This is a genomic window from Streptomyces sp. NPDC005402, assembly GCF_040606575.1.
Taxonomy (GTDB): Bacteria; Actinomycetota; Actinomycetes; order Streptomycetales; family Streptomycetaceae; genus Streptomyces.
In genome coordinates this window covers 53978-109203 of the sequence record NZ_JBEXFB010000018.1, presented here as the reverse complement: position 1 = coordinate 109203, position 55226 = coordinate 53978, and the positions used below count along the sequence as shown (strand labels likewise).

The 55226-nt window shown below is 69.5% G+C and carries 53 protein-coding genes, 1 tRNA gene, 1 pseudogene and 1 riboswitch; of the genes and pseudogenes, 27 read left to right on the top strand and 28 right to left on the bottom strand.

The genetic code is table 11. The features are described 5' to 3' along the window. Nucleotides 1-107 precede the first annotated feature (107 nt). Both ABZT02_RS30790 and ABZT02_RS30785 read right to left on the bottom strand, forming a co-directional pair. Nucleotides 108-1787 (bottom strand): hypothetical protein, encoded by a 1680-nt coding sequence (locus tag ABZT02_RS30790; protein ID WP_356023205.1) that lies wholly within the window; start codon nt 1785-1787, stop codon nt 108-110. 36 nt (nt 1788-1823) lie between these two features. Further along, nucleotides 1824-2330, bottom strand: a complete 507-nt coding sequence (locus ABZT02_RS30785; protein WP_356023203.1) for a hypothetical protein — start codon at nt 2328-2330, stop codon at nt 1824-1826. 635 nt (nt 2331-2965) lie between these two features. Between ABZT02_RS30785 and ABZT02_RS30780 the strand changes: the two genes are divergently transcribed. From ABZT02_RS30780 to ABZT02_RS30770, 3 genes are all read left to right on the top strand, one after another. Beyond that, nucleotides 2966-3250 (top strand): hypothetical protein, encoded by a 285-nt coding sequence (locus ABZT02_RS30780; RefSeq protein WP_356023201.1) that lies wholly within the window; start codon nt 2966-2968, stop codon nt 3248-3250. 691 nt (nt 3251-3941) lie between these two features. Continuing rightward, nucleotides 3942-4511, top strand: a complete 570-nt coding sequence (locus tag ABZT02_RS30775) for a GIY-YIG nuclease family protein (RefSeq protein ID WP_356023198.1) — start codon at nt 3942-3944, stop codon at nt 4509-4511. A 151-nt stretch (nt 4512-4662) separates the two neighbouring features. After that, the gene (locus tag ABZT02_RS30770; protein WP_356023195.1) at nt 4663-5133 is read left to right on the top strand and encodes a hypothetical protein; all 471 of its coding nucleotides are present in this window, start codon (nt 4663-4665) and stop codon (nt 5131-5133) included. A gap of 298 nt (nt 5134-5431) precedes the next feature. On the opposite strand, the gene ABZT02_RS30765 is transcribed toward ABZT02_RS30770, so the two are convergent. Next, nucleotides 5432-5680, bottom strand: a complete 249-nt coding sequence (locus ABZT02_RS30765; protein ID WP_356023193.1) for an SCO4226 family nickel-binding protein — start codon at nt 5678-5680, stop codon at nt 5432-5434. A 520-nt stretch (nt 5681-6200) separates the two neighbouring features. Next, nucleotides 6201-6890, bottom strand: coding sequence for a phosphate signaling complex protein PhoU (phoU, locus tag ABZT02_RS30760; RefSeq protein WP_356023191.1), 690 nt, complete (start codon nt 6888-6890; stop codon nt 6201-6203). Nucleotides 6891-7114: 224 nt separating this feature from the next. On the opposite strand from phoU, the gene ABZT02_RS30755 reads away from it, so the two are divergent. Both ABZT02_RS30755 and ABZT02_RS30750 read left to right on the top strand, forming a co-directional pair. After that, nucleotides 7115-8371: an ATP-binding protein gene (locus ABZT02_RS30755; RefSeq protein WP_356023188.1), complete on the top strand. Its 1257-nt coding sequence runs from the start codon at nt 7115-7117 to the stop codon at nt 8369-8371. Beyond that, nucleotides 8368-9048 (top strand): response regulator transcription factor, encoded by a 681-nt coding sequence (locus ABZT02_RS30750; RefSeq protein WP_007382946.1) that lies wholly within the window; start codon nt 8368-8370, stop codon nt 9046-9048. Before ABZT02_RS30755 ends, ABZT02_RS30750 begins: the two co-directional genes overlap by 4 nt. Nucleotides 9049-9130: 82 nt before the next feature. Here the strand turns inward: ABZT02_RS30750 and ABZT02_RS30745 are convergent, their stop codons facing one another. Continuing rightward, nucleotides 9131-9784, bottom strand: coding sequence for a copper chaperone PCu(A)C (locus tag ABZT02_RS30745; protein WP_356023186.1), 654 nt, complete (start codon nt 9782-9784; stop codon nt 9131-9133). 589 nt (nt 9785-10373) lie between these two features. On the opposite strand from ABZT02_RS30745, the gene ABZT02_RS30740 reads away from it, so the two are divergent. The 6 genes from ABZT02_RS30740 (at nt 10374) to ABZT02_RS30715 (ending at nt 16747) form a co-directional block, all read left to right on the top strand. Then, on the top strand, nt 10374-10856 hold the full coding sequence (locus ABZT02_RS30740) for a CarD family transcriptional regulator (protein ID WP_003953493.1): 483 nt from the start codon (nt 10374-10376) through the stop codon (nt 10854-10856). Between the two features lie 359 nt (nt 10857-11215). Then, complete coding sequence (ispD, locus tag ABZT02_RS30735; RefSeq protein WP_356023184.1) at nt 11216-11980, top strand: 2-C-methyl-D-erythritol 4-phosphate cytidylyltransferase; 765 nt, start codon at nt 11216-11218, stop codon at nt 11978-11980. Beyond that, a complete protein-coding gene (gene ispF / locus ABZT02_RS30730) occupies nt 11970-12467 on the top strand; it encodes a 2-C-methyl-D-erythritol 2,4-cyclodiphosphate synthase (RefSeq protein WP_355744314.1) in 498 nt (165 codons plus the stop codon). The genes ispD and ispF overlap by 11 nt, the downstream gene beginning before the upstream one ends. Nucleotides 12468-12539: 72 nt before the next feature. Next, nucleotides 12540-13940, top strand: coding sequence for a cysteine--tRNA ligase (cysS, locus tag ABZT02_RS30725; RefSeq protein ID WP_356023182.1), 1401 nt, complete (start codon nt 12540-12542; stop codon nt 13938-13940). 91 nt (nt 13941-14031) lie between these two features. After that, nucleotides 14032-14973, top strand: coding sequence for a 23S rRNA (guanosine(2251)-2'-O)-methyltransferase RlmB (rlmB, locus tag ABZT02_RS30720; RefSeq protein ID WP_356023179.1), 942 nt, complete (start codon nt 14032-14034; stop codon nt 14971-14973). Nucleotides 14974-15091: 118 nt separating this feature from the next. Continuing rightward, nucleotides 15092-16747: a DoxX family membrane protein gene (locus ABZT02_RS30715; protein WP_356023177.1), complete on the top strand. Its 1656-nt coding sequence runs from the start codon at nt 15092-15094 to the stop codon at nt 16745-16747. Nucleotides 16748-17029: 282 nt separating this feature from the next. Here ABZT02_RS30715 and ABZT02_RS30710 read toward each other — a convergent pair whose 3' ends face one another. The 4 genes from ABZT02_RS30710 to ugpC all read right to left on the bottom strand — a co-directional run bounded on the left by ABZT02_RS30710 (nt 17030) and on the right by ugpC (nt 20701). Continuing rightward, nucleotides 17030-17182, bottom strand: a complete 153-nt coding sequence (locus ABZT02_RS30710) for a hypothetical protein (RefSeq protein WP_356023175.1) — start codon at nt 17180-17182, stop codon at nt 17030-17032. Between the two features lie 905 nt (nt 17183-18087). Beyond that, the gene (locus tag ABZT02_RS30705) at nt 18088-18819 is read right to left on the bottom strand and encodes a nucleotidyltransferase family protein (protein ID WP_356023173.1); all 732 of its coding nucleotides are present in this window, start codon (nt 18817-18819) and stop codon (nt 18088-18090) included. 60 nt (nt 18820-18879) lie between these two features. Further along, the gene (locus tag ABZT02_RS30700; RefSeq protein ID WP_356023170.1) at nt 18880-19338 is read right to left on the bottom strand and encodes a hypothetical protein; all 459 of its coding nucleotides are present in this window, start codon (nt 19336-19338) and stop codon (nt 18880-18882) included. A 226-nt stretch (nt 19339-19564) separates the two neighbouring features. Further along, entirely contained in the window at nt 19565-20701 is a 1137-nt protein-coding gene (ugpC, locus tag ABZT02_RS30695) for a sn-glycerol-3-phosphate ABC transporter ATP-binding protein UgpC (RefSeq protein ID WP_020122889.1), read from the bottom strand. Between the two features lie 216 nt (nt 20702-20917). On the opposite strand from ugpC, the gene ABZT02_RS30690 reads away from it, so the two are divergent. After that, a tRNA-Thr gene (locus tag ABZT02_RS30690) sits at nt 20918-20991 on the top strand. 20 nt (nt 20992-21011) lie between these two features. On the opposite strand, the gene ABZT02_RS30685 is transcribed toward ABZT02_RS30690, so the two are convergent. Both ABZT02_RS30685 and ABZT02_RS30680 read right to left on the bottom strand, forming a co-directional pair. Beyond that, complete coding sequence (locus ABZT02_RS30685; protein WP_356023168.1) at nt 21012-22142, bottom strand: HAMP domain-containing sensor histidine kinase; 1131 nt, start codon at nt 22140-22142, stop codon at nt 21012-21014. Beyond that, complete coding sequence (locus ABZT02_RS30680; RefSeq protein ID WP_356023164.1) at nt 22135-22830, bottom strand: response regulator transcription factor; 696 nt, start codon at nt 22828-22830, stop codon at nt 22135-22137. Before ABZT02_RS30680 ends, ABZT02_RS30685 begins: the two co-directional genes overlap by 8 nt. Nucleotides 22831-23062: 232 nt before the next feature. Here ABZT02_RS30680 and ABZT02_RS30675 point away from each other — a divergent pair, with 232 nt between their 5' ends. Then, entirely contained in the window at nt 23063-24049 is a 987-nt protein-coding gene (locus ABZT02_RS30675; RefSeq protein WP_356023418.1) for an endonuclease/exonuclease/phosphatase family protein, read from the top strand. Between the two features lie 21 nt (nt 24050-24070). Here the strand turns inward: ABZT02_RS30675 and ABZT02_RS30670 are convergent, their stop codons facing one another. Together ABZT02_RS30670 and ABZT02_RS30665 are read right to left on the bottom strand one after the other, a co-directional pair. Next, a complete protein-coding gene (locus ABZT02_RS30670; RefSeq protein ID WP_356023162.1) occupies nt 24071-24553 on the bottom strand; it encodes a GNAT family N-acetyltransferase in 483 nt (160 codons plus the stop codon). Beyond that, the gene (locus ABZT02_RS30665; RefSeq protein ID WP_356023160.1) at nt 24550-25485 is read right to left on the bottom strand and encodes an aminoglycoside phosphotransferase family protein; all 936 of its coding nucleotides are present in this window, start codon (nt 25483-25485) and stop codon (nt 24550-24552) included. The genes ABZT02_RS30670 and ABZT02_RS30665 overlap by 4 nt, the downstream gene beginning before the upstream one ends. Here ABZT02_RS30665 and ABZT02_RS30660 point away from each other — a divergent pair. Together ABZT02_RS30660 and ABZT02_RS30655 are read left to right on the top strand one after the other, a co-directional pair. Further along, complete coding sequence (locus tag ABZT02_RS30660; protein WP_356023157.1) at nt 25484-26137, top strand: rhomboid-like protein; 654 nt, start codon at nt 25484-25486, stop codon at nt 26135-26137. The two genes, ABZT02_RS30665 and ABZT02_RS30660, sit on opposite strands and share 2 nt — an antisense overlap. 11 nt (nt 26138-26148) lie before the next feature. Continuing rightward, nucleotides 26149-27546 (top strand): FAD-dependent oxidoreductase, encoded by a 1398-nt coding sequence (locus ABZT02_RS30655; protein ID WP_356023155.1) that lies wholly within the window; start codon nt 26149-26151, stop codon nt 27544-27546. An 18-nt stretch (nt 27547-27564) separates the two neighbouring features. On the opposite strand, the gene ABZT02_RS30650 is transcribed toward ABZT02_RS30655, so the two are convergent. The 3 genes from ABZT02_RS30650 to ABZT02_RS30640 are packed head-to-tail and all read right to left on the bottom strand — an operon-like array spanning nt 27565 to nt 31274. Further along, nucleotides 27565-29046, bottom strand: a complete 1482-nt coding sequence (locus ABZT02_RS30650) for an MFS transporter (protein WP_356023152.1) — start codon at nt 29044-29046, stop codon at nt 27565-27567. Between the two features lie 44 nt (nt 29047-29090). After that, nucleotides 29091-30071, bottom strand: a complete 981-nt coding sequence (locus ABZT02_RS30645; RefSeq protein WP_356023150.1) for a zinc-binding dehydrogenase — start codon at nt 30069-30071, stop codon at nt 29091-29093. 42 nt (nt 30072-30113) lie between these two features. Continuing rightward, the gene (locus tag ABZT02_RS30640) at nt 30114-31274 is read right to left on the bottom strand and encodes an NAD(P)-binding protein (protein ID WP_356023147.1); all 1161 of its coding nucleotides are present in this window, start codon (nt 31272-31274) and stop codon (nt 30114-30116) included. Nucleotides 31275-31446: 172 nt separating this feature from the next. Between ABZT02_RS30640 and ABZT02_RS30635 the strand changes: the two genes are divergently transcribed. Continuing rightward, entirely contained in the window at nt 31447-32124 is a 678-nt protein-coding gene (locus tag ABZT02_RS30635) for a pentapeptide repeat-containing protein (RefSeq protein WP_356023145.1), read from the top strand. Between the two features lie 266 nt (nt 32125-32390). Here ABZT02_RS30635 and ABZT02_RS30630 read toward each other — a convergent pair whose 3' ends face one another. Both ABZT02_RS30630 and ABZT02_RS30625 read right to left on the bottom strand, forming a co-directional pair. Further along, complete coding sequence (locus ABZT02_RS30630) at nt 32391-33296, bottom strand: phosphotransferase (protein WP_356023143.1); 906 nt, start codon at nt 33294-33296, stop codon at nt 32391-32393. 8 nt (nt 33297-33304) lie between these two features. Next, nucleotides 33305-33805, bottom strand: a complete 501-nt coding sequence (locus tag ABZT02_RS30625) for a hypothetical protein (protein ID WP_356023140.1) — start codon at nt 33803-33805, stop codon at nt 33305-33307. A 41-nt stretch (nt 33806-33846) separates the two neighbouring features. On the opposite strand from ABZT02_RS30625, the gene ABZT02_RS30620 reads away from it, so the two are divergent. Next, on the top strand, nt 33847-35262 hold the full coding sequence (locus ABZT02_RS30620; protein ID WP_356023138.1) for a M1 family metallopeptidase: 1416 nt from the start codon (nt 33847-33849) through the stop codon (nt 35260-35262). A 10-nt stretch (nt 35263-35272) separates the two neighbouring features. On the opposite strand, the gene ABZT02_RS30615 is transcribed toward ABZT02_RS30620, so the two are convergent. Both ABZT02_RS30615 and ABZT02_RS30610 read right to left on the bottom strand, forming a co-directional pair. Next, nucleotides 35273-35797, bottom strand: a complete 525-nt coding sequence (locus ABZT02_RS30615) for a GNAT family N-acetyltransferase (RefSeq protein ID WP_356023136.1) — start codon at nt 35795-35797, stop codon at nt 35273-35275. A gap of 244 nt (nt 35798-36041) precedes the next feature. After that, complete coding sequence (locus tag ABZT02_RS30610; protein ID WP_057608635.1) at nt 36042-36617, bottom strand: TerD family protein; 576 nt, start codon at nt 36615-36617, stop codon at nt 36042-36044. A gap of 178 nt (nt 36618-36795) precedes the next feature. Between ABZT02_RS30610 and arfB the strand changes: the two genes are divergently transcribed. Next, nucleotides 36796-37224: an alternative ribosome rescue aminoacyl-tRNA hydrolase ArfB gene (arfB, locus tag ABZT02_RS30605; RefSeq protein ID WP_356023132.1), complete on the top strand. Its 429-nt coding sequence runs from the start codon at nt 36796-36798 to the stop codon at nt 37222-37224. 95 nt (nt 37225-37319) lie between these two features. Beyond that, nucleotides 37320-38177 carry a sigma-70 family RNA polymerase sigma factor gene (locus ABZT02_RS30600; RefSeq protein ID WP_356023129.1) on the top strand — a complete coding sequence of 286 codons (858 nt, stop codon included), beginning with the start codon at nt 37320-37322 and terminating at the stop codon, nt 38175-38177. Here ABZT02_RS30600 and ABZT02_RS30595 read toward each other — a convergent pair. Both ABZT02_RS30595 and ABZT02_RS30590 read right to left on the bottom strand, forming a co-directional pair. Continuing rightward, nucleotides 38174-38643: pseudogene (locus tag ABZT02_RS30595) on the bottom strand (GNAT family N-acetyltransferase). The gene ABZT02_RS30600 and the pseudogene ABZT02_RS30595 overlap by 4 nt on opposite strands. 42 nt (nt 38644-38685) lie before the next feature. Beyond that, complete coding sequence (locus tag ABZT02_RS30590; protein WP_356023416.1) at nt 38686-39231, bottom strand: flavin reductase family protein; 546 nt, start codon at nt 39229-39231, stop codon at nt 38686-38688. A gap of 369 nt (nt 39232-39600) precedes the next feature. Between ABZT02_RS30590 and cdgB the strand changes: the two genes are divergently transcribed. Next, the gene (gene cdgB / locus ABZT02_RS30585; RefSeq protein WP_356023128.1) at nt 39601-41256 is read left to right on the top strand and encodes a diguanylate cyclase CdgB; all 1656 of its coding nucleotides are present in this window, start codon (nt 39601-39603) and stop codon (nt 41254-41256) included. A 121-nt stretch (nt 41257-41377) separates the two neighbouring features. After that, entirely contained in the window at nt 41378-42331 is a 954-nt protein-coding gene (locus ABZT02_RS30580; RefSeq protein ID WP_356023126.1) for a carbohydrate-binding protein, read from the top strand. Nucleotides 42332-42334: 3 nt separating this feature from the next. On the opposite strand, the gene ABZT02_RS30575 is transcribed toward ABZT02_RS30580, so the two are convergent. The 3 genes from ABZT02_RS30575 to ABZT02_RS30565 form a co-directional block, all read right to left on the bottom strand. Next, nucleotides 42335-43264 carry a 1-phosphofructokinase family hexose kinase gene (locus ABZT02_RS30575; protein ID WP_356023124.1) on the bottom strand — a complete coding sequence of 310 codons (930 nt, stop codon included), beginning with the start codon at nt 43262-43264 and terminating at the stop codon, nt 42335-42337. A gap of 78 nt (nt 43265-43342) precedes the next feature. Continuing rightward, nucleotides 43343-44473 (bottom strand): N-acetylglucosamine-6-phosphate deacetylase, encoded by a 1131-nt coding sequence (nagA, locus tag ABZT02_RS30570; RefSeq protein ID WP_356023121.1) that lies wholly within the window; start codon nt 44471-44473, stop codon nt 43343-43345. An 80-nt stretch (nt 44474-44553) separates the two neighbouring features. Beyond that, nucleotides 44554-45498 (bottom strand): ROK family protein, encoded by a 945-nt coding sequence (locus tag ABZT02_RS30565; protein WP_356023119.1) that lies wholly within the window; start codon nt 45496-45498, stop codon nt 44554-44556. 169 nt (nt 45499-45667) lie between these two features. On the opposite strand from ABZT02_RS30565, the gene ABZT02_RS30560 reads away from it, so the two are divergent. Together ABZT02_RS30560 and ABZT02_RS30555 are read left to right on the top strand one after the other, a co-directional pair. Continuing rightward, nucleotides 45668-46879 (top strand): extracellular solute-binding protein, encoded by a 1212-nt coding sequence (locus ABZT02_RS30560; RefSeq protein ID WP_356023414.1) that lies wholly within the window; start codon nt 45668-45670, stop codon nt 46877-46879. Between the two features lie 33 nt (nt 46880-46912). After that, nucleotides 46913-47146 carry a DUF3263 domain-containing protein gene (locus ABZT02_RS30555; protein ID WP_356023116.1) on the top strand — a complete coding sequence of 78 codons (234 nt, stop codon included), beginning with the start codon at nt 46913-46915 and terminating at the stop codon, nt 47144-47146. A 3-nt stretch (nt 47147-47149) separates the two neighbouring features. On the opposite strand, the gene otsB is transcribed toward ABZT02_RS30555, so the two are convergent. From otsB to ABZT02_RS30540, 3 genes are all read right to left on the bottom strand, one after another. Next, entirely contained in the window at nt 47150-47971 is an 822-nt protein-coding gene (gene otsB, locus ABZT02_RS30550; RefSeq protein WP_356023114.1) for a trehalose-phosphatase, read from the bottom strand. 2 nt (nt 47972-47973) lie between these two features. Beyond that, a complete protein-coding gene (locus ABZT02_RS30545) occupies nt 47974-49374 on the bottom strand; it encodes a trehalose-6-phosphate synthase (protein WP_356023112.1) in 1401 nt (466 codons plus the stop codon). Nucleotides 49375-49457: 83 nt separating this feature from the next. After that, entirely contained in the window at nt 49458-50402 is a 945-nt protein-coding gene (locus tag ABZT02_RS30540; RefSeq protein ID WP_356023110.1) for a glucosyl-3-phosphoglycerate synthase, read from the bottom strand. A gap of 148 nt (nt 50403-50550) precedes the next feature. Continuing rightward, nucleotides 50551-50709: riboswitch (SAM riboswitch) on the top strand. A 15-nt stretch (nt 50710-50724) separates the two neighbouring features. Between ABZT02_RS30540 and thrC the strand changes: the two genes are divergently transcribed. From thrC to groL, 4 genes are all read left to right on the top strand, one after another. After that, nucleotides 50725-52005 (top strand): threonine synthase, encoded by a 1281-nt coding sequence (thrC, locus tag ABZT02_RS30535; protein WP_356023107.1) that lies wholly within the window; start codon nt 50725-50727, stop codon nt 52003-52005. A 33-nt stretch (nt 52006-52038) separates the two neighbouring features. After that, entirely contained in the window at nt 52039-52314 is a 276-nt protein-coding gene (locus ABZT02_RS30530; protein WP_123990075.1) for a MoaD/ThiS family protein, read from the top strand. 443 nt (nt 52315-52757) lie between these two features. Continuing rightward, entirely contained in the window at nt 52758-52964 is a 207-nt protein-coding gene (locus ABZT02_RS30525; protein WP_007382895.1) for a cold-shock protein, read from the top strand. A gap of 489 nt (nt 52965-53453) precedes the next feature. Further along, complete coding sequence (gene groL, locus ABZT02_RS30520) at nt 53454-55076, top strand: chaperonin GroEL (RefSeq protein ID WP_356023105.1); 1623 nt, start codon at nt 53454-53456, stop codon at nt 55074-55076. The last annotated feature ends 150 nt before the right edge of the window (nt 55077-55226 follow it).

Sequence of the window (55226 nt, the reverse complement as noted above, 5' to 3'; positions counted from 1 at the left end):
GTCATACCTCCACGTGGGCAACGTCCAAGCCAGACTGAAATCCAGCCCATGACCCATTGGAGAAGCACGGCTGAAGCCGGCATGAGATTACCGAATATCAATCACTATCACGAAAGTCTATCGAAAACCCTTTGCGCCGATTCCGCTCCATCCACCCCGGTCAAAACTTCAAGCGCGGACGTATGCCGATAGACAAGGATTTCCCAATCATCTTCCAGTTGCCTTGCAAATCGCGCCGCAGCGGCGAGATGCTCTTCCAGTAAAAGGAGTTCTCCCGCTTGCAGCGCAACCACTAGCCGCCCCCGAAGTTCCGATATGTTGTCATCATTCGAGTGAGCGACAGTGAATGCGTAAGCCTCCAGTAATTTGGGTGATTCGCTGAGAAAGTAAAACAGCTCAGGAATTTTGCCATGAATCGCCCGGATGGCTTCACGAACCGCCGGGCAGTCAAGTCCCACCTCATTTCCCGTTTCATCCTCAAACACCATGGTGCACGTGCGAGCAAAATCTCGAGCGACGGGCGGATCCGCCGCGAGCCGACGCACCATGCCCTCCAATGCGGATATCTCTACCTCAATATTCGATAGATTGAAGCCAAGGACACGCATACCGCCGTCAGGCTTATCAGAAAGGGGCAGGATTGCCTCCTCGTCAACTATTTGCTCAACTGCTTGAACATACTCGCTCTCCTTGGTTTCGCCTTCTGACACTGGAGGTGCTTCTTCCGTTGGGTCTCCGGTCTCAAACCCTCCCAGGACAACACTGGAGGCCAGGCATAGAGTCACGAGGTAAAGGGCTTTATTCCGGCTTTCCTCAGCGGTCACTCCAGGCGGCGACCACCAAACCGACGGCGCCTCACCTCGGCCATGCCGGAAAAGGATCGGCTGACGAAGGGTCGGCACAAGTGTATCTGGCGGATTATGGAGCATGGAAGGAATATGAATAAGCGGAACGTCGCTCGCGCTTGTATATTTCGCCAGGGATTCCCAGATGCCTGAATAAGCTGGATGTCCCCCACGCTTAAGCCTCACATCAAACGCTGATCCAAGAAGTTGATCCGCGGGGCGCGAAGTCATGAAATCAACGACGAGCTTCTCGTTGTGCTCAAGGTCGAACCTAGTCCCACGCTTACGAATCACATCTAGCAGTTCCACGAACTGATCTGTAGGGCTACTGAAGCACAGGGAAGCCCAAGCCGCTAACGAGAAAAGACTAAATGCATCGTCTCCAATGACGTCGGCTGTCATATCGAAGGCTCGCCGATATTCCTCGCCGGGACAGCTGGCCTCTAGAAGCGCTCGATACTCTTTCGGGCCCATCTCCGGCCTGTGGGACCGCTTTTGCACCAGGAAAGCTTGGCTTTCGACGATATCTCGCACAGTAATATCAAGACTACCCGGCTCGTCCAGCGATCTAAAAAGATCACGCACGGCAGGAGCTATTGCCGCTTGCATTTTCGGATCATAAATCGACGCCGAGTTCTGAGTTCGCTCAATATATTCGGTAACGAGAGCCTTTCCCTCCAAGGCAAGATTATACATGAAACCTGTTGTGGCCGTCTGAAAGAAGTGCACGGCTTCATGCGTTACTCCTTCCATGAGCATTCGCTGGTCATGGCTCCACTGGCCAGCGGGGACTGCCATGCATGCATTCCATTCATCCCGATAGGCATTTACCCTAAGAACTCCGCTGACTGGGTCGAAATCGGCGTGGTCTTCCTCCGATATCTCGAATAGTCGGAGTACGTCACCAGGAGTGGCGTGTTCTAGCCAGTCATTGATCGACACGATAACCTCCGCGCCCTGTCCAGTCAGTCGATCACTCTAGCTAGCCAGAATGATCGCGACAGCGACACCAAGCGTTACGATGGAAATAATCTCCGATGCGAACCCAAAAAGGAGAAATAGAGCCTTTCGCGCATTCTCTTTTCTCGCATCAGCGAGGATCTGCCGCTGAGCTGCCGTTACGTTAATTTCGGCCTCTACGGTGTCGGACGTCCAATAGTCTCGCCGCAGGAGTGCCATCAGATCATCAGGGTCCGCCTCGCTATACCGTTGAGGAGAGTTGCAATACACACCGGCGACGCCTGCCATCACAAATGTAGCCAAACCTACAATCATCAAAACGGTCGAAGCTATAGGTAGTGAGGATTTCCCAAATTTGGTGGCAAGAGTCGCTACAGCTAACAAGAGCGTGACGAGGGTGGAGGTGGAAGTAATGAGTGCCAGGCCACGTGTCTCAAGAGAGGACTTCCGTGACCGCTCCTCCGATAGCTGCTCGGCTATGAAGGCTGCGAAGATACCTCCAGCTCTAGGATCGCTGCTCACCATCGTCTGTCCTCGGAGTAGCAGAAGGAGGTCTGTTAGCCACTTTCTTCTTAGACTTGAAGATGGGCTTCACCCTTATTTGGGGTGGCGTGAGGGAAGTTGGATCTTGCTCATCCAGAGGGGTGCCCTCAACACCGGACTGTGCAACATCCGGATTGTTTTCTTGGGGACCAGCTTCCGAGTCGCTCATACCCCAAGCCAAACACCGAAGACCGGGTCTTGCCACCGGAGCCCAACCCGCCAACAAGAGACCGGTCGCGGGCCGGTGGGCGGTCCCGCGAGGCACACGCGCGCCTTCTTTCACGGTCCGGTCGTTACAGCCTGCTCTGGTTGACGATAAGAGCGGATAGCGTGGCTGAGGCCGACGGGGGTGCAGCGAGGCATACGCGCGCCTGGTCGGCCGGCGCACCCGCCGGCATGGCTGACTGTCGTCGGTGGAGGTTCGTGCCACTGCCGTGCCAGATGCAGAGGTCAGCCACGGGTCAACGGGGGCGTCTCGCAGCCGAGTTCTCGGCAGGCTGACCAAGCATCAAAGCTCCAGGTCAGCGCCCCCACTGCCCAGCCTCTCTCCCAAAGCGGTGCTCTGAGAAGGGATTCGGGTTTGATTCGGCTGCTGCAGTGGCTGCCATCATCATGAGATGGCAAACGGGCAGCTACCGGCAGGGTGGACTCTGGAGAAGATCCGCGAGGTCTCCGGCGATCAGGAGTTTGTGGCTCTCGACACCGATCGCGTCGTAACGTGGGTGGGCCGGCCAGGGGAAGACGAACGGCTCCATCCGGAGATCGTCTTGGGGTTCCACGGGCTGTGTCTGGTGAAGCCGGTCAGCGACGAGGACTGGTTCATGGGCAGCCTGAACGACGATGGCAGCGTCGACTGCTGGAGCGCCTACGGCAACCTGTACGAGGCACTGCGCGGTCTGTAGCCCCGTTGGCCTCGCTCCAGGTCAACACAGCGAGGCCCGTCTCCGTTCTGCTCTACGGAGTTGGACACCTCGGAAACCGGCCGCGCGTCAGAAACCCAAGCCATGACCACTGACAACGCGCCCCAAGAGCACGACCTCTGACACCATGCGGCTCGCACCACAAGCGCACCAGATCAAGCGGGGAATGGCGGGGAACCACGTGAAAGCAACCGAGCCCGGCGAGGCCCCTGTTCGACCATTCGCCCAGGTCACCGCCCGTTGGCCCCAAATGCCCGCAGCTTCCCAAGCTGATGGCTTCCGCATGTGAGACTCCGCAGGTCTCGCAAGCAGTTGCCCCACAGTCGCCCCCGCCCGCACAGGCTCTGCCAGACTCGCTTCATGGGGCGTTGCGCTGCGGTGACACGGCAGGGACGAGCGTGTGGAAACCCGGCCGGATGGAACGGCTACTGCCATCTGCACGATGGTGGAGGCCGACGAAGTCGAAGCCCAAGTGTCACTACTCCTCCCCGACTCCCGCGCATGCCGGCGCGTCCGGAACCGCAGCCACAGGGCAGGCGGAGAGGTTGGTTCTGGTGGGTGAGGTGGCTCTTCATGGGGTGGTTCGAGGCACTGCGTAACGCGGTCAGCCGACGCCCATAACGGTGCGGGCTGGGCCGTCTCTGGGCCGTCCAGGGCTGCTCAACAGTGGCCAATGACGGCCAACGACGACCACCAGGCGCACGAGCCCACCACCCCTGACCAGCAAAAACCCAGCTCACCAAGATCCCCGGCAACACCCAGGGCAAGAAGAAGTAAGCAGAACACAGACGAAGCCCCCTACCTGCGGTTTTCCTGCAGGAGGGGCTCTTCTTCTGGACGCCTGCTGTACGTCGGGATAGCACCGCGGTTCATGGCGAACCGGACCAGCACGCAGAACCTTCGCAAGCGGGTGCGCTACCACTACCGGGGCAACGCGGCCGGCTCGACGCTGCGGTTCACCCTCGGGTGTCTGCTCGGACTTGAGCTGCGTCGCGTGGGCAGCGGAAAGCGGATGACCTTCTGCAAGGTCGGGGAAGCCACCCTGAGTCAGTGGATGGCGGACAACGCTCGGGTGTGCTGGATCGAGCGGAGCGACCCGTGGGACCTGGAGTCACAGCTCATCTCTCAGCTCGACCTCCCGCTGAACCTCGACCAGAACCGTCACAACTCGTTCCACAGTCGCTTGAAGGAGCTACGAGCCCAAGCGCGCCAGCGAGCACGGGAGTTGCCCGTCAGCTCGTAGGTCACCTTTCGTGCCGCCGCGACGACCGCCGGGCGCAGGTTCGATGATCATGACTTTCGCCTGCGCAAACGGCGCTGCTGGGAGGCGTTTTCATGCCCCGGGGCCTCGCGGCGCACTACCGACGCATCCGGTGTCGGTGCCACCGTGGGGTGTGACATCGACAACATTCGTGCCGTTCCTCGGCGTTGTGCTGGGCGGCCTCGTGTCGACGCTGGCCCAGTACTCCCTGGGGCGCGCGTCCGAGCGGGCCGAAGTGCGACGGAGTATGCGTGAACGCGTCGAGGTGCGGCGTGGCGAACGCGTCGCCCATCTCATCGACTTCCTGTCCGCGGTGCAGGAAGCCGAACGGGTCGCCGTGGACCGCTATCACCACGGTGCGAGCGACGAGGAGTGGCAGGCACGCGCGAAACAGTCCATCGACAGGATGTGGGTGGCGCAGAAGACGATCCACATGCTGTGCGGCTCCGAGGTCAACGAGGCGGCACGGCGCCTGGCGTACGACGTTCAGAACGTGATCAGGAAGGGCCCCGGGCCGGGGGAGCCTCAGGACGAGAGGGTCTGGGCGTACATCCGTCCCCACCGCAGGGCGTTCCTCGATCTCGTACGCGACCATCTCGAATAGGCGTCCCGCGCAGCCTGTCGTAGCCCGAACACCCCACAGCGCACGACGAGTTCGGCCGGGACCAGGTCGACGCCGGGCAGGCCGAAGGCCGCGGCGGTCTCCGTCGCCGCGGCCACGTTCGCCGGGTCCAGTTCGACCGAGCGGGCCGGGTGGGGCCTCGTCCGGGGCCGCGCGGATACGGTCCTGGACCCGGCGCAGGCGGCGGGCGAGCGACGACTCGGGGGCTGTCGTGACGGGCGTGAACCCTGTGCGCGGTCCCCTCGCCGCTCCCACCGGTACCGGTCTTCGGGCGTCCGGGTCAGACCGACAGCGGCACCGCGTGGATCTCGTCCGCCTTGTGTCCCGCCCGTTCGTGGACGCGCTGGACCGCCTCCGGTGACGGTGCCTCCGAGAGGCAGTACACGAGGCCGGACTCGGGGTCGGCCCAGGCGTGCTCGAAGTGCACGCCCTCTTCCTTCTCTATCGCGAGGTCGGCCTGGTGGGCCTCCATCAACTGGTCGCCTGTGATGCCCTGCATCCCTCGGTGTACGTCCATGAACCGCGCCATGGCCTCCACCTCCCTGCCATCCCCGAGCCGAACGGTCACCCCTGTACCCCCGCCTCTCATGCTCCCCCTCCCCGCCCGCCCGGTCGACCCGAAACGACGAGGGGCCCCGGGATCACCCGGGGCCCCTCAAGGCCGTACGAGACGAGATCAAGGTCGTACGGGATCAACGACATACGGGATCAACGACATACGAGATCCAGCAGTACAGGCTTCAGCCGCACTGGCACGGAGCGCCCGACTGGCACCCGCACCCGCATCCCGAGCCGCAGCCGCACGCGCCGATGACCGTCAGGGTCCTGATCGCGGCGGGCTGCTCGGTCGGGCGTTCCTGTGTGGGGTCGGGCTGGGGAGTGCTGGGGGATTCGGCCATGGGTCCCTCCTCGAGGCGAGAGCCAGAACGTGCCGACTGCCGGACCGACTGTCGGATCAGGCCCTGTGCCCATTGCATGCCCGCCCCCGTGGGCGCATCAACGGCGCACGGAGGCTCGCGCACAACCCGGACAGACCCGAAGGCGCCGGTTCAGGCCCCCTCGACCCCCGTCACCTGCTGGATGTCCTGCTGGAGCTCGTCCGCGTGCTCACCCGTCACCAGGTAGACCACTCGCTTGGCCACCGACACCGCGTGGTCGGCGAACCGCTCGTAGTAGCGGCCGAGCAGCGTCACGTCGACCGCCGTCTCGATGCCGTGCTTCCACTTGTCGTCCAGCAGGTGCTGGAACAGCGTGCGGTGCAGCAGGTCCATCTCGTCGTCGTCCTGCTCCAGCTGGAGCGCCAGGTCGACGTCCTTGGTGATGATGACCTCCGCCGCCTTGGCCATCAGGCGCTGGGCGAGCTGGCCCATCTCCAGGATGGTGGCGTGCAGGTCGTGCGGGATGGCCTTCTCGGGAAAGCGCAGCCGGGCCAGCTTCGCCACGTGCTGGGCGAGGTCGCCGGAGCGCTCCAGGTCGGCCGACATGCGCAGGGAGGTGACGACGATACGGAGGTCCGTCGCCACCGGCTGCTGGCGGGCGAGCAGTGCTATCGCCCTGGCCTCCAGGTCGTGCTGGAGGTCGTCGACCTTCTGGTCGGCCTCGATGACGCTTTCGGCCAGCTTCAGGTCGGAGTCGAGGATGGCCGTCGTGGCGCGTCCGATCGCCGAGCCGACCAGCCGGGCCATCTCCACCAGACCGTCGCCGATCGAATCAAGTTCCTCGTGGTACGCGTCCCGCATTGTCGGTTCCCTCTCGTACGTCATTCCTGTGGGTGCCAGGGGCCAAAACCGGCCGTGAAACCGGTGCTGCGTACCCCACGCTCCCACGTTCGGCCCCCTACGCGTCCGTTTCCGCCCTCCCAAATGAACCAACACTGGCTCCAAGGTGAACTCTGGGCGACGAGTGTTCGAGCTCGCACCCGGACGGCTGTGGCCAGGACCGATCCCATGCCTAACCTGGAGGCATGGACGTGAACGCGGCGGTCGCCGCAGCGGCAGCGATCGCCGGTGTGCTCACCGGTGTCATCGCCATGCTGGCGTTCCGCTGGAGCGAGCGGGAGCAAAAACGCCCCACCCGCACCTCCCTGCACACGGACGCGGTGCTCCCGCCCGGCGTGGACACGGTCCTCTCCGTGCTCCGCTCCTCGGCCGTCGTCCTCGACGAGGCCGACGCCGTCGTCAAGGCCAGCTCCGCCGCGTACGCCCTCGGGCTGGTCCGCGGCGGCAAGCTCTCCGTGGAGCCGATGCTCCAGATGGCCCGGGACACCAGGAGGGACGGGGAGATACGCCAGGTCGAGCTGGACCTGCCGAGGCGGGGGACCGGACGTGGCGAGGCCCTCGCGGTCTCGGCGCGCGTGGCGCCCCTCGGCTCCCGGCTGGTGCTGCTCCTCGTGGAGGACCTCACCGAGGCCCGGCGGATCGAAGCGGTACGACGCGACTTCGTCGCGAACGTCAGCCATGAACTCAAGACCCCCGTCGGCGCACTCTCCCTCCTGTCCGAGGCGGTCATGGACGCCTCCGAGGACCCGGAGGCCGTGGAGCGCTTCGCCGGCCGTATGCAGATCGAGGCCACCCGCCTCACCAGCCTGGTCCAGGAGCTCATCGACCTCTCCCGGGTGCAGAACGACGACCCGCTGGAGGACGCCGAGCCCGTCCGTGTGGACGAGCTGGTCGCCGAGGCCATCGACCGCTGCCGGCACCAGGCCGGCACCAAACAGATCACCATGGCCGCCGCCGGCGCGGCCGACCTGCGCGTCTGGGGCAACCGCGGTCAGCTCGCCGCCGCCCTCGGCAACCTCGTCGAGAACGCCGTCAACTACTCGCCCGCCCGCACTCGCGTCGGCATAGCCGCCCGCCGGGTGCCCGTGCCGGGCGGCGACCTCGTCGAGGTCGCCGTCACCGACCAGGGCATCGGCATCTCCGACAAGGACAAGGAGCGCATCTTCGAGCGCTTCTACCGCGTCGACCCGGCCCGCTCCCGCCAGACCGGCGGCACGGGCCTCGGCCTCGCGATCGTCAAGCACGTGGCCGCCTCGCACGGCGGGGAGGTCACGGTGTGGAGCTCGGAGGGACAGGGCTCCACGTTCACCCTCAGACTGCCGGAGGCGGGCGCGGCCCGCGACCGCGCGCTCCAGCACCCCGACCTCGACGACGAGGACGGGCATTCCACCCCCGAGTCGGCTTCTTACGACCCGCTTCCCGCCCCGGAGGTCCTTCCGTGACCCGAGTGCTCGTCGTCGAGGACGAGGAGTCCTTCTCCGACGCCCTTTCCTACATGCTCCGCAAGGAGGGCTTCGAGGTCGCCATCGCGGCCACCGGCCCCGACGGACTCGACGAGTTCGAGCGCAACGGCGCCGACCTCGTCCTCCTCGACCTGATGCTGCCGGGCCTGCCCGGCACGGAGGTCTGCCGCCAGCTGCGCGGCCGCTCCAACGTCCCCGTCATCATGGTGACCGCCAAGGACAGCGAGATCGACAAGGTCGTCGGCCTGGAGATAGGAGCCGATGACTATGTCACCAAGCCGTTCTCCTCGCGCGAGCTGGTCGCCCGTATCCGCGCCGTCCTGCGCCGCCGCGGCGAGCCCGAGGAGGTCACCCCGGCCGCCCTGGAGGCCGGTCCGGTCCGTATGGACGTGGACCGCCACGTGGTCACGGTCTCCGGCTCCAAGGTCGACCTGCCCCTCAAGGAGTTCGACCTGCTGGAGATGCTGCTGCGCAACGCCGGCCGTGTCCTGACCCGCATGCAGCTCATCGACCGCGTCTGGGGCGCCGACTACGTCGGCGACACCAAGACCCTCGACGTCCACGTCAAGCGACTGCGCGCCAAGATCGAACCCGACCCGGGTGCGCCGCGGTACCTGGTGACGGTCCGCGGTCTCGGGTACAAGTTCGAGCCGTAGACACCAGCTGCCGTACGCCGAAGGGCGGGACCTCCTCGGAGATCCCGCCCTTCGTTGTCGTACGACGGTGTCGTACGGCCGCTCAGTGGCTCGCGGCCGACCCGGTGGGCGTCGCGCTCGCGGACGCCGCGTCGGTGGGCGTGGCGGAGCCGGTCGGGGTGGCCGAACCGGTCGGCGTGGCCGAGGCGGACGGCTTGGCAGGCGCCGACGGGACCGCGCTCGGGCCCCACTCGGTGTAGTAGCTGTCGGCCGGGACGACGAAGGCGCGCACGCTCACCGCACCGGTCGTGCTGAAGGTGAAGGTGACCTTCTGGGCGTTGCCGTTCTTGACGCTCGCGCCGAGCTCGCTCACGGCGGCGGAGGCGTTGCCCTTGCCGCCGAGGACGACGGAGCCGTGGGCCGGGACGGTCACCTTGCCCTTGCCCTTGGCCGGCGTGATCCGGGCGCTGCCGCCGCCGTCGACGCTCACGGAGTCCAGCGTCTGGGGCTTGTCGCCGGAGTTGAAGACGGTGGCGGAGACCGCGGCCGGACCCTTGGTCTCGCCGGAGGCCTCGGTGGACGGCTGGGTGATCACCACGACGTTCTGGAGCTTGATGTCGCCCACGCGGGTCTCCGCGTTGTCCGGCTTGACCTCCAGGGTCTGGGCGTTGCTGCCGGCCGCGCACGCGGAGAGCGCGGCGAACGAGAACGCGATGGCGGAGGCGGCGAGGGCGCCGCGTCGAAGGCTGCTGCTCACGGGGGCGGCAACTCCTTGACTTGAGCGGGGCGGCCCGTAAAGCCGCGCTAAGTGTCTGTCAGCGGCCTTAGGTTACCGAGCCGTTCCCGTGGGGCCGCACCCGACCCTCCCCAAGGGGCGTGTCACTCGGTTCACAAGTGACTCGTGAGTCACTTGTGCCCCGCACTCCGGCGCTCGTCCGGCATTCACATAAGAGCCTTCCGCATCCAGTGGCAAAACTTCCGTGAAGGAATGCGCGACCGTCCCCGGAATTGATCACCACCTGATCGGCCGACCGCGCGTGATCAATTCCGGATTCTGCGGGGAAGTGACTCCGCGCACCGAACGGAGTAGCGGAAGTCGCACACTTGGAACCGGACATTTGGGGACGTTAGCCCGCTCGGAGGAGGCTCCGGATGTGTGTAACGTACGCGTTTCACCTCGCCCGGAGAGCCGCTCCGACCTGCGAATTCCTTCTTCCGCTCGGCCTTCGCAGCACGTTCCTGTTGCTGTTGTCAAGCCCCGAGATATGCCCTGACCTGCGAAAACGCCATTCAGAACCCGCAGTTTCCGTGTTACCCTGGATAGCCACGGAAGGGGTACCTGTCACATGACGTTCAAGGTTGGCGACACCGTGGTCTATCCCCATCACGGGGCCGCGCTGATCGAGGCTATCGAAACTCGCCAGATCAAAGGCGTGGACAAGACCTACTTGGTGCTGAAGGTCGCCCAGGGTGACCTGACGGTACGTGTGCCAGCGGACAATGCGGAGTTCGTCGGCGTGCGGGATGTGGTCGGTCAGGATGGGCTGGACCGGGTCTTCGAGGTGCTGCGCGCGCCGTACGCCGAGGAGCCCACTAACTGGTCCCGTCGTTACAAGGCAAACCTGGAGAAGCTCGCCTCCGGCGATGTCATCAAGGTCGCGGAAGTTGTGCGTGACCTGTGGCGTCGTGAGCGCGAGCGCGGACTCTCCGCAGGTGAGAAGCGCATGCTCGCCAAGGCTCGGCAGATCCTGGTGAGTGAGCTCGCCCTCGCGGAGAACACCAACGAGGACAAGGCCGAGGCGCTGCTCGACGAGGTTCTCGCGTCCTGAGCGTCCCTGTGCAGGCACCTTGCCCGCTCAGCTCAGCACACACTGAATCTGAATTGCCGCACTGAAATGCCGCGGTGCCCGATGACGCAACAGCTGTCGCCGGGCGCTGCGGCATGTCTGTCTCCGGAACCGGATCTTCTGTGGAACCGGATGTTCTGATGCCGGACCTATGACGCCCCGGAGTGCCTACGCGTGTTCCTGGCGCGTGTTCCTCTCGGAGAAAGATCCCCCGATACTAGGCGTGCCGGGCCCGGGCAGCTGGCTCGACCGGTGTCACGGAAGGGTCCGGTCAAGGCGTCGCGCCCGGCACGCTGTCTCCGTACCCACGTTGGCCGAGCACACAAACCTGACAGGAACCGATGTCTGACGTTTCGCGTCCTTCGCCCGCTGTAGCACGTGCGGAGGTCCGCACCGCGGTGGTGATTCCGGCCGCCGGAAGGGGCGTACGCCTCGGTCCGGGCGCCCCCAAAGCGCTCCGCGCACTGAACGGCACCCCCATGCTGATTCACGCGGTCCGCGCGATGGCCGCGTCCCGTGCCGTCTCCCTGGTCGTCGTCGTGGCCCCGCCCGACGGCGCCGGCGAGGTCAAGTCCCTCCTGGACGCGCACGCGCTGCCCGAGCGGACGGACTTCGTCGTCGTCCCGGGCGGTGACTCCCGTCAGGAATCGGTCAGGCTCGGCCTCGACGCCCTGCCCGCCCACTTCGACATCGTCCTGGTCCACGACGCGGCCCGCCCGCTCGTCCCGGTCGACACCGTCGACGCCGTCATCGAGGCCGTACGGGACGGCGCGCCCGCCGTCGTCCCGGCGCTGCCCCTCGCGGACACCGTGAAGGAGGTCGAGCCGGCGACCGCTCCCGGTGAGCCGGAGCCGGTGGTGGCGACCCCCGTCCGCGCGCGGCTGCGTGCCGTGCAGACCCCGCAGGGTTTCGACCGGGCGACCCTGATCCGCGCCCACGAGACGGTCACCGAGGACGTCACCGACGACGCGAGCATGATCGAGCAGCTCGGGCTCACCGTCATGGTCGTGCCCGGTCACGAGGAGGCCTTCAAGGTGACCCGCCCGCTGGACCTGGTCCTCGCGGAGGCGGTCCTGGCCCGCAGGAGGCTCAACGATGGCTTCTGAGCAGCCCGTGATCCTGCCGCAGGTCGGCATCGGCACCGACATCCACGCCTTCGAGGAGGGCCGCGAGCTGTGGTGCGCGGGCCTGAAGTGGGAGGGCGAGGGCACGGGCCTGGCCGGTCACTCCGACGCGGACGTCGTCGCCCACGCCGCCTGCAACGCGCTCTTCTCCGCGGCTGGCCTCGGCGACCTCGGCCAGCACTTCGGCACCGGCCGCCCCGAGTGGTCGGGTGCATCGGGCGTCACCTTGTTGACGGAGGCGGCCCGGATCGTGCGCGAGGCGGGCTTCCGGATCGGCAACATCGCCGTACAGGTGGTGGGTCCGCGCCCGAAGATCGGCAAGCGCAGGGACGAGGCGCAGAAGATCCTGTCGGAGGCGGCGGGCGCCCCGGTGTCGGTGTCGGGGGCGACCACCGACGGACTCGGCTTCCCCGGTCGCGGCGAGGGTCTGATGGCGGTGGCGACGGCCCTGGTCGTAAGGCAAGGGTGACAATCGGCCGTAAGGCAAGGGTGACAAAAGGACTGCTCCACGCACCCCCTTCGGCCCACTACCCTAGGTGCCGTGACTATTCGCCTGTACGACACCAGCGCCCGGCAGATCCGTGACTTCGCCCCGCTCACGCCGGGCTGCGTCTCGATCTACCTCTGTGGCGCCACCGTGCAGGCGGCCCCGCACATCGGCCACATCCGCTCCGGCCTGAACTTCGACATCATGCGCCGCTGGTTCGAGTACCGCGGCTACGACGTCACGTTCGTCCGCAACGTCACCGACATCGACGACAAGATCATCGCCAAGGCCGCCGAGCAGAAGCGCCCCTGGTGGTCGATCGGGTACGAGAACGAGCGCGCGTTCAACGACGGCTACACCGCCCTCGGCTGCCTCCCGCCCACCTACGAGCCGCGTGCCACCGGGCACGTGACCGAGATGGTCGAGATGATGCAGGGCCTCATCGAGCGCGGCCACGCCTACGAGTCCGACGGCAACGTCTACTTCGACGTGCGCTCCTTCCCGGGCTACCTGGAGCTGTCGCGGCAGGAGCTGGACAACCTGCTCCAGCCGTCCGGCGACGGCGAGACCGGCAAGCGGGATCCGCGTGACTTCGCCCTGTGGAAGTCCGCCAAGCCGGGCGAGCCGACCTGGTCGACGCCCTGGGGCCCCGGCCGCCCCGGCTGGCACCTGGAGTGCTCGGCGATGGCCCACAAGTACCTGGGCACCGCCTTCGACATCCACGGCGGCGGCCTCGACCTCATCTTCCCGCACCACGAGAACGAGATCGCCCAGGCCAAGGCCTACGGCGACGACTTCGCCCAGTACTGGGTGCACAACGCCTGGGTCACCATGGCCGGCGACAAGATGTCCAAGTCGCTGGGCAACTCGGTGCTCGTCTCCGAGATGGTCAAGGAGTGGCGGCCGATCGTGCTGCGCTACTACCTCGGCACCCCGCACTACCGCTCGATGATCGAGTACAGCCAGGACGCCCTGCGCGAGGCCGAGTCGGCGTTCGCGCGGATCGAGGGGTTCGTGCAGCGCGTCACCGAGCTGACCGGGAAGGCCGTGGAGCCGGCGGCCGAGGTGCCGCCCGCCTTCGCCGAGGCCATGGACGACGACCTGGGCGTCCCGCAGGCCCTCGCCGTCGTGCACACCACCGTCCGGCAGGGCAACAGCGCCCTCGCGGCGGACGACAAGGACGCCGCGGTGGCCCGCCTCGCCGAGGTACGCGCCATGCTCGGCGTCCTCGGCCTCGACCCGCTCGACCCGCACTGGGCCGGCGACGAGAGTCGCGGCGAAGACCTGCACGGCGTGGTCGACAGCCTCGTACGCCTGGTCCTCGACCAGCGGGAGGCGGCCCGCGCCCGCAAGGACTGGGCCACCGCGGACGCCATCCGCGACCAGCTCGGCCAGTCGGGGCTGACCATCGAGGACGGTCCGCAGGGGCCGCGCTGGACACTGGGTGCCCGCTAGCCCCTTTTCTTGATCGATTGTGCCGCCCGGCCCTCCGGGCGGCACACTGCATAGACGCACGCATGTTTCACCGACGCAGAACAGGTAGGTCATGGCAGCCAACAACCGCCGCATGTCCGGCAAGAAGGGCGCGCAGGTCGGCAGTGGCGGCCAGCGGCGCAGGGGTCTCGAGGGCAAGGGCCCGACCCCGCCCGCCGAGGCGCGCAAGGGCCACAAGAAGAACCGAATCGCCAACGCCAAGTCGAAGCAGGCCGTACGCCGTCCCGTGGCACGCGGCCGCGGCGGCAGGGGCACCTCGGAGATGGTCGTCGGCCGTAACCCCGTCGTCGAGGCGCTGCGCGAGGGCGTGCCCGCGGTGACGCTCTACGTCCAGCAGTTCATCGACAACGACGAGCGGGTGCGCGAGGCGCTCCAACTCGTCGCCGACCGGGGCGGCGTCCACCTCATGGAGGCCCCCCGCCCCGAGCTCGACCGGATGACCAACGGACTCAACCACCAGGGCCTGGTCCTGCAGGTCCCGCCGTACGAGTACGCGCATGCCGAGGACCTCGCGAGCGCCGCCTACGACGAGGGACAGGACCCCCTGATCGTCGCCCTCGACGGCGTGACGGACCCGCGCAACCTCGGTGCCGCCGTCCGCTCCGTCTCGGCCTTCGGCGGCCACGGCGTCCTCGTACCCGAGCGGCGCGCGGCCGGCATGACCGCCGGCGCGTGGAAGTCGTCCGCCGGTACGGCCGCCCGCACCCCCGTCGCCCGCTGCACCAACCTGACGCGCGCCCTGGAGGCGTACAAGAAGGCCGGCATCGCGGTCGTCGGTCTCGCCGCCGACGGTGAGCACGAGGTCGGTGACCTGGAAGCCCTCGGCGGCCCTGTCGTCATCGTCGTCGGCAGCGAGGGCAAGGGCCTGTCCCGCCTGGTCGGCGAGACGTGCGACTACCGGGTGCGGATCCCGATGCCCGGTGGTGCCGAGTCGCTGAACGCGGGTGTGGCGGCGGGGATCGTGCTGTACGAGGCGGCTCGACGACGCGCCTGAACGACTGTTCGGCGCGGTCACCCACACGGGGTGTTCCTGGCGTACGGGGCAAGCTTGACGGGGTCCGGACAGATCCGGCGAGTCAAAGCAGTGTCCTAACCACACGTCACTCGGTTAGATGAGTGTGGACACCAGAACACCCCGCACACCCACGGGCGGCTCGTCGGGATTCGATACCGGGCTCGATGACGCTCCCGCGCTGAGCATGGTGAAGGTGCCGAGCGATCCGGCGCAGATCATCGTCAACCACGCCAGCTTCCGCGTCCAGTTGGGCGCGTCGACGCGGCGCACCGCCCAATCCCAGCGCATCGCACGGCACTTGAGCGCCGCCGAGGAAACCGCGCGCATCGCCGCCGTCGGTGCCACGGCGGTCAGAGCCGGCGCGGCCCCCGCCCCGGCGCGCCGACGGCCCGTCGTGTGGAGCGGCAAGTCCGCCCCCGACGACACCGGCGCCCACCGCCTGCTGCAGGCCGTGCGGGGCGGTAGCGTCGGCCATGCCGAGCCGCCCGCCGCCGACGCCGGAGCCACCCAGGTCATCCCCCGCATCGACGTCGACCACGGCCACCGGGTCGACTACGACGGCGAGTTGGCCCAGACCGCGGAGACCCCGGTCATCGGCGCCCAGCGCACACCCGGCGACGACGGCACCCGACTCCTGCCCCACATGCGCACCGTTGGCAGCGCGTACGACGAACCCGTTTACGAGGACGAGAAGTTCGACGACGGCTTCGACGGGGCCGACGCCGACCGCGCCACCAGGCGACAGAACGACGAGGCCGCCCGGCACGCGTACTACCCGGGCCGCCGGATGAACCTCGGCGTCGTTTTCCTCCCGCTCCGGATCTTCCTCGGCTTCATCACCATCTACGCCGGCATGGGCAAGCTCTGCGACCCCGTCTACTTCGACGGCGGCAAGCGCGGCTCCATGGTCAAGTGGCTCAACACCCTGCACCCCTGGGAAGTGGCCGAACCACTACGCCAGTTCGCCCTCCAGCACCCCGTCGGCGCCGGCCTCGTCATCGCCTTCTTCCAGGTCATCGTGGGCGTCCTCACGATCCTGGGCTGCTGGCAGCGCGTCGCCGCGATCGTCGGCGCCGGCCTCTCCGCCGCACTCCTGGTCACCGTCAGCTGGAAGAGCGTCCCCGCCTACGACACCCCCGACATCATCTACCTCGCCGCCTGGTCCCCGCTGATCATCGCCGGCGCCCCCGTCTACTCCATCGACGGCCGCCTCGCGGGTAGCGCCTGGCGCCGCCTCGGACCCCGCTCGGACATCTGGGAGCTGCGCCGCTACGTCCTGCGCCGCGGCGCCCTGATCACGGCCATCGTCACCGGCCTCACCCTCCTGATCGGCTCCGTCCTCGGCGGTGCCGTCCGGGACGCCGACCGGGTGATCGTCCCCGGCCCCGGCGAGGCCCCGCGCAACGAACTGCCCGGCTCCCCCCTCCCGCAGGACTCCGCCAAGGCCCGCAAGAAGAAGCCGTCGGCGTCCACCGCGCCCAGCCAGGGCGCCACGAACGGCCCGTCCGCAAACCCGTCCGCGGCCCCCGGCGCCACCCACGACACCGGCGTCACCACCGGCGGCTCGCCCAGCCAGACCCAGGGCACCACGGGCCAGACCTCGCCCCGGCAGTCCTCCCCGGCTCAGCAGGCCCCCAGCACCACATCCGGTCCGACCGGGGGCGCGAGCACCTCCGGCGGTTCAACAGGCGGCTCCGGCACCGGAGGCTCCTCCTCGGGCGAACCGGGCCTGGTGGGCGGCCTGTTGGGGTAGGCGGGCCGGTGGGCGACGTACTGGGCGACCCCACCGGCTGAGAGACCTGCGCCCACGAAAAGGTCCCGCACCCATGGAGGTGCGGGACCTTTCCCACACAAATCGGATTCTCTCGTTCACCGGATCATTCTGCGCGGGCTCAACCCGGAGCGCTGGGCACAGATCCTCGGTCGGACCGGCAGGGCGGTCGGGGGAGGAACTCTGCCCTTGCTCCAGATTGCCCCGCGGGTGGGCGTACTGCTTCTTCTGCGACTGCGGGCAGGAACTGCCGTGCGCCGTCCGTCAGTTGCAGAAGATGAGGATGGGCAGCAGGCCGTTCCCGCACTGGAAGTGCTCGCCGTCCCCGTCCCCGCCGCCGTGGCCCTTGGCCGGGGCGGCCTTGGTCACGACGTGCGTGGCGGGCGTCGCGGCCACGGCGGATGTGGCAGTTGCCATCCCCGCCGCGCACACGATGCCCACGGCGGCAGTAACCGCGAATACTCGCGGAATCCGGGAAACGGTCTTCTTGGAGAGAGGTGTTGTGTTCATGCACTCACCATGCACACCCGCACGATCAACTGCTCGCCGAGCGCATCCGAGCGGGTGATCCACCCTCGAAGGGCCGGCCGAACAGCATCCGCTTCGAGAGACGCGGCGGCCCCGGCCCGGCTGCGAGACTCAGCACATCGCTCATCCAGGCTTCACTTTTACTGACGACCCGTCAGGTAAGCGGTGGGCTGTTTCGGCCTGTTGAGCCGGGCCAGGGCCTGGAGCTGCCGCGTCGGACCCCCTGCCCAAAGAACTGCTGCGGCTCCGAGAGGCCAAACGCTGCTACGGCAGCGCAGGCGGAACGGCCGAGCCGGGCCGGCTTGATCTGTGACCAAGGCGGCGTGCCCGTGCGGCAGTTGACTTCCTCATGCGCTGTCTCGCAGGTTGCGTTGCGCGGGGTGTATGCACGTACTTGCGGGGTAGGCCGGGCAGTTGACCTTGGGGCGGAGGTGCCGAGAGTGCCGGCGGACTCGGGCCGGTGGCGAGCCTGTTCGGCTGAGTCGGTCTCTCTCAGGGCGACGCCGGTGGGCCGAGTGCGGTCGGACGAGGCGCAGTTGGGCGCAGACGGCGAGGATGAGCCAGGTCCATCGGTCGGCTGCCGTGGCGGCGCGGATCTTCGAGAAGGCCCGGCCTAGGGTCTGCTGCAACAGGCGGAAGGAGTCCTCCATGCCGAAGCGTCACAGGTAGGCCTGCCAGAGACGGTCGGTCTCTGCCGCGGTGGCCTCGATGCCTGACCACCACAGCCCAACCGGCCTCGGCATCGCTCCGCCGGGCAGGCGCACGCTGTCCAGGCGGCAGCCCGACGGCCGGCGTCACCGACCGAGAGCTGCCAGTTCCTTCGCCGCCTCGGTCAGATCCTTCGCCGTGTCGATGGCCCGCCAGTACGCCCCCTGCGGAATCGGGAAGCCGGCCAGCCGCAGCTCACGGGCGAGCGTGGGGAACGTCGTCCGCTCATGATCCCCCCGCTCCGGCAGCAGCTCGGCGAACGCGGGCGAGAAGACGTACACACCGGCATTGATCTCGAACGTCGACGGCGGTGCCTCTATGAAGTCCGTGATGTGCCCGAACCCGTCGGTCTGCACGGCCCCCCACGGAATCCGCGGCCGCGCCAGCGCCAGCGTCGCGACCGCGTCCCGCTCCGTGTGGAAGTCCGCCATGTCCCGCAGCGAGAAACGCGTCCAGATGTCACCGTTCGTCGCGTACCACGCCCGGTCCGGGTGCGGCAGACGCGCCGCCGCGTACTTCAGACCGCCACCCCGGCCGAGCGGCTCCGTCTCGATGACCGTCTGGACGCGCAACGGGAGATCGGCCGTCCTCAGCCAGTCCTGGAGCACCTCGGCGAGATGCCCGCAGCTGACCACCACGTCCGTCACGCCCTCCTCGGCGAGCCAGACAAGCTGATGGCCGATGATCGGGGTCCCCGTACCGGGGATCTCGACCATCGGCTTGGGCCGGTCGTCGGTGTAGGGACGCAGCCGGGAACCCTGGCCGCCGGCCAGAATCACGGCCTGAGTGGGACGGGACGCGGCGTTCGGATCGGTCATGACCGGAACTGTACGGCGCGCCCCTCACCCGACCTCCGTCGGCATCCCCTCTCTCGGCGGTCAGCTGTGCGCCGCCGCCACACCCGTCGCGAAGGACGTGTCGCAGACGGGGCGGGCATACGACTGCGCGCGCGTGGGCCCGTACACACGGACCGCGGCGCGGCCCAGGGCCCTCGCGATGGAGACACAGTGTCTGGCGAGCGACGGGCGCTCGTTCACGGCCTCCTGGAGGTGCGTGAGGGCGATGCCCGGGTTCTTCTCCTGGAGCTCGGTCAGAAGATGGTCACGCAGAGCGTCCTGCGGGGCCATGGGGGCGCTGCGCGGCTTGCTGTCCGAGACCGTCGCGTCCGACGCGGTGAGCACCGAGGAGCTCGAGGGATCCCCCGACCAGTTGACTCGGGTGACCGCGAGGGTCCCGGAGAGCACCAGGACGACGGGCAGGACAAGGGCGAGGGAGCGGCCGATACGGCGGGCGGGGCCCCGGCCGCGTCGCGTCTGTTGGTAAGTGGAGTGCTTCACGCGTGTGAGGGTAGCGTGTGGTAATGATTTGGCGACATTCAGTCACCGGTTCGGGGGACGAGATGGGGCCGATTTCCGGGTAGGGGTTGACGCACACTGCTCGAAATGACCGGTGTGCCGGGGTATTTGTCGACACCCTCCAGGCACCCTCCAAGCGCGAGAAGGGCCCCGCAGACGCTCTGCGGGGCCCTTCTCGTCAACCTGGGTGATGTGGTGCTGTGCGTCCTCAGTCGGTGAGGCGCTCGCCCGTGGAGGTCGAGAACACGTGGGTCTCGCCCGGACGCGGCACGACGTGCAGCGTGGCACCCTTCTCCGGAACCGCGCGGCCGCTCACGCGGACGACCAGGTCCTTCAGCTCGCCGTCGACCTTGGCGGAACCGTAGACGTAACCGTCGGCGCCGAGCTCCTCGACCACGTTCACGGAGACCGCGAGACCGGCCGGAGCGTCCTCGGTGTCCTTGGACAGGGCGCTCGCGGCGGCGCCGTTGTGCTCGACGATGTCGAAGTGCTCGGGGCGGACACCGACGGTGACAGTGGTGTCACCCTTGTCGGAGGCGGCCTTGAGAGCCTCGCGGTTGACGGGCACCACGCTGTTGCCGAACTTCACACCGCCGTCGGTGATCGGGACCTCGACCAGGTTCATCGCCGGGGAGCCGATGAAGCCGGCGACGAACAGGTTCGCCGGGCGGTCGTACATGTTGCGCGGCGAGTCGACCTGCTGGAGCAGACCGTCCTTCAGCACGGCCACACGGTCACCCATCGTCATGGCCTCGACCTGGTCGTGGGTGACGTAGACGGTGGTGATGCCGAGACGGCGCTGGAGCGACGCGATCTGCGTACGCGTCGACACACGGAGCTTGGCGTCCAGGTTGGACAGCGGCTCGTCCATGAGGAAGACCTGCGGCTCACGCACGATGGCGCGACCCATCGCCACACGCTGGCGCTGACCACCGGAGAGGGCCTTCGGCTTGCGGTCCAGGTACTCGGTCAGGTCGAGGATCTTCGCCGCCTCCTCGACCTTCTGCCGGATCTCCGCCTTGTTGATGCCGGCGATCTTGAGCGCGAAGCCCATGTTGTCGGCGACCGTCATGTGCGGGTACAGCGCGTAGTTCTGGAACACCATGGCGATGTCCCGGTCCTTCGGCGGCAGGTGCGTCACGTCGCGGTCACCGATGCGGATGGCACCGCCGTTGACGTCCTCGAGCCCCGCCAGCATGCGGAGCGAGGTGGACTTGCCACAGCCGGACGGGCCGACCAGGACGAGGAACTCGCCGTCCTCGATGTGGATGTCGAGACCGTCGACGGCGGGCTTCGTGGAACCCGGGTAAATGCGGGTCGCCTTGTCGAACGAAACAGTGGCCATGGCTCAGAGGCCCCCTTCTACCGGCAGGAACGTGCCGGACGATCCGTTGTAGGAAGGTGGTGGTGTAGTCCACACGAGTGGACTGGGTCAGGACGGTACCTGGCGTTCACGCTTATGTCAGTACCTGGCGGACTGTGAACTTCGCGGAAATTTTCGACGGGCCCCTACAGCGACCTGGGTACACTGCTCGGGCGCACCCCCGCGGAAGCGGTGCACGCCTCCTTAGCTCAGATGGCCAGAGCAACGCACTTGTAATGCGTAGGTCGTCGGTTCGAATCCGACAGGGGGCTCTGTCGAAGCCCAGGTCAGATCACTTCTGACCTGGGCTTTCGCTGTGTGTGGGGGGAGTCGTCGCCGGGAGTTCCACCGTGATGCGCAGGCCGCCCTCGGGGTGTGGGGTGAGGATGAGGGTGCCGTCGTGGGCCTGGGTGATCGTTTTGACGATGGCCAGGCCGAGGCCGACGCCCGCGTGGTCGGTGCGGATGCGTTCGGTGCCGCGCTGGAAGGGTTCGGTGAGGGTCGGGACCAGGGCCGGGGGGAGGGGCTCGCCGGTGTTCTCGACCGTGAGGACGACCGTCGTGGGGCGGACGCCGGTGGTGACCCGGACCGTACCCTGCTCGGGCAGGTTGTGGACGATCGCGTTGTGGACGAGGTTCGTGGCCAGTTGGAGGAGGAGCGCCTGGGAGCCGGTCGTCGGGGCGATGTCGCCGCGGGTCTCGATGGTGACGCCGTGCTTCTCCGCGAGGGGCAGGAGGGTTTCGGTGGCTTCCTCCGCCATGAGGGACAGGTCGACGGGTTCTCGGGTGAAGGTCCGCTGCTCGGTGCGGCTGACCAGGAGGAGTGCCTCGGTGAGGTCGATCGCCCGGGTGTTGACGGTGTGGAGGCGGTCGAGGAGTTCGGCGGTGTCCTGGCCGGGGTCGGTGCGGGCCACGTCGATGAGCGCCTTGGAGATGGCGAGCGGGGTGCGCAGTTCGTGAGAGGCGTTGGCGGCGAATCTGCGCTGTTCGGCGACGTGGGCTTCGAGGCGGGCGAGCATCGCGTCGAAGGCGTCGGCGAGTTCGCGGAATTCGTCCTTGCGGCCCGGTAGCCGGATGCGGTGGGAGAGGGAGCCGGTTGTGGCGGTGCGGGTGGCGTCCGTGATGCGGGTGAGGGGGGCGAGCATGCGGCCGGCGAGGATCCAGCCGCCCATGAGGCCGAACACCAGCACGAAGGCGAGTACGGCGGCTGCTCTCGGGGCGAACACCTGTAGGAGGGCGGACCGGACGGGGAAGACGCCGCCCGTGGGGCTGTCGTCGGGGTCGTAGAGCATCGCGCGGTTGGGGACGTAGCGCAGGAGGAAGACCCAGACGGCCGCGAGCAGCAGGATGCCGGCGAACATGAGGAACCCGGCGTAGCTGAGGGTGAGTTTGAGGCGAACGCTGAGACCGGGTGCCCTATCCATGTCCGCCTTCTTCGTGTGCGTCGTCCGCTTCGGTGGCGATGCGGTATCCGACGCCGGGGACGGTGGTGATGATCCAGGGTTCGCCGAGGCGTTTGCGCAGGGCGGAGACGGTGATGCGTACGGCGTTGGTGAACGGGTCGGCGTTCTCGTCCCAGGCGCGTTCCAGGAGTTCCTCGGCGCTGATGACTCCGCCCTCGGCGGCGACGAGGACCTCCAGTACGGCGAACTGCTTTCTGGTGAGGGCGACGTAGCGGCCGTCGCGGTGGACCTCTCTGCGGAACGGGTCGAGGCGTAGGCCGGCGATCTCGCGGACGGGGGGTCTGCTGTGGGCGCGTCTGCGGTCGAGTGCCCTGAGCCGGAGGGCGAGTTCCTGGAGTTCGAAGGGTTTCGTGAGGTAGTCGTCGGCGCCGATCCCGAAGCCGGTGGCCTTGTCGTCGAGGCGGTCGGCGGCGGTGAGCATGAGGATCGGCATGCCGCTGCCGGAGGCGATGATGCGTTCGGCGATTTCGTCGCCGGTGGGTCCGGGGATGTCGCGGTCGAGGACGGCGATGTCGTAGGTGTTGATGCTCAGGAGTTCGAGGGCGGTGCCGCCGTCGCCCGCGATGTCGGCCGCGATCGCTTCCAGGCGCAGGCCGTCGCGGATGGCTTCCGCCATGTAGAGCTCGTCCTCGACGATCAGCACGCGCATGTCTTCGATGCTACGAGTGGGCGCGTATCGCGGGCGTATCGAAAACCGCATACGTGGCGGCAACATCGCGCTGTCTTCACTGGGGGCGGATGTGTGCCGACCCCACTCAGGACGCGAGGACGATGTGGTGAGCAAGACAGTGACCGGCGGTGAGCGAGACCGAACTCCAGACCGGACTCGAGACCGGACTCGGGACTCGGCGGATGCCGGGCAGGAGGGGCGCGTCCGCCGGATCGTCCGTGCCGGCTTCCGCCCCGGTCTCTGGAGGCGCGGCCCGGTGCTCGTCGCGTCGGCGTTGTTGCTCAGTCTGCTCATGCTGCTGCACGCGGAGATCACGGACTACGGCGGTCTCGGCAGTCTGGTGGAGACTTTCCTGCCGTGGTTCGGCCTGTTGGTGCCGGTGCTGCTGGCGGGGGCGTTGTGGCGTCGGTCCGTGTCCGCGGTGGTCGCGTTGCTGTTGCCGGTCACGGTGTGGCTGAGCCTTTTCGGGGGGTTGCTCGGTGACAGGTCCCAGTCGGGCGGTGATCTCGTCGTGGTCGGTCACAACGTCGGCGCCGGCAACTCCGACCCGGTGGGCACGGCTCGGGACCTGGCGGCCTCCGGGGCGGACGTGCTGGGGCTGGAGGAGATCACCCCGCAGGCGGTGCCGGTGTACGAGAGGGCTCTGGCGAGGGCGTATCCGTACCACGTGGTGCTGGGCACGGTGGGGCTGTGGAGCAGGCCGCCGTTGTCGGACGTCCGGGCGGTCGACACCGCGATGGACGCCGGGCCGCTGGGCGCAGCCAAGTCGGATGCCGAGAAGCTGCCCTCCAACCGGGCGTTGCGTGCCACGGTGGTCACGGACCGGGGTTCGCTGGCGGTGTACGTGGCTCACCTGGGGTCCGTGCGGGTGATGCCCAGGGCCGGGTTCTGGACGGACAGCCGGGACCGTAACGCGAAGGCGCTCGCCCGGGCCGTCGCCGCCGAGCCGAACGGGCGGGTGGTGTTGCTCGGCGACCTGAACGGCACCATGGACGACCGCGCCTTCGCCGGCCTCACCTCGCGGCTGCGTTCGGTCCAGGACGAGGCCGGGGACGGGTTCGGTTTCACCTGGCCGGCGAAGTTCCCGGTGGCGCGGATCGACCAGATCCTGGTGCGTGGGGTGGAGCCGACGAGTTCCTGGGTACTGCCGGCGACCGGCAGCGACCATCGCCCGGTGGGGGCGGCGATCAGCTGGTGAACTCGGCGGTGCCGAAGCCCTTCAGCGGGTGGAGATGCCGGAGGCCTTGGTGAGGGCCTCGTCGGTCAGGCGGTAGACCGTCCATTCGTCCTGGGGGCGGGCGCCGAGGGATTCGTAGAAGTCGATCGCGGGGGTGTTCCAGTTGAGGACGGACCATTCGAGGCGCTGGTAGCCGCGCTCGACGCAGATGCGGGCGAGTTGGGTGAGGAGGGCCTTGCCGTGGCCGGCGCCGCGGGCGGTGGGGCGGACGTAGAGGTCCTCCAGGTAGATGCCGTGGACTCCGCGCCAGGTGGAGAAGTTGAGGAACCAGATCGCGTAGCCGACCACCGTGTCCGTGGTGTCGGTCGCGACGTGGGCGTAGGCGGCGGGGCGGGGGCCGAAGAGGGCTTCGTGGAGTTGTGCCTCGGTCGCCTTCGCCTCGTCCAACGCCTTTTCGTAGTCGGCGAGTTCGCGGATCAGGGTGTGGATCGCGGGGATGTCGGCGGGGGTGGCGGGGCGGATCACGGCTGTCGGCTCCGGTGGGTGCGCAGGCGGTGGGCGATGTGGAGTTGGCGGGGTTCGAGGGGGCGGCCGTCCTCGATGTCCCAGAGGGCGTTCTGGAGGAGCCGTCCCAGGGTCCAGGCACGCGCGCGTGCGCGGTCCAGGCCGAGGATGTCGGTCATGGCGTCGAAGCGCCAGGTGATCTCGTCGGCGTCGAAGCGGTTGTCGAGGGCGGGCCAGAGTTCGAACCCGGGGTCGCCGGCGAGGGGTTTGGGGTCGATGGCGAGCCAGGGGGCGCGGTCCGCGCCGAGGACGTTCTCGTCGTGCAGGTCCCAGTGCAGGAGCCGGTCGCCGGGTTCGTCCATGACCTCGCGTACGGCGGCCGCGCAGTCGGCGACGGTACGGCGGATCTGGGGGTCGGGGATGCGCTTGAGGGCCTCGGGGGTCCGGTCGAGCATGGCGGGCGCGATGTCGGCGAGCCGGCGCATCCCGGCGGGAGCGGGTCCCGCGGTCAGGTGGGCCAGCAGACCGGCGATGACGAGGACCGCGTCCCGTGTGCCGGGCAGGGTGGACAGCATGCGGGCGGAGTCGAGGCGCTCCAGGAGCATGGTGTGGGTGACCGGGTCGTGGTCGAGGAGGCGGACCGCCCCGTCGCCGTCCCACCGGCGCAGGGCGACGGGTTCGCCGGCGCTCTCCTCGTCGAGGAGCTGGAGCTTGAGGACGGCCGGGGTGCCGTCGCTCCGGCGGACGACCGGCAGGACCAGGGCGGTGACACCGTGCATCGGGGAGCCGTCCGGTCTCAGGTCCCAGCGCTCCAGGAAGTCCTCGGTGAGCGTCGGCAGTCCGGCGATGAACTCCCGGCCCCGGTCGCCGTGGTAAAGCTCCTGTGTCGCGGCCAGTTCCTCCGGGATGTCGATCACGTGCCGGACCCTACCGGCGTGCGTGAATCGACTCATGCGAATTAACCGGGGTGTCCCCAGGGTGTGGGCGTATGTCCGCAGCGCCCCCGGCACCTATGTGTGGCTGGCGGTCCTCTTCGTGACGACGGTGGCGTTGCACCACATGTCGCCGGAGTTCGAGGAGGAGTTCCTGCGGCAGCGCTCGACCAACATCCATGAGCTGTCGAGCAATCCGGTGCGGGTGCTGGTCTCCAGCGCGATGTGGATCGACGGCGGGCACTGGCTGCCGTACGTGGTCCTGTACTCGGTCTTCCACGCGCCGGCGGAGCGGTGGCTGGGGACCGCGCGCTGGCTGGCGGTGTGCGCGGCGGCGCACGTACTGGCCACGCTGATCAGCGAGGGGGCGCTGCTGTGGGGCGTCCGGCACGCGATGGCGCCCGCGTCCGCGGTCAACACCCTGGACATCGGGGTGAGTTACGCGCTGGCCGGGGTGATCGCCGTGCTCGTGTACCGGATTCCGGCGCCCTGGCGGTACGTCTACGGGTTCGCGGTTCTCGTCGTGTACGCGGTGCCTTTGGTGACCGGGCGGACCTTCACCGACCTCGGGCACTTCACCTCGGCGCTGATCGGGTTCGGGTGTTATCCGCTGGTCAGGGGGCGGGAAAGAGTACGGATTCCGAAGGAGACAGCGGGCGCGTCGGCGGGCTAACGTCCCAGGCCATGAGCAGCAGGGTCGTGAACGGCGGCATCTCCTTCTGGTACGCGGACGACGGCTTCCCCGAGGCGCGGGAGCCGCTCGGCGGTGACGCGTCGGCGGACGTCGTGATCGTGGGCGGCGGCTACACGGGGCTGTGGACGGCGTACTACCTGAAGAAGGCCGTGCCCTTCCTGCGGATCACCGTCCTGGAGCAGAAGTTCTGCGGCTACGGTGCCTCCGGGCGCAACGGCGGCTGGCTGTACAACGGCGTCGCGGGCCGCGACCGGTACGCGAAGCTGCACGGCCACGAGGCCGCCGTACGCCTCCAGAAGGCCATGAACGACACCGTCGACGAGGTCGCCCGGGCCGTCGGCGAGGAGGGGTTCGACGCCGGGCTCCACAAGGGCGGCGTCCTCGAAGTCGCCCGTACGCCCGCGCAGTTGGCGCGCCTGAGGGCCTTTCACGAGCAGGAGCTGTCGTACGGCGAGAAGGACCGTGAGCTGTACGGCGCCCGGGAGACGGCCGAGCGGATCCGGGTCGCGGACGCGGTCGGGTCGTCGTGGACGCCGCACGGGGCCCGGGTGCATCCGGTGAAGCTGGTGAAGGGGCTCGCGGCGGCCGTCGAGGCGCTGGGCGTGACGATCCACGAGCAGACGCCGGTGACGGAGATCCGGCCCAAGCACGCTCTCACGCCGTACGGCACCGTCCGCGCGCCCTATGTGCTGCGCTGCACCGAGGGCTTCACGGCCGCGCTGAAGGGGCAGAAGCGGACCTGGCTGCCGATGAACTCCTCGATGATCGCCACCGAGCCGCTGACCGACGAGCAGTGGGCGGTGATCGGCTGGGAGGGGCGCCAGACGCTGGGGGACATGGCACACGCCTACATGTACGCGCAGCGCACCGCCGACGGGCGGATCGCGCTGGGCGGGCGCGGGGTGCCGTACCGGTTCGGTTCGCGCACCGACAACGACGGGCGGACGCAGGCCGAGACGGTCGAGGCGCTGCGGGAGATCCTCGTCGGGTTCTTCCCGATGCTGGCCGGGACGCGGATCGAGCACGCCTGGTCGGGGGTGCTGGGCGTGCCGCGCGACTGGTGCGCGTCGGTGACGCTGGACCGTTCGACGGGCATCGGCTGGGCGGGCGGTTACGTCGGTTCGGGCGTCGCCACCGCCAACCTGGCCGCCCGGACCCTGCGGGACCTGGTCCAGCAGGACTCCGGGCAGGGCGGCCGGACCGAGCTCACCGAACTGCCGTGGGTCGGTCACAAGGTGCGCAGGTGGGAGCCGGAACCGCTGCGCTGGCTGGGCGTGCAGGGCATGTACGCCACGTATCGGACGGCGGACCGGCGGGAGCTCACCAGCCACAGCTCCGAGTCGTCCCGGCTGGCCCGGTGGGCTGACCGGGTCGCCGGGCGGCACTGATCCTCCGGGAGGCCGGGCTCAGGCGGCCGGCTCCGGGATCGCGGCGGTGGCGGGAGCCTCGTGTTTCGGTGGCTTCGCAGTCACCATCAGGCCCGCGATCAGGCCGGCCAGGAGCATGATGCCGGCGGCCCACCAGATGGCGACGGTGTAGCCGTGCACGACGCCCTCCCTGACGATCAGGGCCTTCTTCGACGGGTCGGTCAGGTGGGCGCTGACGTAGGCGGTGCTGCTGGTGGTGGCGATGGTGTTGAGCAGGGCCGTGCCGATCGAACCGCCGACCTGCTGCGAGGTGTTGACGGTCGCCGAGGTGACTCCGGAGTCCTGCGGGGCGACGCCCGCGGTGGCGGTGGAGAACACCGGCATGAAGGTGAGGCCCATACCGAGGCCCATGAGGAGCAGGGCGGGCAGGATCTCGGTGGCGTAGGAGCTGTTCACCGTCATCCGGGTGAGGATCATCATGCCGCTCGCGGCGAGGACCATGCCGGGGACCATGAGCATGCGGGGCGGGACGTGGTTCATCAGCCGGGCGGAGATCTGGGTGGAGCCGATGATGATCGCGGCGGTCATCGGCAGGAAGGCGAGCCCGGTCCGCACGGGGGAGTAGGCGAGCACGACCTGCAGGTAGTAGGTCATGAACAGGAACAGCCCGAACATGCCGATGACGGCGAGCCCCATGGTCAGGAAGCAGCCCGCGCGGTTGCGGTCCTTGACGATGTGCAGCGGGAGGAGGGGGAAGGCGGCCCGGGACTGCCACCACACGAAGGCCGCGAGGAGTACGACGCCCCCCGCGATCAGGGTCAGCACCAGGGGGTCGCTCCAGCCCCGGGGCTGGGCCTCGCTGAAGCCGTAGACGATCGCGACCAGGCCGCCGCAGCCCAGCAGCACACCGGGCACGTCGAGGCGGGCGCCCGTGTGGCCGGGGCGGTCGTGCAGCAGGACGAGGGCGCCGATGACGGCGGCGACGGCGATGGGCACGTTGACGTACAGGCACCAGCGCCAGTTCAGGTACTCGGTGAGCAGGCCGCCCACGATGAACCCGATCGCCGAACCCGAGCCGGCGAGGGCGCCGTAGATCCCGAAGGCCTTTCCGCGCTCCTTGGGGTCGGTGAACGTCGTGGTCAGCAGGGACAGCGCGGACGGGGCGAGGACGGCCGCGAACGCGCCCTGGAGGGCGCGGGCGGCGAAGAGCATGCCGGGGCCGGTGGCGGCGCCGCCGAGTGCGGAGGCGGCGGCGAAGCCGACCAGGCCGATCACGAAGGTGCGTTTGCGGCCCACCAGGTCGGCGATGCGGCCGCCGAGCAGGAGGAGACCGCCGAAGGCGAGCGTGTAGGCGGTGATCACCCATTGCCGGTTGCCGTCGGACATGCCCAGGTCCTGCTGTGCGGAAGGGAGCGCGATGTTCACGATGGTCGCGTCGAGGACGACCATCAGCTGCGCGAGGGCGATGACCACCAGGCCCCACCAGCGGCGGGGATCTTCACCTGCCCGGGTGGCGCCCACCTGGTCAGAAGACCATGAATCGGTACGAGTCGCATCTGGGGGTGTCATGGCTCCAGAACTACCTTTCCGGTTGTGCCGCGGGTCTCCAGCGCCCGGTGCGCGGCGGCCGCCTCGGCGAGCGGGAAACGCTGTACGGCAGGGGTGAGGCGGCCCGCGGCGGCTTCGGCGAGGGCGCGCAGTTCGAGGGTGCGGATGGGGTGGGGGCCGCCGGCCTTCTTGGCCATGACGGGCCCGAGGACCTGCTCGGAGACGCCCTCGACGAGGTACGGCTGTCCGTCCTTGACGCCCTCGCCGGACCAGCCGAAGACGAGGTGCTGCCCGTTACGGCCCAGCAGGCCGACGCACGCGCGGGCGACGTCTCCTCCCACCCCGTCGAAGACGACGGTGGCGGTGCGGTCGCCGAGGAAGGCGCGGACCTTCCCGGGCCATGAGGGGTCCTTGTAGTCGACTGCGAGGTCGGCACCGTTCTTTTCGGCGAGGCCGACCTTGTGCGGGCCGCCGGCCAGGGCGACGACCGTGGCCCCCGCGTTCTTCACGTACTGCACGAGCAGCGTGCCGATGCCTCCGGCCGCCGCCGGGATCACGGCCACGGAGTCCGGGCCGAGCTCGGCGAACTGGACGATCCCCATCGCCGTACGGCCGGTGCCGATCAGGGCGACGGCCTGGGCGAAGTCGAGGTTGTCGGGGATCTCGTGGACGCGGTCGACCTCGGTGACGGCGAGTTCGGCGTAGCCGCCGGGGGCGAAACCGAGGTGGGCGGCCACGCGCTTGCCGAGCCACAGTCCGGCGACCGAGTCGCCGAGGGACTCGACGACTCCGGCGACCTCGCGGCCGGGGACGGTGGGCAGTGCGGTCGGCCGGGGTGCCGGTCCCTGCTGCCCCTCGCGCAGGGCGGTGTCCAGGAGGTGGACGCCGGCGGCCCGTACGGCGATACGGACCTGGCCGGGGCCCGGTACCGGGTCCTCGGTCTGCTCGTAGGTCAGGTTCTCGGCGGGGCCGAAGGCGTGCAGGCGGATGGCGTGCATGAGGAGAACTCCCTGTGTCGTCAGGGGCCCCACTCTTTGACCTCAAGCTTGCTTGAGGTCAAGAGCGTTCCGGCCGAGTGCCAGCGATACGGCGGTGAGCGCGCTGGTGAAGGAGACCTCCGAGAGCACCCCGGGCGCCGCGACCTGGTCGCCCGCGAGATAGACGCCGTCCCCCCGGTCGACGGCGGGCCGGTCGCGCCAGCTGGTGCCGGGCAGGTCGACGGCTCCTGTCCGGCCGTTGGCGACGGACTCGCGCCGCCAGGTGACGCGCTCGCGCCAGCCGTCGAAGGCGAGGTCGAGCAGCTGTTCCGCGCGGGCGATCCCGTCGGCCCTGCTCTCGTGCGGGGCGATGGGGATCTGCCCCTGGAGGAGCTGTTCGCCCGCGGGGGCCAGGGTGCGGTCCTGGGCGGTGAACCGTTCGAGCCAGCCGGGAGAGTCGAGGTCGGAGACGGCGAAGGCGTCGCCGCGCCGGGTGCGCAGGGCGAGGTCGAGCAGGGTCGTACGGCCGCTCGGCCAGGTCAGCGAGTCGTCGCCGAGGAGTCGGCGGGCCGCGTCGAGGGAGGTGGCGACGACGACGGGGGTGTCGGTGGGCAGGGCGTCGACGCGGGACAGGGTCTCCATCCGGACGCCCAGGTTCCAGGCGCGGGCGGCCATCCGGTCGACGACTCCGGCCCAGCCGCCGCGCGGGTAGTGCGCCTCGGGCGGCAGCCTGGTGGCGCGCCGGAGCCGTTCCTGCACGAACGCGGCGGACAGGGCGCCCGGGTCGTGGTGGAAGAGGGCGACGGCGGAGTAGTGGGCGGCGGCGCGGGCGCCCTCTTCGCCGGCCTGTTCGGTGGCCCAGGACATGAAGTCCACGTCGATGGGCGCCTGTTGGGCGCTGTGGCGCAGCAGCTTGAGCATCGCGAAGGGCGGGGTGCGGCGCAGCGCGCCCTTGTGCCGCAGGCGCAGGCGGGCCGCCTCCAGGGGCGGTAGCGGGGCGAGCGGTCCGATGAGGTCGCGCTGCTGGAGCCAGGACCAGTGCGGGCCGCCGTTGTACAGGGTGTGCGGGCCGTCGTTCGTGCGGTACGGCCCCTCGGCGGTCCTGGCCCGGCCGCCGAGCGTGTGATGGGCCTCGTACACGGTGACCTTGGCGCCCGCCTCGGCGGCGGTGATCGCCGCGGTCAGCCCGGCGAGGCCGCCGCCGATGACGGTGATGCGGTGCATGGCTGGGGTCTCCCTCTGTTTTTCGGGGGTCGCTGGTCGCGTCTTCGTCGTGTCTGCGTCGCTTCTACGTCGTGTCTTCGTCGGTATGACTGATCGAGGGCACCGGAATGTGACATGGGAGCTGTCGGCGCAGGTCAGGGGGGTTGTCAGTGGTGGGGTGCAGGATGGGGGCATGGTGAGTCGTGGGACGGGTGCGGGCAGGGTGAAGGGGGCGCGGCGCCCCGAGGTGCGGTTGCCTCCGCTGGAGCCGCACGGGGGAGGGGAACTGGAGCCGGACGGGGACTACGACGGCCTGGCGTTCCTGGAGACGGACTTCGTGGGGCAGGACGGGGCGGGGGCCCGCTTCATGGACTGCGCGCTGAGAAGCTGCGCGCTGGACGAGACCCGGCTGCACCACGCCCGCTTCCTCGACTCGGTCCTCACCGGCATCCGGGGCGTGGGCACCGACCTCGCGGAGTCGACCCTGCGGGACGTCGAGCTGATCGACGCCCGCCTCGGCGGAGTGCAGCTGCACGGTGCGGCGCTGGAGCGGGTCGTGATCCGGGGCGGCAAGATCGACTATCTGAACCTGCGCACGGCCGTCCTGAAGGACGTCGTCTTCGAGAGCTGCGTCCTGGTGGAACCGGACTTCGGCGGCGCCCGCCTGGAGCGCGTGGAGTTCGTGGACTGCGCCCTCAAGGGCGCGGACCTCACGGCGGTGACCCTCAAGGACGTCGACCTGCGCGGCGCCGCGTCACTGGAGATCGCTCGCGGCATCGACCGCCTCGCCGGGGCGGTGATCACACCGTCCCAACTGCTCGATCTGGCACCGGTGTTGGCGGCGGAGGTGGGGATTCGGGTGGAGGGCTGACGGAAGGTGCCGGACCGGGCCCGCACGAGCTGTCCTGCTGAAGGGGTGCCCTACTCTCCTGCGGCCGCCGCGCGAGCCGTGACGGTGGTCGGCTGGTCGTGCGAAGCGGTTGGGCGGGTGCCGGGAGTCGCCGTAGGGTCGGTCGCCCTCAGGGCCTCCGGCCGGCTGGTTGGCTGGTCGTGGCGGGGCCGGTCGGACGGGTGCCGGGACTCGCCGCGGGGCGCGGTCGTCCGCGTGACCTTCGGTCGGCCGTCGCGTGAGGTCCGTCAGTCGTCCGCCAGTACCCGTCGCAGTGCCGCTCTCCCCGCCGTCCCCCAGGTCGGTTTGCCTCCGGGGAGGCCCTTCTCGCCGGCCTGGCCGATGCTGATCAGGCCGAAGGCGCTGCGGACCGCCCAGGCGCGGGCGCGCTGGAGCAGGGCCGGGTCATTGGTGCCGTAGGACGTGAAGAAGCGGGTCGCCGCGCCGTCCGGGAGGAGCAGCCAGGCGGCCGCGAGGTCTGTCGCCGGGTCTCCGGCGCACAGTTCGCCGAAGTCGATCACGCCCGCGAGCGTCCCGTCCGCCACGACGACGTTCGCGGGATGCAGGTCGCCGTGCAGCCACAGCGCGGGCTCCTGCCGGAGGGGAGCGGCGAGGCCCGCCTCCCACACCCGTCGGACGTCGTCGGCGGCGAACTCGCCGAGGTCCATCGTCCGCAGCGCGTTGTCGACCCCGGCCGCGTGCGCCGCGAGGGGCACACCCCGGTCGGGGTTCGCCGGTGCGTCGACGGGGGCCGGGCGGTGCAGGGCGCGCAGGAAATCCGCGAGGGCGTCGGCCGCGTGGTCGGCGCGGGTGACAGGGACGCGGTCGGCCGGGTCGCCGGGAACCCAGTCGGCCACCGTCCAGGGGGCGGGGAAGCGGGCGGACGGCCGGCCGAGCCGGACCGGCGTGGGCACGGGGAGCGGGAGCAACGGGGCGAGGGCGGGCAGCCAGCGGTGCTCCTTCACGAGGAGGTCCGGAGCCCGGGGCGTGCGAGGCACTCGTACCGCCAACTCCTCCCCGAGACGCCAGAGTTCGTTGTCCCAGCCGCGGGCCGCGTGAGCCAGGTCCAAGTCCGCAAGATCCGGGTGCTGCTCCCGCAGCAGGGACCGCAGCAGATCCTCGTCGACCGGGATGGCGGTGCTCTCCGTACTCACTTCTCCGCTCACCGCACTCTCGGGAATCGTGCCTGGAGCGTCCAGATCGCCGGGTTCTCGCCCAGGTCCTCGTGCAGGTCGACCAGGTCGGCGATCAGGTCGTGGAGGAAGTCGCGGGCCTCGCGGCGCAGGTCGGCGTGGGAGAAGGTGAGCGGCGGCTCCTCCACCGGCATCCAGTCGGCCTCGATGTCCACCCAGCCGAAGCGGCGCTCGAAGAGCATGCGGTCGGTGGACTCGGTGAAGTCGAGTTCCGCGTGCTGGGGGCGGGAGGCGCGGGAGCCCGCGGGGTCGCGGTCGAGGCGTTCCACGATGTCGCACAGCGCCCACGCGAAGTCGAGCACCGGCACCCATCCCCAGGCTGTGGACAGTTCCCGGTCCTCCTTGGTGTCCGCGAGATACACGTCCCCGCAGAACAGGTCGTGCCGCAGCGCGTGGACGTCAGCGCGGCGGTAGTCGGTCTGCGGGGGGTCCGGGAAGCGGTTGGAGAGGGCGTAGCCGATGTCGAGCACGTAGGCGATGGTGTCACGCGGGCCCTCATAGGATCACGGGCGTGCCCCGATCCGCCTCGCTCCTCCCCACGGCCCCGCTCCTCCCCACCGCCCTGCTCCTGGCGGCGGCCCTCGCGCTCACCGCGTGCGACGGCGGTGTGCACGGCACCCCCGGCGGCTCCGGCCTGCGCGACCCGTACTTCCCGAAGATGGGCAACGGCGGCTACGACGTCACCCACTACGCCCTCGACCTCGCCTACGACCCGGACGCGGACCGGCTCTCCGGCACCGCGACCCTCACCGCCCGCGCCACCCAGGACCTGACCGCCTTCGACCTGGACCTCGACGGCCTGGACGTGGAGAAGGTCACCGTCGACCGCGCCCCGGCCCGCTGGAACCGCACCGGCCAGGAGCTGACCGTACGCCCGCACGACGACCTCGACGAGGGCCGCGCCTTCCGTGTGACCGTCGCCTACTCCGGCACCCCGAAGACGATCACCGACCCGGACGGCTCCGAGGAGGGCTGGCTGCCCACCGAGGACGGCGCGGTGGCCCTCGGCGAACCGACCGGCTCGATGGCCTGGTTCCCCGGCAACCATCACCCCTCCGACAAGGCGTCCTACGACCTCACGATCACCGTGCCCAAGGGCCTCCAGGCCGTCTCCAACGGCGAGTTGACCGCGAGCAGCACCAGCGGCGGCCGTACGACATCCCACTGGCACACCGCCGAACCCATGGCGAGCTACCTCGCCACCCTCGCGATCGGCGACTACGACATCCACCGCTCCACGACCGCCGACGGCCTGCCCGTGTACACGGCCGTCGACCCGGCGGAGGCGGCCGCGAGCCGGAAGGTCCTGGCGCAGATCCCCGCGGTGATGAAGTGGGCGCAGGACACCTTCGGCCCGTACCCCTTCTCCTCCACCGGCGCGATCGTCGACCGCGAGGGCGACGCCGAGTACGCCTTGGAGACCCAGAACCGCCCCTTCTTCCCCGGCGCCCCCGACACCGCGACCCTCGTCCACGAACTCGCCCACCAGTGGTACGGCGACTCGGTCACGCCGAAGACCTGGCGGGACATGTGGCTCAACGAGGGCTTCGCGACCTACGCCGAGTGGCTGTGGGCCGAGGACCACGGCGGCGACAGCGCGCAGGACAGCTTCGACGCGCTGTACACACACGGCGAGGACGACTACGACGACCTCTGGGACTTCCCGCCCGGCAAGCCGTCGAGCGCCGCGCACCTCTCCGACAGCCCCGTCTACCAGCGCGGCGCGATGGTCCTCCACAAGATCCGGCAGCGACTCGGCGACACCGTCTTCCGCGCCCTCCTCCGCGACTGGCCCACCACCCACCGCCACGGCAACGCGGACACCGAGGACTTCACGTCGTACGTCGAAGACCTCGCCCCCGACAAGGACTTCGGCCCGATCTGGGAGGAGTGGCTGTACGGGGACGGGAAGCCGGAGCGGCCCTGAGGAAGGGCGGTCAGGCCCGCTCGCCCAGCGGCTTGCGCAACACCGTGCAGGGGCGGCCGAGTTGGCGGTCCGTCCGGTGGTCGACGACCTCGTAGCCGAGGGCGGTCCAGAAGGCGAGGGCGCGGGCGTTGCCGTCGAGGACGGCCAGGCGTACGGCGGTACGGCCCTCGGTGCGGAAGCGGTCCTCGACGAGGGCGGCCAGCCGGCGGCCGTAGCCCTGCCGGTGCACATCCGCGTCCACCATCAGCAGCCCGATCCACGGATCCGGGTCGGCGGGGTCCGGATGCTGCGCGAGCGTGATGGCCACCCCGACCAGCCGCCCCTCGCTGCGCGCCAGCAGCACCTCCGCGTCCGGATGCGCGAGCTCCTCGGCCAGCGCGGTCGCCACCTGCTCCGGCCGGATGTCGTCCGCGTCCGGGAAGTCACCGCTGAGCGCGAAGAACTCGTGGTTGGCGGCGTAGAGGGCGGTGAGCTCGGTCAGGAGGGGCGCCGGGATGTCGTGGTCGGGGGTGAGGGGGAGGGAGGTGAGGAGCATGCGGGGCAGAGTAGTTGAGGGTTTGCGGTCTCCGGCCGTACGTCGGCTGGGAGCGCGGTACGGGCGGCCTCTTCCGCTCCGAAGGCGTACTCGACGACCGGGTCCTCGTGCTCCAAGTTGTTCTTCGCTCGGGCATAGCGGCTGGACAGGTCGGGGCGGCGGGCGACTTCGATGTCCAGGGGCCCTGGGACGCCGGGAGCCCCCGGCCATGCGACCAGGGGCCTCCAGCACAGCGCAGCTGATGTCAGACGTTCACGCCGAAGTCCTGCGCGATGCCGACCAGGCCGGACGCGTAGCCCTGGCCCACCGCGCGGAACTTCCACTCCGCGCCGTTGCGGTACAGCTCGCCGAAGACCATCGCCGTCTCCGTGGCCGCGTCCTCGGAGAGGTCGTAGCGGGCGATCTCGGCGCCGCCGGCCTGGTTGACGATGCGGATGTAGGCGTTGCGGACCTGGCCGAAGTTCTGCGAGCGGTTCTCCGCGTCGTAGATCGAGACCGGGAAGACGATCTTGTCGATGTCGGCCGGGAGGCCGGCCAGGTTGACGTTGATCGCCTCGTCGTCGCCGGCGCCCTCGCCGGTGCGGTTGTCACCGGTGTGGACGATGGTCTGGTCCGGAGTCTGCTTGTTGTTGAAGAACACGAAGTGGCCGTCCGAGTAGACCTTGCCCTCCGTGTTAACCGCGATCGCGGAGGCGTCGAGGTCGAAGTCCGTGCCGGTGGTGGTGCGGACGTCCCAGCCGAGGCCCACGGTGACGGCGGTCAGGCCCGGAGCCTCCTTGGTGAGCGAGACGTTGCCACCCTTGGACAGGCTTACAGCCATTGTTGGGAGTCCCTTCCCTCGTTAAGTAACGGGCACGAAGCTACAGCTACCACTATGAACGCCGCGAGCGGTGTCGAAGGTTCCCCGCTTCTTTGCTTTCTTTACCCAAGCTCACTCCGGGGGCGGACAGGCGATATTCGGGTGACGTGGACCGGACAGAGCCGGGAACATGGACCCCATGTCCGGTCCTCACGTCATCCGCGGCTCCGTCTCCCTTCCGGAGGCCGAGCTCATGTGGCGTTTCTCGCGTTCCTCCGGCCCCGGTGGCCAGCACGTCAACACCAGTGACTCCCAGGTGGAGCTGCGTTTCGACCTGGCCCGCACCGAGTCCCTGCCCGACGTGTGGAAGGAGCGGGCACTGGCCAGGCTGGCCGGCCGGCTGGTCGACGGCGTCGTCACCGTCCGTTCCTCCGAGCACCGCTCGCAGTGGCGCAACCGCGAGACCGCGGCCGTACGCCTGGCGGCGCTGCTGGCGGAGGCCACGGCGCCGCCGCCGAAGCCGCGGCGGGCGACCCGGATTCCTCGTGGGATCAATGAGCGGCGGCTGCGGGAGAAGAAGCAGCGGTCGGACACCAAGCGAGGGCGGCAGGGGCGGGACTGGGGATAGCCCGGGCCGGCCTTCCCGCGGATCCGCGCGTGTCACATCTGCGCCGTCCCGTCCGTCAACTCAATGACGGCGGACGACGACGAGAGCGGTGACCCATGCGGGACGAGGACTTCCTGGCCGAGCGGTTCGAGGCGCACCGGGGGCAGCTGCGGGCGGTGGCGCACCGGATGCTCGGGTCGGTCGCCGAGGCCGAGGACGCGGTCCAGGAGGCCTGGGTGCGGATGAGTCGGTCGGACACCGCGCACGTCGACAACCTCGGAGGCTGGCTGACGACGGTCGTGGGGCGGGTCTGCCTCGACATGCTCCGCTCCCGCAGGTCCCGTGCCGAGCAGCCCCTCGAACCCGAGGCACCGGTCCCGGTCACCGTCCCGGGTCCCGAGCAGGACGCCCTCCTCGCCGACTCGGTCGGCAGCGCCCTCCTCGTCGTACTCGACACCCTCAGCCCCGCCGAACGGCTCGCCTTCGTCCTCCACGACCTCTTCGCCGTCCCGTACGACGAGATCGCCGATGTCATCGGCAAGTCCCCGGCCGCCACCCGCCAGCTCGCCAGCAGGGCCCGGCGCCGGGTGCGGGGCACGCGAAACGAGGGCGCCGACACCGACGCCGTCCCCACCGCCCGCCGGCGCGAACTGGTCGACGCCTTCCTCGCCGCCGCGCGCGACGGTGACTTCGACGGGCTGCTGGACGTCCTCGACCCGGATGTCGTGGTGCGCACGGAGGTCGGGGTGACGACGGGGGCCCTGGCCGTGGCCAAGGGGGCGGCCGGCTACGCGCGGCACATCGTCGGTGTCGCCGTACCGGCTCTGGTCGAGGGCCGCACCGGCATCGTGCTCCTGCGGGACGGCCGGGTGGAGCGGACGCTCGCGTTCACGTTCGTACACGACCGGATCGCCGTGATCGACATCACCACGGACCCGGCGCGGGCGGCTCAGGCGGACGTCACCCTGCTCTAGGCGAGGTCCAGGGCTCCCACCGTCTCTCCCTCGCTCAGTTCCCCGGTGCGGCGGAAGCCGAGCTTCAGGTAGAACTCCGCCGGGCCGTCGGGGCCCTCGTGCCAGGTGACGTACAACTCCTTCGTGCCCCGGCGGCGCAGCTCCGCGGCGACGGACTCGACGGCGAAACGGCCGTAGCCGCTGCCCTGGGCGTCGGCCGCGATGTTCAGCCGCCACAGGCCGGAGCGGCGCACGGTGCCGCCGTCGGCGCGCCAGTCGATGTCGAGGAAGGCCATGAGGAAGCCGACAGCGCGCTCGCCGTCGACGATCAGACGGGGCCAGGCGACGCCCGCGGGATGCACGTAGGCCTCGGCGAGGGACTGCATGACCGGGGAGACCGCGAATTCCTGCTCGGGGCGGACGCGTATGCCCGTGGCGGTTTCGAAAGCGCGGGTGTGATCTCTTCGAGGCGGGGTGCGAATGCCATCCGGGGACCTTAGGGCGAGTCAGCGGCGCGCGGCCACTGAATTCATCCCAACTGCCGGTACCTGCCGCGGAAATACGTGAGCGGGCCGCCGTCCGCGCTGGGTACGGCGGCCGTCAGGACGCGGCCGATCACCAGGGTGTGGTCGCCGGCCTCGACGCGCTGTTCGGTGCGGCACTCCAGGGTGGCGAGGGCGCCGCCCACCAGAGCGGCGCCGGTCGCGGAGCCGCGGACGTACGGGATGTCCTCGAACAGCAGCCGGTCGCTGATGCGGCCCTTCATGGCGAAGCGGCCGGCGATGTGCCGCTGGCTCTCGGACAGGACGGACACCGCCCACAGCGGCTGCTCGTCGAGCAGGTCGTCCATGCGGGAGCCGGTACGCAGGCTGACCAGCACCAGAGGCGGGTCCAGGGAGACCGACAGGAACGCCGTCGCCGTCATGCCGACGTCCTCGCCCCCCGGCCCCTCGGCGTCGAGCGGGGGCTCGAACGCGGTCACCAGGACCACGCCCGCGGCCAGCCGGGACATGGCGGCCCGGAACTCGTCGTTGCTCACCCCCACAGCATGCCCGGAAGCGGGCGGAGGGATCATCGGCGCGGTGGCGGGGAGAGTGTTCGACACGCCGGAAACGCTAATGTCCGGCCCGGGCCCACCGCATCGGGCCTTCGTCCGAGGCCGGACCTAGGTCTACCGGCGGAGATGCGCACAGCGCTCACAAACACCCAAAGTTTGCGTTCAGTAAACGCACAGGGAAAACGCAGAAGCTCCACTCAATTGTTCATCTTTCGCTGTGACTTGAGTCACAAGACGCGCTAATTGTTGACCCTGTGTACCGAGTGGGGAGCGCGCTGTGATTCAGTGGCGGGGAAGTACCCCACCAAGCCGCACCAACGAACCGCACTGACGATACGCCGAAGAGAACCCTTGATTCGCTGCGAGGTCTCGGGGGGAGGGCGAGCAATGGAGAGCGAGTCGGAGCCGTACGTCCGTCTTGCGTCCCTGCGACAGCTGCACCAGGTCATGGCCGACATGAACACGGCCCGCAGCCTGGCCGACACACTGCAGACCGTCGCGAACGGCGTGGTCACCGCACTCGGCTACGAACTGGCGTGCGTCAATCTCGTGCGCCCCGACGGCGACCTCGTGGTCGCCGCCTTCTCCGGGAACCAGGCCGCCGAGGCGCTGATCACCGGCCGGGTGGGCTCCCGCGAGTCCTGGGACCGCCGGCTGAGCATGGGGGAGACCTGGGGCGACCTGGTCTTCATACCGCACACCGAGGGCTGGGTCCTCGACGACGACGACGTCCCTCAGTGGTACACCGACGGGCCCGCGCCCCGCTTCGAGGACGAGTGGCACCCCTCCGACCGGCTGTTCGCGCCGATGTACACGCCGGGCGTGCAGGGCGGCCAGTGCGGCGAGCTGATCGGTGTGCTCTCCGTGGACCGGCCGCGCAACGGCCGCAGGCCGGGCGCGTGGGGCCGCGAAGCGCTCCAGATGTACGCGTTCCAGGCCGCCATCGCGATCAGCAACGCACGCCTGCGGTCGAACATGCAGCGCGCGCTGGTCAGGCTGGAAAGGGAACAGCAGGCCCTCAGGGCCAGTGAAGAGAGCTTTCGGCAGGCCTTCGAGTACGCCCCCTCCGGCATGGCCATCGCCGAGATGGGCGGCGACCAGCACGGCCGGATCCTGCGCACCAACGACGCCCTGTGCCGTCTCCTCGGCCGCCCCGCGTCCGCGATGCGCCGCTACTCCTTCTCCGACCTCGTCCACCCCGAGGACATAGGCACCCTGCTGCGGACCTCGGCGGAGGGCGGGCGGGCCGAGCTGCGCCTCGGGCGCCGGGACGGCACGTACGTCTGGGTCTCCCTGCGCAACTCCGTCGTCGCCGACGCGGCCGACGGCCCGCGCTTCCTGCTCACCCACGTCGAGGACATCGAGGAGCGCAAGCGCCGCGAGCTCCAGCTCGCCCACCGCGCCTCCCACGACTCGCTGACCGGCCTGCCGAACTCCGCCGAGCTGCGCTCGCGGCTGTCCTCCCGGCTCTGCCAGCGCCCCACCCACACCGGCGCCCTGGAGTCCGTCGACGCGGCCTTCGGCCACCCCGCCTTCGACGCCAACGGCCACGGCTTCGACTTCCGGCAGGGCGGCGCCGCGGCGTTCGACACCTTCGACCACCATGTGCACACCGTCGCCCCCGAGGGGGAGCGCGACGACGGCTCCAAGGGGCTCGCGGTGCTCTTCTGCGACCTCGACGGCTTCAAGTCGATCAACGACCGGTTCGGGCACAACGCAGGTGACGCGGTGCTCATCGAGGTCGCCCGGCGACTGTCCCAGTGCGTCCGTGACGGCGACACCGTGGCGCGGCTCGGCGGCGACGAGTTCGTGATCCTCGCCGACGGGCTCGGCAAGGCCGACGCGGCCGACCTCGCGGTGCGCCTGCGCAACGAGATCATCCAGCCGATCCGCGCCGAGGGACGGGCCGTGCGGGTCGGTGCCAGCTTCGGTATCGGCTGGGCGCACTGCGGCATGACCGCGGACGAAGTGTTGAAGTCTGCCGACGAGCGGATGTACGTCGAGAAACGATCTCGTCCCAAACAACACAGACGTGCGGGCTGATCCCCAGGTCAGCGAGCTGATGCGATCCGAGTCACCCGTTTGGGCCATCAGGAGCGGGTAGGCTCGCCATTCTGACTCCACCTATCGCATCCGATCCGCACCTGTAGAGGAGTACCAAGGGATGACGTCCGGCAACAACGGCGCGAGCACGCCAGAGGACGAAGACCCGTTCGGCTACCTCTACGCCGACGGCCAGGCCAACGGCGCCCAGCCGCCGTCCGGCGGCGGCTACGGCTACGGCTACCCGAACTCCGTCAACCGGACGCGCTCGGTCGGCCAGCGGCAGTACGGCCAGCAGCAGGCACCGGCCGCGCCGAACGGCCCGTACGGCCAGGTCCCGCAGCAGCCGGCCCAGTCCGGCTACGGCCGGCCCAGCGCCCACTACCAGGCCCCCGAGACGCTCCCCGGCGGGGCGGCCCCCACCAGCCAGCAGCCCATGCCGGGCTACAGCGGTGGCGGCGGCCGTTCCGGTGGCCCCAACACCAAGGGGCTGCTGATCGGCGCGATCGCGGTGGTCGCCGCGGTGGTCATAGGCATCGCCATCGCGATGGCGGGCGGCGACGACAACAAGGGCGACAGCGGCAACGAGGCGGCGGTGACCCCGAGCACGTCGCAGAGCTCGGAGCCGAGCGCGTCGACCTCGGCGGCGGCGGAGGCTGACCTTCCGGAGGCCGACGTCAAGACGATGCGGCTGGAGGGCGGCACGAGCGTCGCGTCGGACGTGAAGGGTGCCCAGTCCGACGGGGGCGTGTACGTCCAGGGCTTCAACCAGGTCGGCGCCTCGGTCACCTGGACGGTCAACGGCATCAAGAAGGCCGGCGTCTATCGGCTCTACGTCCGCTACGGCCTGCCCGCCGAGGACGCCAACGCGACGGTGACGGTCAACGGGAAACCCTCCTCCCGGCCGCTGAACATGAAGAACTTCGGTGGGCTTCCCGCGAACGAATGGCAGGAGACCTGGGCGCAGGTCTCGCTGACCAAGGGCACCAACACTCTTCAGCTGTCCTGCCAGCAGGGCAACCAGTGCAACGCCCTGCTCGACCAGTTCTCCGTGACGGAGAACGTCGACCAGTAGCGGTCACGCCGCGCTGGACTCCCCCGTGACCGTGACCCGGTTCAGCAGCTCCTCGTAGGCCGCCCGGTCGAACTCACCCGCCACCGGGGACAGTACGGTCGCCGCCGACAGGGCGATCGCGCGGGTCAGCCGGGCCGGCCAGGGGAGCTGTTCGACCAGGCCCGACAGCAGGGCCGCCGTCACCGAGTCGCCGGCGCCCGTCGGGTTGCCGTGGACCGTGGTGGGCGGGCCGGCGCGCCAGCAGCCCTCGCCCGTCGCGGCGAGGAGGCCCTCCTTGCCCAGGGAGGCGACGACGGTGAGGGCGCCCCGGCGGCGCGCGTCCCGCGTGGCGCGCAACGGCTCGTGGGAACCCGTCAGTTCGGACAGTTCGTCGGCGTTCGGCTTGAGGATGTCGGGGCGTGCGGCGACCCCGCGGCGCAGGGCCTCTCCGCTGGTGTCGAGGAGGACCGGAACCCCGGCCGCCTTCGCCGTGCGGATCAGGCCCGCGTACGCCCCCACCGGCACCCCCGGCGGCAGACTCCCGCACAGGGCCACCGCCGAGACGGACGGGACGAGATCCTCGTACGCCTCCTGGAAGGCGGACCACTCCGCGGACGTCACCGTCGGGCCGGGCTCGTTGAGCTGAGTGGTGTCGCCGGACTGCGCGTCCACGACGGCGATGGTGCGCCGGGTCGGGCCGGTGACCGGGACGAGCGCGTCCACCAGGCCCGGTACGGCGGTGAGCCGGTCCTGGACCGTGCGGCCCGTGGCGCCGCCCGTGAAGCCGGTGACGGTCACCTCGTGGCCGAGCGCGGCCAGCACCCGGGCCACGTTCAGCCCCTTGCCGCCGGGGCGTTCGGTGACGTCGGTGACCCGGTGGCTGGTGTGCGGCCGCAGCGACCGTACGCGATAGGTGATGTCGAGAGCGGTGTTCAGCGTGACCGTGAGGATCACCCGGGCCGACCTCCCCCGAAAGACAGAATGTGCCCGTCCAGTCTCCCAGGGCGATCCCGGCCCCAACAGCGGGACAGATCACCCCAGTTGGGGATCGACCACCCATTCTCCCCGGCGCATGACGCCCTTGAGGTCGAATTGATGGTCGAGGAGGACCAGGTCGGCGTCCTTGCCCGGCTCCAGGGAGCCGATGCGGTCGGACATGCCCAGCAGGCGGGCCGGGTTGGCGGAGATCGCCGCGACCACGTCCTCGACCGGCAGCCGGTCGACGGTCACCGCCCGCTTGAAGGCGCGGTCCAGGGTGAGCGTCGACCCGGCGATCGAACCGCCCTCGACCAGACGGGCGACGCCCTCGCTGACCTCCACCTCCAGGGGGCCGAGCATGTAACGACCGTCGCCGAAGCCCGCCGCGTCCATGGCGTCCGTGATGAAGGCGACCCTCTTCGGACCCGCGTGGTGGAACGCGAGTCGCAGCGCGGCCGGGTGCAGGTGCGTGCCGTCGTCGATCAGCTCGACCGTGATCCGCTCGTCCTCCAGAAGGGCCGTGATGGGGCCGGGCGTGCGGTGGCCGAGGGGCGGCATCGCGTTGAAGAGGTGGGTCGCCACGGTGGCGCCCGCCTCGATGGCCTCGACGGTCTGCTCGTACGTCGCGTCCGTGTGGCCGACCGCCGCGATGACCCCGTGTTCGACGAGGAGCCGTACGGAGTCGATGCCGCCGGGGAGCTCGGTGGCGAGGGTGAGCATCTTCGCCTGGCCGCGCGCCGCGTCGATCAGCTTGCGGACCTCCGCCGGGTCCGGGGCGCGCAGGAGTTCCTCCGAGTGCGCGCCCTTGCGGCAGGGGGAGATGAACGGGCCCTCGAAGTGGACGCCGGCGATGTCGCCCTGTTCGGCGAGTTCGGAGAGGAGACCGGCTCGCTGGGCGAGGAAGTCCATGTCGCCGGTGACGGTGGAGGCGACGAGGGTGGTGGTGCCGTGTCGTCGGTGGGTCCGGATCCCCTCGAGGATCTCTTCGGGGGTGCCGGAGGTGAAGGAGGCTCCGCCGCCGCCGTGATTGTGGAGGTCGACGAAACCTGGGACCAGCCAGTGGTTGGTTACGTCGATGACCTGGGCGCTCTCCGGGGCTGCGGCGGTGATACGGGTGCCCTCGATGACGACTTGGCCGTCCTTGACCGTACCCGTGGGCAGGACCACGTTGGCGCCAGAGAGCACCAGAGGGGTCCCGGCCAGTGCGGGCCGCGGGTGCGTTGTGGCTGGTCGCGCAGTTCCCCGCGCCCCTGAGGGGGGTGTCATCAGGGCGTTACCTCCGAACTGTCCGTCTTGTTGAGGAGATCCCAGGCCAGGAGGCCCGCGCCCAGGCAGCCCGCCGTGTCGCCCAGGGCCGCCGGGACGATCGTCGGCGGCTTCTGGAAGGTGATCCGCTGCCGGACCGCCTCCCTCAGCGGTGTGAACAAGGTTTCCCCCGCCTCCGCCAGGCCGCCACCGATGATCAGGGTGCGGGGGTCCAGGAGGGTGAGGCCGGTGACCAGGCCGTCGGCCAGGGCGTCCACGGCGTGCTGCCAGATCTGCCGGGCCTTCGGGTCCTCGGCCTCGACCGCCTTCGCGCAGTCGGCCGCGTCCGCCTCGGGGCTCCCGGTGGTCGCGGCCCAGGCCTCGCTGACGGCCGCCGCGGAGGCGTACCGCTCCAGGCAGCCGCGCTGGCCGCACGGGCAGGGTGCGCCGTCGGGGCGTACGACGATGTGGCCGATCTCGCCCGCGAAGCCGTGCGCGCCCGCCTCCACCCGCCCCGTGATGCCGATCGCGCCGGCGATGCCGGTGCCCAGGGCGACGAAGAGGAAGCGGTCGGCGCCCTGTCCGGCTCCGATGCGGCCCTCGGCGAGACCGCCGGTGCGGACGTCGTGGCCGAGGGCGACCGGGACGCCGCCGAGACGCTCGGCGAGCAGTTCGCGCAGGGGGACGTCCCGCCAGCCCAGGTTGGCGGCGTAGGCCGCGATGCCCCGCTCCTCGTCGACGATGCCGGGGACGGCGACGCCGGCCGCGGTCGCGGGGGCGCCGAATTGCTCGGTGCCGTAGGCGCGCAGCTCGGCGGCGAAGTCGAGGATGCCGTCGACGACCGCGTCCGGTCCGCGCTCGCGGCCGGTCACCCGGCGGGCCCGGTGCAGGAGTGCGCCGCCCGTGCCGACCAAGGCCGCCTTCATCCCGGTGCCGCCCACGTCGAGGGCGATGACATGTCTCACGGGGGACAGTGTGGCCCGTGGACCCACAAGAGGTCTAGTCCACTCACGTGGTGTAGACCTTAGTTCTGAGATATGTATGACTTTTCGAAAGATTTCGAACGTGAGTTTGAGGCGGTTGTCGGTGCGGCGGCGTAGGACGGGAACGATCGCGGCGGTGTCCGCACTGGGTATGACGGCAGTCCTGGGCGGCTGCGGGCTGGGCGGCGGCGGGTCGGACGAGGTGACCCTGGAACTGGTCGCCGCCGACTACGGAGACAGTTCGGCCAACAGCTCCCAGAAGTACTGGGACAAGCTCGTCAAGGAGTACGAGGCCAAGCACTCCGGCGTGAAGGTCGACGTCAGCGTGTACTCGTGGACCGACGTCGACCGCAAGGTCAAGGAGCTGGTCGACGCCGGGAAGGCGCCCGACATGGCACAGATCGGCGCTTACGCCGACTACGCCGACAAGGGGCTGCTGTACAAGGCCGACGAGCTGATCGGGATCCGGGAGCAGGCCGACTTCGTCGCCCAGCTCGGCTCCGCGGGGCGGATCAACGGGATGCAGTACGGCATGCCGTTCGCCGCCTCGACCCGGCTGCTCTTCTACAACAAGACCCTCTTCGCCGACGCCGGGCTCACCCCGCCGACGACGTGGAAGCAGCTGGCCGCCGACGCCGAGGCACTCAAGGCGGACGGGGTGAAGTACCCGTACGCGCTGCCGCTCGGTCCTGAGGAGGCGCAGGCCGAGACCATGCAGTGGCTGCTGAGCGGGGGCGGCGGGTACGTCGACGACGTCGGCACGTACGGCATCGACTCCGACGAGAACGTCGCCACGCTGACCTGGCTCAAGGACGACCTCGTCGGCCAGGGCCTGACCGGTCCCGTCGCGCCCGAGAACCTGAACCGGGCCGCCGCGTTCTCGGCGTTCGCCGCCGGGGACGTCGGGATGCTCAACGGGCACCCCTCGCTGATGAAGACCGCCGCCGAGAAGGGGGTGAAGTTCGGGATGGTGCCCATGCCCGGCGTCGACGGCCCGACCAAGAACTCCATGGGGGTCGCCGACTGGATGATGGCCTTCCGGCAGAACGGGCACGCCGAGCAGGTGGGCGACTTCCTCGACTTCGTCTACAGCGAGAAGAACGTCCTCGCCTTCTCCCGCGAGTACGACCTGCTGCCGGTGACGAACTCCGCGTCCGAGGTCATGAGCGGCGACTCCCGGGACGCCGACCTCAAGCCCTTCCTCGACGCGCTGCCCAGCGCGGAACTGCCTCCGGTGGGCAAGACGTCCTGGGCCTCGGTCAGCGCGGCCGTGAAGAGGCGGATCGGCTCCGCGGTGAGCTCCGAGGGCAACCCCACGGAGGTGCTGCGCGCGTTGCAGCTGACCGCGCGGAACGCGGAGTAGTCGCTGTCAGTGGCGGGCGTTACGGTTCCGGGCATGGAGCATGCGCCACTCGACCGCCGTGAGCGGGACATCCTCGCGTTGGAGCGCCGCTCCTTCGCGGGGCCCGGCGCGAAGGAGCGGGCGATACGCGAGGAACTGGGCCTGGCCCCCGTCCGCTACTACCAGCTGCTCAACGCCCTGCTGGACGACGCCCGCGCGCTGGCCTTCGACCCGGTGACGGTGAACCGGCTGCGGCGGGTGAGGGAGGCCCGGCGTTCGGAGCGCTGAGGGTCAGGCGAGGTGTTCCGCCAGGCCCCGCAGCAGGCTCACCACGCCGGCCGGGCCGGCCACCACCAGGTCGGCCCGCTTGCGCAGTTCCGTCACCTCGTCGCTGCCGCTGCACACCAGGAGGCCGGGGGTGCCGGCGGTGCGGAGCTCGTCGACCGCGGAGAAGGCGGGCAGGTCGCCCAGGTCGTCGCCGCCGTAGAGGACGGACGTGGCGGACAGTTCGCGGACGTGGGTCAGCAGGGCCACGCCCTTGTCCATGCCCGGGGGGCGCAGTTCCAGGACGAGCCGGCCCGGTTCGACGATCAGGCCGTGGCGGGTGGCCAGGCCGGTGAGCGGGGCGCGGAGGGCGTCGAAGGCGGCCTGGGGGTCCGGGGCCCGGCGGGTGTGCACGGCCACCGCCCGGCCGCCCTTCTCCTCGATCCAGGCGCCGGTCCCGTCGAGGAGCGCCGGCAGCTCGGCACGGACCGCGGCCACGCCCGGGTGCGGCTCGGGCGCGGTGACCTCGCCCGTCGCCGCGTCCCAGCGCTCGGCGCCGTAGTGGCCCAGCACCGTCAGGTGCTCCAGGCCGGGTACGCCCGCGAAGCCGCCGTAGCGGACCGCGACCTCGGCCGGGCGGCCGGTGACCACCGCGACGGAGGCCACCTTCGGCGCCAGGGCGGCGAGGACGCCCACCGCCTCGGGGTGCGCCCGCGCCTGCTCGGGGTCCGCCACGATCGGCGCCAGCGTCCCGTCGAAGTCGAGCCCGATCACCGCGCGGCGCGGCTCCGCGAGGAGCGCCCGCAAACCGTCCTGGCCGGCGGTGGTGGTGGGTACGGGAAGGCTCATGGTCACCGGTTCAGCGCCTTCAGTGCGTTCAGCTGGTCCAGGAACCACTGGGCCGGCGGGAGTGCCGTCGCCGCCGCGGCGAGCCGCTTCGCGCGTTCGGCCCGTTCGTGGGGCGGCATCGTCAGGGCCTCGTGCAGGGCCGCCGCCGTCTGCTCCACGTCGTACGGGTTCACCACGACCGCGTCCTCGCGGAGCTCCTCGTACGCCCCGGCCTCCCGCGACAGCACCAGCGCGCACCCCTCGTCGGAGACCACCGGCACCTCCTTCGCGACCAGGTTCATGCCGTCCCGGATGGGGTTGACCAGCGCCACGTCGGCCAGCCGGTACGCGGCCAGCGAGCGCGCGAAGTCGTCCTTCAGATTCAGCAGGACCGGGGTCCAGCCAGGCGTGCCGAAGGTGTCGTTGATCTCCTCCGCGACTCGCCGCACCTCGGCCGTGTAGTCCCGGTACACCGCCAGGTCCTGCCGCGACGGATACGCGAACGCCACGTGCACGACCCGCTCCCGCCACTCGGGCCGCGACTCAAGGAGCCGCCGGTAGGCGTGCAGGCCCCGCACGATGTTCTTGGACAGCTCGGTGCGGTCGACCCGGACGATCGCCTTCCGGCCCGCACCGATCTCCTCGCGGAGACCGACGATCCGCTCCTCCACGTCGGCCTCGTGGGAGCGCGCCCGCAGGAAGTCCGCGTCCGCGCCCAGCCCGTGCACCCCGACAAGCGTTTCTCCGAGCCCGCCGGCGAGCTCCGTACAGCAGGTCGTGAAGGCGTCCGCCCAGCGGCGGGTGAGGAAGCCGAGCCGGTCGGCGCCGAGCATGCCCCGCAGCAGCTGGGACGCGATGTCGTCCGGCAGCATCCGGAAGTAGTCCACCGGCGCCCACGGTGTGTGCGAGAAGTGGGCGATGCGCAGGTCGGGGCGGAGTTCGCGGAGCATCCCCGGCACCAGGCACAGGTGGTAGTCCTGCACCAGGACCGCCGCCCCCTGGGCCGCCTCCTCGGCGAGTGCCTCGGCGAAGGCGCGGTTGTACGTCTCGTACGACGCCCACTGCCGCCGGAACTCCGCGTCGAAGGACGGCTCCAGCGGGGTCTGGTAGAGCAGGTGGTGGACGAACCAGAGGACCGAGTTCGCGATGCCGTTGTACGCGTCGGCGTGCACGTCGGCCGGGATCGGGAGCATCCGGACGCCGTCCTCGCCGACCCCCTGCCGTACCGCCTCGCGGTCGCCGTCGGACAGCGCCGAGCACACCCACAGTGCGCCCGCGTCCGGTCCGATCGCCGACAGACCGGAGACGAGCCCGCCGCCGCCCCGTTTCGCGTTCAGCGAGCCGTCCTCGCCCACTTCGTAAGAGACCGGGCCGCGATTGGACGCGACCAGCACCTGGTGAGCAGCGCCGTGCGTGGAAGCCATACGCCTCAACCTAGCCCGGTCCGGAACCGCTCAAACGTACGGTTGCGCTCAGTGGGGAGCCGTATACGGAACGCGTGGCCCGGTCACGCGACCTTCCGCTCCGCGTACTCCGCGATCTCCACCATCGGCGGCCGCTCCTCCGTGTCCACGGAGTACGTGCGCGGCTCGAAGCCGTCCCGGCCCCGTTCGAACTGGGTGAGGGAGGGTCGGATCATATGGCCGCGGGCCAGCCGGAGCTGGGCGGTGCGGTAGATCGCGGCGGACATCCGGCCCAGGGCCTGCCCGTCCTGGTGACGGTGTTTGCGCACCCCCACGTCGACCTGGGCGAGGGCGTCCAGGCCGACCAGGTGCAGGGCGTCGACCAGCATGCCGAGCTCGACGCCGTAGCCGACGGGGAACGGAAGCTGCTCCAGCAACGAGCGCCGGGCCGCGTACTCGCCGCCCAGCGGCTGCACGAAACCGGCCAGCTGGGGCCAGTGCATGTTCAGCAGCGGGCGCGCCATGAGCTCGGTGACCCGGCCGCCCTGCCCGGCGGCGCCGCCCAGGGGACGGTCGTACATGCCCTTGACCAGGTCGACCCCGGGGTCGGTGAGCAGCGGGCCGACGATGCCGGAGACGAACTCCGAGGAGAACTCCTTCAGGTCGGCGTCGATGAAACAGACGATGTCCCCGGTGGTGGCGAGCAGGGAGCGCCACAGGACCTCGCCCTTGCCGGGCACGGCGGGTATGCGCGGGAGGATCTCGTCGCGGTGGACGACCCGCGCACCGGCCGCGGCGGCGACCTCGGACGTGCGGTCGGTCGATCCCGAGTCGACGACGACGATCTCGTCGACGAGCGGGACCTGCTGCATGAGGTCATGACGGATCACGGCGACGATGTCACCGACCGTCTCCTCCTCGTTGAGCGCGGGCAGGACGACACTGACGGTCCGACCCGTGCTCCGCTTCGCGGCCATGATCCGGTGGAGCGGGCGATCGGTCACGGACCAGGACCGGGTGGCCAGCCAGCGCTCGACTTCGTTCAGCACAGTGCGCGGCTCCTCTGCGTGTGATCTGCGTGTGATCCATCTCGCCGTTCGGACGACTATCTCAACTGTCCCGGTCGTCGGTTACAGTCTTGAACAACGCGGATGACCATCGCATGTCCAGGGTGGCCCGCCGTTCACAACTTCATACCGCTCATCCAGAGGGGCAGAGGGATACGGCCCGATGAAGCCCCGGCAACCCTCCAGTCGGTTCTCGTAGCGATCGCTGACGATCGTCTCCGCGAGGCTCCCGATTAGGGAAGGTGCCAAATCCGTCTCACGGCGAAGTGCGTCGTGAGGAAGATGAGGAAAGGGCCTCGCCTCCATGGCTGCGCAGACTGTTGCAAGCACCACGAACTCCGTCGATCTGGGTCCCGCCGCGGCGCTGAGCTGCCGCGAATGCGGCCACCGCGTCCCGCTCGGCCCCGTCTTCGCCTGCGAGGAGTGTTTCGGCCCGCTCGAGATCGCGTACGACTTCTCGGCCTACGACACCGAGGAGCTCCGCAAGCGTATCGAGGCGGGACCCGCGAACATCTGGCGCTACGCCCCGCTGCTGCCCGTCCCCGCGGACGTGGCGGACAAGCCCAACATCAACCCCGGCTGGACCCAGCTCGTCAAGGCCGACAACCTCGCCCGTGAGCTCGGCGTCACCGGCGGCCTGTACGTCAAGGACGACTCCGGCAACCCGACGCACTCCTTCAAGGACCGCGTCGTCGCGCAGGCCCTGGAAGCAGCGCGTGCCTTCGGCTTCACCACCCTCTCCTGCTCCTCGACCGGCAACCTGGCCGGTGCGGTGGGTGCCGCGGCCGCCCGGGCCGGCTTCCGTTCCTGCGTGTTCATCCCGCACGACCTGGAGCAGGGCAAGGTCGTCATGGCCGCGATCTACGGCGGCGAGCTCGTCGGCATCGAGGGCAACTACGACGACGTGAACCGCTTCTGCTCCGAGCTGATCGGCGACCCGGCCGGCGAGGGCTGGGGCTTCGTCAACGTCAACCTGCGGCCGTACTACGCGGAGGGGTCCAAGACCCTGGCGTACGAGATCTGCGAGCAGCTGGGCTGGCGGCTTCCCGACCAGCTGGTCGTGCCGATCGCCTCCGGCTCCCAGCTCACGAAGATCGACAAGGGTCTGCAGGAGCTGATCAAGCTCGGGCTCGTCGAGGACAAGCCGTACAAGATCTTCGGCGCGCAGGCCGAGGGGTGCTCGCCGGTGTCGGTGGCGTACAAGGCGGGCCACGACGTGGTCCGGCCGCAGAAGCCGAACACCATCGCCAAGTCGCTGGCCATCGGCAACCCCGCGGACGGCCCGTACGTGCTGGACATCGCGCGTCGTACCGGCGGGGCGGTGGAGGACGTCAACGACGAGCAGGTCGTCGACGCGATCAAGCTGCTCGCGCGCACGGAGGGCATCTTCGCGGAGACCGCGGGTGGGGTGACCGTGGGTGTGACGAAGAAGCTGATCGAGAACGGGCTGCTCGACCCGACGAAGACGACCGTTGTGCTGAACACGGGCGACGGGCTCAAGACGCTGGACGCGGTGGCGGGTACGGGTCTGACCGCGACCATTCGCCCCAACCTTGATTCGTTCCGTGAGGCCGGCCTCGCGTAGTCGTTGTTCGTTTACCTGACCGGAGGTCTGAACATGAGCGTTTCCGTCCGTATCCCCACCATCCTGCGCACCTACACCGGCGGGCAGGCCGAGGTGCAGGCCGAGGGGGGAACCCTCGCCGAGGTCATCGCCGATCTGGAGAAGAACCACACGGGTATCGCCGCGCGTGTTCTCGACGACCAGGGCAAGCTGCGGCGGTTCGTGAATGTGTACGTGAACGACGACGATGTGCGGTTCGAGCAGGGGCTGGAGACGGCGACGCCCGACGGGGCCGGCGTGTCCATCATCCCGGCGGTCGCCGGCGGGTGACCGTATGACTGGTCATTACCTTCGGTAACAGTAATTACCGAGTGTTCATCCGATTGCCCTCTCCGCGAGAGAAGCGGAGGGGGCAATTCTCTATGGTTGAGCGCGGTACAGTTGGGGAAGCTGCGGCTCTCTTCATGCCGCATGCATATGAGTTCTCGCTTCGCAGGCGATGAGAAGTAGCCAAAGTGTGCGCGTCTTATGTGCCTTATGTGTCCTTTATGGGGCCCGACTTGCCCCGAATTCAGGCGAATTCTCGCTACATTCCGGACCCCGTCCGTCCAGAATTCTCGTCCGATTGACCTGTTGCAGACGGCAGTTGGACAGATACATTCAGCCGCGGTCGACGCGTTCCGGCGCACGCCCCCAACCATGTGGGGGGTGAGGTCTGACCCGGATCCATGAAGTGTGGGTCCGTGCAAGGGCCAGTAATAGGGGAGTTAGGCATGGCTCAGGGCACCGTCAAGTGGTTCAACGCGGAGAAGGGGTACGGCTTCATCGCGGTCGACGGTGGTGCGGATGTATTCGTCCACTACAGCGCGATTCAGATGGACGGCTACCGCACCCTTGAAGAGGGCCAGCGGGTCGAGTTCGAGATCTCGCAGGGTCAGAAGGGGCCGCAGGCGGACATGGTCCGTCTCGCGACTGGCTGAAGCACGCGCCGGGTAACAACAGCGTCGTTCTTCGTTCTTCATTCGGAGGGCTCGTACCCCATGGGGAGTCATGGGTACGGGCCCTCCGGCATGTCCGGGCGCCCGACCCAACCGCCCGACACCCCCGCCCGCGTGCCGCACGGCACGAAGACCGCTCCGCCGGGCCGCGTGGCGGAGCGGGCGTCGTCAACGGCGGCGGTGTCGGTCGGGCTCGGTCCGCCCGGGGCTCGTGGTGCGGGTCGGTGTGGGTCCCGTGGGGTGGGCGGACGGCCGGAGAGGTGGCCCGATAGCCGAGAGGCGCTTGCACTCGACCATGCCGAGTGCTAATCATTGGCGTTAGCACTCTGAAGGTGAGAGTGACAAAGATGGACCGGGTCGGTGAGGCCCGCAGGCCATGTGGGGCAAGGATCCACAGGCCGGCGAGCCGTCCGTCGCGGGCGCGGGCGCGGTCCGAAGGAATCACCCCCAGTCCTGGAGGGACCACTTCACATGGCCAAGATCATCGCGTTCGACGAGGAGGCGCGGCGCGGCCTCGAGCGCGGCATGAACCAGCTCGCGGACGCCGTGAAGGTGACGCTCGGCCCCAAGGGCCGCAACGTCGTCCTCGAGAAGAAGTGGGGCGCCCCCACGATCACCAACGATGGTGTCTCCATCGCCAAGGAGATCGAGCTCGAGGACCCGTACGAGAAGATCGGCGCCGAGCTGGTCAAGGAAGTCGCCAAGAAGACGGACGACGTCGCCGGTGACGGTACGACCACCGCGACCGTTCTGGCGCAGGCCCTGGTCAAGGAAGGCCTGCGCAACGTAGCCGCCGGCGCCAACCCCATGGCCCTCAAGCGCGGTATCGAGAAGGCCGTCGAGGCCGTCTCCGCCGCTCTGCTCGAGCAGGCCAAGGATGTCGAGACCAAGGAGCAGATCGCCTCCACGGCCTCCATCTCCGCCGCCGACACCCAGATCGGCGAGCTCATCGCCGAGGCGATGGACAAGGTCGGCAAGGAAGGCGTCATCACCGTCGAGGAGTCCCAGACCTTCGGTCTGGAGCTGGAGCTCACCGAGGGTATGCGCTTCGACAAGGGCTACATCTCGGCGTACTTCGCCACCGACATGGAGCGGATGGAGGCGTCGCTCGACGACCCCTACATCCTCATCGCCAACTCCAAGATCGGCTCCGTCAAGGACCTGCTCCCGCTCCTGGAGAAGGTCATGCAGTCGGGCAAGCCGCTGCTGATCATCGCCGAGGACGTCGAGGGCGAGGCCCTGTCGACCCTGGTCGTCAACAAGATCCGCGGCACCTTCAAGTCCGTCGCCGTCAAGGCCCCGGGCTTCGGTGACCGCCGCAAGGCCATGCTCGGCGACATCGCCATCCTCACGGGCGGCGAGGTCATCTCCGAGGAGGTCGGCCTCAAGCTGGAGAACGCGACCCTGGACCTCCTGGGCCGCGCCCGCAAGGTCGTCATCACCAAGGACGAGACCACCATCGTCGACGGTGCCGGGTCCTCGGACCAGGTCAACGGCCGGGTCAACCAGATCCGCGCCGAGATCGAGAACAGCGACTCGGACTACGACCGCGAGAAGCTCCAGGAGCGCCTGGCCAAGCTCGCCGGTGGTGTCGCCGTCATCAAGGCCGGTGCCGCGACCGAGGTCGAGCTCAAGGAGCGCAAGCACCGCATCGAGGACGCCGTGCGCAACGCCAAGGCGGCCGTCGAGGAGGGCATCGTCGCCGGTGGTGGCGTGGCGCTCCTCCAGGCCTCCAGCGTCTTCGAGAAGCTGGACCTCTCGGGTGACGAGCTGACCGGCGCCAACGCCGTGAAGCTCGCGCTGGAGGCCCCGCTCAAGCAGATCGCCGTCAACGGTGGTCTCGAGGGTGGCGTCATCGTCGAGAAGGTGCGCAACCTGCCCGTCGGCCACGGCCTGAACGCCGCGACCGGTGAGTACGTCGACATGATCGCCGAGGGCATCATCGACCCGGCGAAGGTCACGCGCTCTGCCCTGCAGAACGCCGCCTCCATCGCCGCGCTCTTCCTCACCACCGAGGCCGTCATCGCCGACAAGCCGGAGAAGGCCGCCGCGCCCGCCGGTGGCGGTATGCCGGGCGGTGACATGGACTTCTGATCGACCCCTGGTTGATCTGCGTCCTTGCCGAGGGCGGCACTCCCGGAAGCGGGGTGTGCCGCCCTCGGTTTTTTCTGCGCTATGCTTGATCACGAGCCGCCCGACGTGAACTCCCGTCGGCCGACTACGCGTTGGTGGTCCAAGGAAAGA

Coding starts and splice junctions, on each gene's coding strand:
- ABZT02_RS30560 (WP_356023414.1), top strand. CDS start 45,668: ATGACGGCAGTCCTGGGCGGCTGCGGGCTGGGCGGCGGCGGGTCGGAC.
- ispF (WP_355744314.1), top strand. CDS start 11,970: ATGGCTTCTGAGCAGCCCGTGATCCTGCCGCAGGTCGGCATCGGCACC.
- ABZT02_RS30545 (WP_356023112.1), bottom strand. CDS start 49,374: ATGGCTTCCACGCACGGCGCTGCTCACCAGGTGCTGGTCGCGTCCAAT.
- ispD (WP_356023184.1), top strand. CDS start 11,216: ATGTCTGACGTTTCGCGTCCTTCGCCCGCTGTAGCACGTGCGGAGGTC.
- ABZT02_RS30580 (WP_356023126.1), top strand. CDS start 41,378: ATGACGTCCGGCAACAACGGCGCGAGCACGCCAGAGGACGAAGACCCG.
- ABZT02_RS30525 (WP_007382895.1), top strand. CDS start 52,758: ATGGCTCAGGGCACCGTCAAGTGGTTCAACGCGGAGAAGGGGTACGGC.
- ABZT02_RS30775 (WP_356023198.1), top strand. CDS start 3,942: ATGACGGCCAACGACGACCACCAGGCGCACGAGCCCACCACCCCTGAC.
- ABZT02_RS30705 (WP_356023173.1), bottom strand. CDS start 18,819: ATGACCGATCCGAACGCCGCGTCCCGTCCCACTCAGGCCGTGATTCTG.
- ABZT02_RS30680 (WP_356023164.1), bottom strand. CDS start 22,830: ATGCGCGTGCTGATCGTCGAGGACGAGCTCTACATGGCGGAAGCCATC.
- ABZT02_RS30590 (WP_356023416.1), bottom strand. CDS start 39,231: ATGATCCCTCCGCCCGCTTCCGGGCATGCTGTGGGGGTGAGCAACGAC.
- ABZT02_RS30785 (WP_356023203.1), bottom strand. CDS start 2,330: ATGGTGAGCAGCGATCCTAGAGCTGGAGGTATCTTCGCAGCCTTCATA.
- thrC (WP_356023107.1), top strand. CDS start 50,725: ATGGCTGCGCAGACTGTTGCAAGCACCACGAACTCCGTCGATCTGGGT.
- ABZT02_RS30600 (WP_356023129.1), top strand. CDS start 37,320: ATGCGGGACGAGGACTTCCTGGCCGAGCGGTTCGAGGCGCACCGGGGG.
- ABZT02_RS30645 (WP_356023150.1), bottom strand. CDS start 30,071: ATGCACGCCATCCGCCTGCACGCCTTCGGCCCCGCCGAGAACCTGACC.
- rlmB (WP_356023179.1), top strand. CDS start 14,032: ATGGCAGCCAACAACCGCCGCATGTCCGGCAAGAAGGGCGCGCAGGTC.
- ABZT02_RS30755 (WP_356023188.1), top strand. CDS start 7,115: ATGGACGTGAACGCGGCGGTCGCCGCAGCGGCAGCGATCGCCGGTGTG.
- ABZT02_RS30710 (WP_356023175.1), bottom strand. CDS start 17,182: ATGGCAACTGCCACATCCGCCGTGGCCGCGACGCCCGCCACGCACGTC.
- cdgB (WP_356023128.1), top strand. CDS start 39,601: ATGGAGAGCGAGTCGGAGCCGTACGTCCGTCTTGCGTCCCTGCGACAG.
- ABZT02_RS30665 (WP_356023160.1), bottom strand. CDS start 25,485: ATGAGTCGATTCACGCACGCCGGTAGGGTCCGGCACGTGATCGACATC.
- ABZT02_RS30615 (WP_356023136.1), bottom strand. CDS start 35,797: ATGCTCCTCACCTCCCTCCCCCTCACCCCCGACCACGACATCCCGGCG.
- ABZT02_RS30640 (WP_356023147.1), bottom strand. CDS start 31,274: ATGCACCGCATCACCGTCATCGGCGGCGGCCTCGCCGGGCTGACCGCG.
- phoU (WP_356023191.1), bottom strand. CDS start 6,890: ATGCGGGACGCGTACCACGAGGAACTTGATTCGATCGGCGACGGTCTG.
- arfB (WP_356023132.1), top strand. CDS start 36,796: ATGTCCGGTCCTCACGTCATCCGCGGCTCCGTCTCCCTTCCGGAGGCC.
- ABZT02_RS30765 (WP_356023193.1), bottom strand. CDS start 5,680: ATGGCGCGGTTCATGGACGTACACCGAGGGATGCAGGGCATCACAGGC.
- ABZT02_RS30530 (WP_123990075.1), top strand. CDS start 52,039: ATGAGCGTTTCCGTCCGTATCCCCACCATCCTGCGCACCTACACCGGC.
- ABZT02_RS30610 (WP_057608635.1), bottom strand. CDS start 36,617: ATGGCTGTAAGCCTGTCCAAGGGTGGCAACGTCTCGCTCACCAAGGAG.
- ABZT02_RS30655 (WP_356023155.1), top strand. CDS start 26,149: ATGAGCAGCAGGGTCGTGAACGGCGGCATCTCCTTCTGGTACGCGGAC.
- ABZT02_RS30635 (WP_356023145.1), top strand. CDS start 31,447: ATGGTGAGTCGTGGGACGGGTGCGGGCAGGGTGAAGGGGGCGCGGCGC.
- ABZT02_RS30740 (WP_003953493.1), top strand. CDS start 10,374: ATGACGTTCAAGGTTGGCGACACCGTGGTCTATCCCCATCACGGGGCC.
- groL (WP_356023105.1), top strand. CDS start 53,454: ATGGCCAAGATCATCGCGTTCGACGAGGAGGCGCGGCGCGGCCTCGAG.
- ABZT02_RS30555 (WP_356023116.1), top strand. CDS start 46,913: ATGGAGCATGCGCCACTCGACCGCCGTGAGCGGGACATCCTCGCGTTG.
- otsB (WP_356023114.1), bottom strand. CDS start 47,971: ATGAGCCTTCCCGTACCCACCACCACCGCCGGCCAGGACGGTTTGCGG.
- ABZT02_RS30715 (WP_356023177.1), top strand. CDS start 15,092: ATGAGTGTGGACACCAGAACACCCCGCACACCCACGGGCGGCTCGTCG.
- ABZT02_RS30685 (WP_356023168.1), bottom strand. CDS start 22,142: ATGGATAGGGCACCCGGTCTCAGCGTTCGCCTCAAACTCACCCTCAGC.
- ABZT02_RS30660 (WP_356023157.1), top strand. CDS start 25,484: ATGCGAATTAACCGGGGTGTCCCCAGGGTGTGGGCGTATGTCCGCAGC.
- ABZT02_RS30780 (WP_356023201.1), top strand. CDS start 2,966: ATGGCAAACGGGCAGCTACCGGCAGGGTGGACTCTGGAGAAGATCCGC.
- ugpC (WP_020122889.1), bottom strand. CDS start 20,701: ATGGCCACTGTTTCGTTCGACAAGGCGACCCGCATTTACCCGGGTTCC.